Origin of the sequence: Sphingomonas endophytica, from assembly GCF_014199415.1 — a bacterium.
Lineage (GTDB): Bacteria > Pseudomonadota > Alphaproteobacteria > Sphingomonadales > Sphingomonadaceae > Sphingomonas > Sphingomonas endophytica.
In genome coordinates, this window is record NZ_JACIJN010000010.1 from 1 (window position 1) to 55638 (window position 55638).

Annotated in this window: 56 protein-coding genes and 1 other RNA gene (1 of these 57 only partly in view); 38 read left to right on the forward strand and 19 right to left on the reverse strand. The window is 69.0% G+C overall.

The window, feature by feature from the left end:
- On the forward strand, positions 1-498 hold a 498-nt coding region (locus tag FHS97_RS14065; RefSeq protein ID WP_184039190.1), incomplete at its 5' end, for a glycoside hydrolase domain-containing protein.
- Positions 499-581: 83 nt separating this feature from the next.
- Here the strand turns inward: FHS97_RS14065 and FHS97_RS14070 are convergent.
- Genes FHS97_RS14070 through FHS97_RS14090 form a run of 5 tightly spaced genes read right to left on the reverse strand, consistent with a single transcriptional unit; the run spans position 582 to position 4249 of the window.
- Positions 582-1154, reverse strand: a complete 573-nt coding sequence (locus FHS97_RS14070; RefSeq protein WP_184039193.1) for a class I SAM-dependent methyltransferase — start codon at positions 1152-1154, stop codon at positions 582-584.
- On the reverse strand, positions 1151-1804 hold the full coding sequence (locus tag FHS97_RS14075; RefSeq protein ID WP_184039196.1) for a PIG-L family deacetylase: 654 nt from the start codon (positions 1802-1804) through the stop codon (positions 1151-1153). Before FHS97_RS14075 ends, FHS97_RS14070 begins: the two co-directional genes overlap by 4 nt.
- On the reverse strand, positions 1801-2775 hold the full coding sequence (locus tag FHS97_RS14080; RefSeq protein WP_184039199.1) for an acyl-CoA dehydrogenase family protein: 975 nt from the start codon (positions 2773-2775) through the stop codon (positions 1801-1803). Before FHS97_RS14080 ends, FHS97_RS14075 begins: the two co-directional genes overlap by 4 nt.
- Positions 2772-3818 (reverse strand): glycosyltransferase family 2 protein, encoded by a 1047-nt coding sequence (locus tag FHS97_RS14085; RefSeq protein WP_221233324.1) that lies wholly within the window; start codon positions 3816-3818, stop codon positions 2772-2774. Before FHS97_RS14085 ends, FHS97_RS14080 begins: the two co-directional genes overlap by 4 nt.
- The gene (locus FHS97_RS14090; protein WP_184039201.1) at positions 3815-4249 is read right to left on the reverse strand and encodes a pyridoxamine 5'-phosphate oxidase family protein; all 435 of its coding nucleotides are present in this window, start codon (positions 4247-4249) and stop codon (positions 3815-3817) included. Before FHS97_RS14090 ends, FHS97_RS14085 begins: the two co-directional genes overlap by 4 nt.
- A 323-nt stretch (positions 4250-4572) precedes the next feature.
- On the opposite strand from FHS97_RS14090, the gene FHS97_RS14095 reads away from it, so the two are divergent.
- The 9 genes from FHS97_RS14095 to FHS97_RS14135 all read left to right on the forward strand — a co-directional run bounded on the left by FHS97_RS14095 (position 4573) and on the right by FHS97_RS14135 (position 15074).
- A complete protein-coding gene (locus FHS97_RS14095) occupies positions 4573-5625 on the forward strand; it encodes a glycosyl hydrolase (protein ID WP_184039203.1) in 1053 nt (350 codons plus the stop codon).
- Positions 5626-5877: 252 nt separating this feature from the next.
- Positions 5878-6738, forward strand: coding sequence for a TorF family putative porin (locus FHS97_RS14100; RefSeq protein WP_184039205.1), 861 nt, complete (start codon positions 5878-5880; stop codon positions 6736-6738).
- 111 nt (positions 6739-6849) lie between these two features.
- Positions 6850-6939 (forward strand): K(+)-transporting ATPase subunit F, encoded by a 90-nt coding sequence (gene kdpF / locus FHS97_RS14105; protein ID WP_037488267.1) that lies wholly within the window; start codon positions 6850-6852, stop codon positions 6937-6939.
- Positions 6940-6953: 14 nt separating this feature from the next.
- Positions 6954-8657, forward strand: a complete 1704-nt coding sequence (kdpA, locus tag FHS97_RS14110; protein WP_184039207.1) for a potassium-transporting ATPase subunit KdpA — start codon at positions 6954-6956, stop codon at positions 8655-8657.
- An 11-nt stretch (positions 8658-8668) separates the two neighbouring features.
- On the forward strand, positions 8669-10702 hold the full coding sequence (gene kdpB / locus FHS97_RS14115; RefSeq protein WP_184039209.1) for a potassium-transporting ATPase subunit KdpB: 2034 nt from the start codon (positions 8669-8671) through the stop codon (positions 10700-10702).
- A gap of 127 nt (positions 10703-10829) precedes the next feature.
- On the forward strand, positions 10830-11402 hold the full coding sequence (kdpC, locus tag FHS97_RS14120; protein ID WP_184039211.1) for a potassium-transporting ATPase subunit KdpC: 573 nt from the start codon (positions 10830-10832) through the stop codon (positions 11400-11402).
- Positions 11402-14071 (forward strand): sensor histidine kinase, encoded by a 2670-nt coding sequence (locus FHS97_RS14125; RefSeq protein ID WP_184039213.1) that lies wholly within the window; start codon positions 11402-11404, stop codon positions 14069-14071. Before kdpC ends, FHS97_RS14125 begins: the two co-directional genes overlap by 1 nt.
- Positions 14071-14757 (forward strand): response regulator transcription factor, encoded by a 687-nt coding sequence (locus FHS97_RS14130; protein ID WP_184039216.1) that lies wholly within the window; start codon positions 14071-14073, stop codon positions 14755-14757. Before FHS97_RS14125 ends, FHS97_RS14130 begins: the two co-directional genes overlap by 1 nt.
- 38 nt (positions 14758-14795) lie before the next feature.
- Entirely contained in the window at positions 14796-15074 is a 279-nt protein-coding gene (locus tag FHS97_RS14135) for a UvrB/UvrC motif-containing protein (protein ID WP_246346689.1), read from the forward strand.
- 55 nt (positions 15075-15129) lie between these two features.
- Here FHS97_RS14135 and FHS97_RS14140 read toward each other — a convergent pair whose 3' ends face one another.
- On the reverse strand, positions 15130-15993 hold the full coding sequence (locus tag FHS97_RS14140) for a LysR family transcriptional regulator (protein WP_184039219.1): 864 nt from the start codon (positions 15991-15993) through the stop codon (positions 15130-15132).
- Positions 15994-16085: 92 nt separating this feature from the next.
- Here FHS97_RS14140 and FHS97_RS14145 point away from each other — a divergent pair, with 92 nt between their 5' ends.
- The 7 genes from FHS97_RS14145 (at position 16086) to FHS97_RS14175 (ending at position 23948) form a co-directional block, all read left to right on the forward strand.
- Positions 16086-17252, forward strand: a complete 1167-nt coding sequence (locus FHS97_RS14145) for an isovaleryl-CoA dehydrogenase (RefSeq protein WP_184039222.1) — start codon at positions 16086-16088, stop codon at positions 17250-17252.
- A complete protein-coding gene (locus FHS97_RS14150; RefSeq protein ID WP_184039224.1) occupies positions 17249-18844 on the forward strand; it encodes a carboxyl transferase domain-containing protein in 1596 nt (531 codons plus the stop codon). Before FHS97_RS14145 ends, FHS97_RS14150 begins: the two co-directional genes overlap by 4 nt.
- A gap of 13 nt (positions 18845-18857) precedes the next feature.
- Complete coding sequence (locus tag FHS97_RS14155; protein WP_184039227.1) at positions 18858-19331, forward strand: hypothetical protein; 474 nt, start codon at positions 18858-18860, stop codon at positions 19329-19331.
- Positions 19328-21181 carry an acetyl/propionyl/methylcrotonyl-CoA carboxylase subunit alpha gene (locus FHS97_RS14160; protein WP_184039230.1) on the forward strand — a complete coding sequence of 618 codons (1854 nt, stop codon included), beginning with the start codon at positions 19328-19330 and terminating at the stop codon, positions 21179-21181. Before FHS97_RS14155 ends, FHS97_RS14160 begins: the two co-directional genes overlap by 4 nt.
- Positions 21181-21633 (forward strand): MaoC family dehydratase, encoded by a 453-nt coding sequence (locus tag FHS97_RS14165; RefSeq protein ID WP_184039233.1) that lies wholly within the window; start codon positions 21181-21183, stop codon positions 21631-21633. The genes FHS97_RS14160 and FHS97_RS14165 overlap by 1 nt, the downstream gene beginning before the upstream one ends.
- Positions 21630-22469: an HpcH/HpaI aldolase/citrate lyase family protein gene (locus FHS97_RS14170; RefSeq protein ID WP_184039236.1), complete on the forward strand. Its 840-nt coding sequence runs from the start codon at positions 21630-21632 to the stop codon at positions 22467-22469. Before FHS97_RS14165 ends, FHS97_RS14170 begins: the two co-directional genes overlap by 4 nt.
- Before the next feature lie 126 nt (positions 22470-22595).
- Complete coding sequence (locus FHS97_RS14175; protein WP_184039239.1) at positions 22596-23948, forward strand: ABC1 kinase family protein; 1353 nt, start codon at positions 22596-22598, stop codon at positions 23946-23948.
- A 140-nt stretch (positions 23949-24088) separates the two neighbouring features.
- Here FHS97_RS14175 and rnhA read toward each other — a convergent pair whose 3' ends face one another.
- The 3 genes from rnhA to ispH are packed head-to-tail and all read right to left on the reverse strand — an operon-like array spanning position 24089 to position 26488.
- Entirely contained in the window at positions 24089-24550 is a 462-nt protein-coding gene (rnhA, locus tag FHS97_RS14180) for a ribonuclease HI (protein WP_184039242.1), read from the reverse strand.
- Positions 24547-25500 (reverse strand): homoserine kinase, encoded by a 954-nt coding sequence (gene thrB / locus FHS97_RS14185; RefSeq protein WP_184039245.1) that lies wholly within the window; start codon positions 25498-25500, stop codon positions 24547-24549. Before thrB ends, rnhA begins: the two co-directional genes overlap by 4 nt.
- Positions 25501-25510: 10 nt before the next feature.
- Complete coding sequence (ispH, locus tag FHS97_RS14190; RefSeq protein WP_184039248.1) at positions 25511-26488, reverse strand: 4-hydroxy-3-methylbut-2-enyl diphosphate reductase; 978 nt, start codon at positions 26486-26488, stop codon at positions 25511-25513.
- Positions 26489-26630: 142 nt separating this feature from the next.
- Between ispH and FHS97_RS14195 the strand changes: the two genes are divergently transcribed.
- From FHS97_RS14195 to ftsH, 9 genes are all read left to right on the forward strand, one after another.
- The gene (locus tag FHS97_RS14195; protein ID WP_184039684.1) at positions 26631-27251 is read left to right on the forward strand and encodes a hypothetical protein; all 621 of its coding nucleotides are present in this window, start codon (positions 26631-26633) and stop codon (positions 27249-27251) included.
- 173 nt (positions 27252-27424) lie between these two features.
- Entirely contained in the window at positions 27425-27664 is a 240-nt protein-coding gene (locus FHS97_RS14200) for a hypothetical protein (protein WP_184039251.1), read from the forward strand.
- A gap of 49 nt (positions 27665-27713) precedes the next feature.
- Positions 27714-28736, forward strand: a complete 1023-nt coding sequence (gene ruvB / locus FHS97_RS14205; RefSeq protein WP_184039253.1) for a Holliday junction branch migration DNA helicase RuvB — start codon at positions 27714-27716, stop codon at positions 28734-28736.
- A 109-nt stretch (positions 28737-28845) separates the two neighbouring features.
- The gene (locus FHS97_RS14210; protein ID WP_246346690.1) at positions 28846-29421 is read left to right on the forward strand and encodes a PEPxxWA-CTERM sorting domain-containing protein; all 576 of its coding nucleotides are present in this window, start codon (positions 28846-28848) and stop codon (positions 29419-29421) included.
- 132 nt (positions 29422-29553) lie between these two features.
- A complete protein-coding gene (gene ptsP / locus FHS97_RS14215; protein WP_184039259.1) occupies positions 29554-31821 on the forward strand; it encodes a phosphoenolpyruvate--protein phosphotransferase in 2268 nt (755 codons plus the stop codon).
- A 110-nt stretch (positions 31822-31931) separates the two neighbouring features.
- On the forward strand, positions 31932-32825 hold the full coding sequence (locus tag FHS97_RS14220) for a helix-turn-helix domain-containing protein (protein WP_184039262.1): 894 nt from the start codon (positions 31932-31934) through the stop codon (positions 32823-32825).
- A gap of 85 nt (positions 32826-32910) precedes the next feature.
- Positions 32911-33789 (forward strand): tetratricopeptide repeat protein, encoded by an 879-nt coding sequence (locus FHS97_RS14225; protein WP_184039265.1) that lies wholly within the window; start codon positions 32911-32913, stop codon positions 33787-33789.
- Between the two features lies 1 nt (position 33790).
- Entirely contained in the window at positions 33791-34798 is a 1008-nt protein-coding gene (gene tilS / locus FHS97_RS14230; protein ID WP_343053462.1) for a tRNA lysidine(34) synthetase TilS, read from the forward strand.
- 64 nt (positions 34799-34862) lie between these two features.
- Complete coding sequence (gene ftsH, locus FHS97_RS14235) at positions 34863-36845, forward strand: ATP-dependent zinc metalloprotease FtsH (protein WP_184039278.1); 1983 nt, start codon at positions 34863-34865, stop codon at positions 36843-36845.
- 237 nt (positions 36846-37082) lie between these two features.
- Here the strand turns inward: ftsH and ligA are convergent, their stop codons facing one another.
- Both ligA and FHS97_RS14245 read right to left on the reverse strand, forming a co-directional pair.
- Positions 37083-39224 (reverse strand): NAD-dependent DNA ligase LigA, encoded by a 2142-nt coding sequence (gene ligA / locus FHS97_RS14240; protein ID WP_184039281.1) that lies wholly within the window; start codon positions 39222-39224, stop codon positions 37083-37085.
- Between the two features lie 40 nt (positions 39225-39264).
- A complete protein-coding gene (locus tag FHS97_RS14245) occupies positions 39265-39702 on the reverse strand; it encodes an RrF2 family transcriptional regulator (RefSeq protein WP_184039284.1) in 438 nt (145 codons plus the stop codon).
- A gap of 45 nt (positions 39703-39747) precedes the next feature.
- Here FHS97_RS14245 and ssrA point away from each other — a divergent pair.
- Positions 39748-40095, forward strand: a transfer-messenger RNA (tmRNA) gene (gene ssrA / locus FHS97_RS14250).
- 52 nt (positions 40096-40147) lie between these two features.
- On the opposite strand, the gene FHS97_RS14255 is transcribed toward ssrA, so the two are convergent.
- The 3 genes from FHS97_RS14255 to FHS97_RS14265 form a co-directional block, all read right to left on the reverse strand.
- Positions 40148-40312, reverse strand: a complete 165-nt coding sequence (locus FHS97_RS14255; protein ID WP_184039287.1) for a hypothetical protein — start codon at positions 40310-40312, stop codon at positions 40148-40150.
- A gap of 251 nt (positions 40313-40563) precedes the next feature.
- Positions 40564-41352 carry an SDR family oxidoreductase gene (locus tag FHS97_RS14260; RefSeq protein WP_184039290.1) on the reverse strand — a complete coding sequence of 263 codons (789 nt, stop codon included), beginning with the start codon at positions 41350-41352 and terminating at the stop codon, positions 40564-40566.
- Positions 41353-41366: 14 nt separating this feature from the next.
- Entirely contained in the window at positions 41367-42512 is a 1146-nt protein-coding gene (locus tag FHS97_RS14265; RefSeq protein WP_184039292.1) for an acyl-CoA dehydrogenase family protein, read from the reverse strand.
- A 412-nt stretch (positions 42513-42924) separates the two neighbouring features.
- On the opposite strand from FHS97_RS14265, the gene FHS97_RS14270 reads away from it, so the two are divergent.
- A complete protein-coding gene (locus FHS97_RS14270; protein WP_184039295.1) occupies positions 42925-43422 on the forward strand; it encodes a CHAP domain-containing protein in 498 nt (165 codons plus the stop codon).
- Positions 43423-43429: 7 nt separating this feature from the next.
- Here FHS97_RS14270 and msrB read toward each other — a convergent pair whose 3' ends face one another.
- Positions 43430-43927 (reverse strand): peptide-methionine (R)-S-oxide reductase MsrB, encoded by a 498-nt coding sequence (gene msrB / locus FHS97_RS14275; protein ID WP_184039298.1) that lies wholly within the window; start codon positions 43925-43927, stop codon positions 43430-43432.
- Between the two features lie 145 nt (positions 43928-44072).
- On the opposite strand from msrB, the gene FHS97_RS14280 reads away from it, so the two are divergent.
- From FHS97_RS14280 to FHS97_RS14320, 9 genes are all read left to right on the forward strand, one after another.
- The gene (locus tag FHS97_RS14280) at positions 44073-45329 is read left to right on the forward strand and encodes a glutamate-5-semialdehyde dehydrogenase (protein WP_184039301.1); all 1257 of its coding nucleotides are present in this window, start codon (positions 44073-44075) and stop codon (positions 45327-45329) included.
- Between the two features lie 2 nt (positions 45330-45331).
- Complete coding sequence (locus tag FHS97_RS14285) at positions 45332-45973, forward strand: nicotinate-nucleotide adenylyltransferase (protein ID WP_184039687.1); 642 nt, start codon at positions 45332-45334, stop codon at positions 45971-45973.
- Positions 45974-45975: 2 nt separating this feature from the next.
- Positions 45976-46368, forward strand: coding sequence for a ribosome silencing factor (rsfS, locus tag FHS97_RS14290; RefSeq protein WP_221233326.1), 393 nt, complete (start codon positions 45976-45978; stop codon positions 46366-46368).
- A gap of 181 nt (positions 46369-46549) precedes the next feature.
- Complete coding sequence (locus tag FHS97_RS14295; protein ID WP_184039305.1) at positions 46550-46972, forward strand: 23S rRNA (pseudouridine(1915)-N(3))-methyltransferase RlmH; 423 nt, start codon at positions 46550-46552, stop codon at positions 46970-46972.
- A complete protein-coding gene (locus FHS97_RS14300; protein WP_184039309.1) occupies positions 46972-48042 on the forward strand; it encodes a murein hydrolase activator EnvC family protein in 1071 nt (356 codons plus the stop codon). The genes FHS97_RS14295 and FHS97_RS14300 overlap by 1 nt, the downstream gene beginning before the upstream one ends.
- A gap of 105 nt (positions 48043-48147) precedes the next feature.
- Positions 48148-49524 carry a S41 family peptidase gene (locus tag FHS97_RS14305; protein ID WP_184039312.1) on the forward strand — a complete coding sequence of 459 codons (1377 nt, stop codon included), beginning with the start codon at positions 48148-48150 and terminating at the stop codon, positions 49522-49524.
- Positions 49521-50006 carry a disulfide bond formation protein B gene (locus FHS97_RS14310; RefSeq protein WP_184039315.1) on the forward strand — a complete coding sequence of 162 codons (486 nt, stop codon included), beginning with the start codon at positions 49521-49523 and terminating at the stop codon, positions 50004-50006. The genes FHS97_RS14305 and FHS97_RS14310 overlap by 4 nt, the downstream gene beginning before the upstream one ends.
- Positions 50003-50536: a demethoxyubiquinone hydroxylase family protein gene (locus tag FHS97_RS14315; protein WP_184039318.1), complete on the forward strand. Its 534-nt coding sequence runs from the start codon at positions 50003-50005 to the stop codon at positions 50534-50536. Before FHS97_RS14310 ends, FHS97_RS14315 begins: the two co-directional genes overlap by 4 nt.
- Positions 50537-50548: 12 nt before the next feature.
- Entirely contained in the window at positions 50549-50992 is a 444-nt protein-coding gene (locus FHS97_RS14320) for a hypothetical protein (RefSeq protein WP_184039321.1), read from the forward strand.
- A 101-nt stretch (positions 50993-51093) separates the two neighbouring features.
- Here the strand turns inward: FHS97_RS14320 and FHS97_RS14325 are convergent, their stop codons facing one another.
- On the reverse strand, positions 51094-51726 hold the full coding sequence (locus FHS97_RS14325; RefSeq protein WP_184039324.1) for a DedA family protein: 633 nt from the start codon (positions 51724-51726) through the stop codon (positions 51094-51096).
- 80 nt (positions 51727-51806) lie between these two features.
- On the opposite strand from FHS97_RS14325, the gene FHS97_RS14330 reads away from it, so the two are divergent.
- Positions 51807-52601, forward strand: coding sequence for an aldo/keto reductase (locus tag FHS97_RS14330; protein WP_184039327.1), 795 nt, complete (start codon positions 51807-51809; stop codon positions 52599-52601).
- 106 nt (positions 52602-52707) lie between these two features.
- On the opposite strand, the gene FHS97_RS14335 is transcribed toward FHS97_RS14330, so the two are convergent.
- The 3 genes from FHS97_RS14335 to FHS97_RS14345 form a co-directional block, all read right to left on the reverse strand.
- Complete coding sequence (locus FHS97_RS14335) at positions 52708-54105, reverse strand: UdgX family uracil-DNA binding protein (RefSeq protein WP_184039330.1); 1398 nt, start codon at positions 54103-54105, stop codon at positions 52708-52710.
- 9 nt (positions 54106-54114) lie between these two features.
- The gene (locus tag FHS97_RS14340; RefSeq protein ID WP_184039337.1) at positions 54115-54600 is read right to left on the reverse strand and encodes a hemerythrin domain-containing protein; all 486 of its coding nucleotides are present in this window, start codon (positions 54598-54600) and stop codon (positions 54115-54117) included.
- 61 nt (positions 54601-54661) lie between these two features.
- Positions 54662-55638, reverse strand: the 3' portion of a protein-coding gene (locus tag FHS97_RS14345; protein ID WP_184039340.1) for a putative DNA modification/repair radical SAM protein. It continues 277 nt past the right edge of the window; 977 of the gene's 1254 nt are visible here — the last part of the coding sequence; its start codon lies off the right edge, out of view; its stop codon occupies positions 54662-54664.

Genomic DNA, 55638 nt, shown 5'->3' on the forward strand with positions numbered 1-55638 from the left:
GTCGACATGGGCCAATATGCGCACGGCAACCAGCCGATCCAGCACATGATCTATCTGTACGACTGGGCCGGCGCGCCGTGGAAGGCGCAATTCCACGCGCGCGAGGTGATGCGGAAGCTCTACTCGTCGGCGCCCGACGGCTATCCGGGCGACGAGGACAATGGCCAGACCTCGGCGTGGTACGTCTTCTCGGCGCTGGGCTTCTATCCGGTCACCCCGACGGTCGGGCAATATGCGATCGGCAGCCCGCTGTTCCGCCGCACCAGCGTCACCATGCCCGGCGGCAAGGTGCTGACGATCGAGGCCGAGAACAACAGCCGCGACAATGTCTACATCCAGTCGGCGACGCTCAACGGCACGGCGTACGACCGGCCATGGCTGTCGCGCGAGGCGCTGCAGGCCGGCGGCACGCTGCGCTTCGTGATGGGCCCCACTCCCAACAAGCAATGGGGCACCGCCACGGCGGACCGGCCCTTCTCGATGAGCAAGGCGCGTTGAGCAGAGCCGGAATAAGCTGACAAATCGACTTCGTCACCGGCCGCCGATGTTCGTTGAAGCAAGCCGTCGCCTGCGCGATCGGATCAGCGGCACGCGAGCACCACCCAGCGGCCGGTGCGGCGCGCGACCCTGACCCGCCAGACGCGTCCCGTACCGGCGAGAAAGGCGCGCTGGAGGTCTGCGGCATGTTGAGCGAAGTCGTGAAAATCGATCCGGTGATGCGCCAGCACCAGCGTCCCGCCGGGGCGCAGAATGCGCGCCACGTCGCGAGCGGTGCGCTCCATCGCTGGCGGCGAAAGGTAATAAAGCAGCTCGGCGATCACGATCGTGTCGTAACGCACACGCGGGAAGCGCGCCGGTACCGCCAAACGGATCGCGCGGGCGCGCGGGGTGCGCGCCTGAACGGCCTTCGCGACCAGCCGGGTTCCGGATGCGGTCGCCTCGGTCGCATCCAGTCGCAGCGCCCGTGCGGCAAGCGCGCGGCTGTTCGAGCCGTTGCCCGCGGCCAGTTCGAGGACGCGGCCGTGCGGGCCGGGACCGAGCGCGTGCAAAATCGCCTCGCGCTTGATCGCCTCGTCATGGTCGGAGAAGGTGCGCCATGGATCGGGGTCGTCGGCGAAGGTGCGCTCGAATCCGCCGAGCGTGATCGGTTTCATCGCCCGGCCGCCGGTGCGAAGACTTCCTGCGGGCGGCTGAACGCGGCGATCTGCTGTGCGGTCATCGCGAAGCCGGTCGGGTCGTCGGTGATCCGGCCGGCCTGCGTGCGATAGCTGCGGATCGCATGGCGCTTGGCGAGCCGTTCCTGCGCGGTCAGCGCCAGCGCGCGCGCGCCACGCAGCCGCTGACCCGCCGGCCATACCGGATAGCGCCACCATCTCACCCCCGGCAGATGCCGCGCCGCCGCGGCGACGATGCGGTGGTCGGGATGCGCATCGGCAGGCGAGGGCGTGAGCGCGAGCAACGGCTTCGGCAAGGCGCGCGCCGCGCGGACGGTGTGACGACGCACGTCGGCGGCGTGCTCTGCGAGCCGTCCGTCGGGAAGGCGGAGGAACGTGACCGCTGCCGCGGTCACCCCCAGTCGCCGCAGCACCTGCCTCGTCTCGCGCCGGCGTTCGCGAATGAGACGCGGAGCCGGCCACGCGGCGCTGCCGGGATGCGACGCCGCGCCGTCGCTGACCACGAGAATGGCGACGCGCACGCCGCGCCGTGCCAGCCGCGCGATCAGACCGTGCGCGGCGATCGTTTCGTCATCGGGATGCGGCGCGACCACCAGCACCGCGCGCGGGCGACCGGGCGCGAACCTCACAGCATCGGCCGCAGCAAGCCCGCCGCGACCGCCGCGCCGACCTGCATCCGCTGCGCGTCGGGGCCGGGCTGGCGGAGATACATCGACAGGTCGGTCATCGTCGTGGCGAGCGGATGATCGAGGAACAGCGAGGAGACGCCCACCGCCTCCTGCGCGAGCACCAGCGCCTCGCCACCGGCGGCATAGACCGCGGCGCGCGCGGCGGCGACGCGTGCAAGCCGCGCCCGCTCATCCTCGAACCAGCGCTCGGCAGCGCGGCGCACCGCCGCGGCTGCTGCCTCCGCCAGCGCGAACAGGTGCGCGAGACGCCCCGCCTGGTGTGGGTCCGCTGCCCGGTCCGCCGCCACCAGATGGTCGCGCACCGCATCGACCAGCCGCGCGATCCCGCCGGCCTGCACCGCCGCGAAGCGCAGCGCGCCGCCGCTGAACCATGGCTCGCGCACGTAGTCGCCGGGCGCGCCGATCACGGCGTCGGCCCCGATTGCCGCGTCGTGCCAGCGCACGACATGCGTCTCCGACCGCTGCATCCCGACCACGCGCCAGACGCTGCGGTCGATCGCCGGCGCCGCGCTCGCGAGATCGAGCAGCACCAATTGTCGTCCGCCGGCCCGGTCGACGGTGACCAGCGCGTGCGACAGAAGGCCGGCGCCCGAAGCGAAGCTCTTGCCGCCGTTCAGTCGATCGCCGTCGAGGCGCAGCGGCTCTCCCGGCAGATCGGCGTTCCAGACGCCGAGGGTCGCGCCGTTCGGGATTGCCGTTGCCAGCGCATGCTGCTGCGCGGCATTGCCGTAGCGGGTGACGATCTGCACCGCGTCGACATGACCCTCGAACAGCCGGCCGAGCGGCAGGTCCTCGCGGCCGACATCGTACAGCAACCGCAACAGCGTCAGCAGCGACGCGGCATCGCCCGGATCGCCCGCCGCTGCCTGTTCCTTCGCGAGCGCCACGAAGCGGGAGTGGAGATCGGTCATGCCGCCCGCGCCGGTGTCGTGTCGGCGGCGAGCGCCGCGAGTGCGGACTCCGCCACCGTGAGCGGGACCTGCCGCATCCCGCCCGGTGCCTCGGGAACGACGCGCATCGCGAACGCCTCGGCGTTGGGACAGTCGCGCGCCACCCCGCGCAGATGATCCACGCCCAGCCCCACCGTGGCGGCCAACCCGGTAAGATCGCCGGTCGTGAAGACGCGTCGCGCAAGCGCCTGATGGCGATATTGCCAGAGCTGATCGACCGGGTGGGTGACCCGCACGCCTGCGAGCCCGGTACGGTCGAGCGCGTGGAGCGCCGCCGCCAGCCCGCCAATTGCGCGTCCTTGCCGCCGTGCCGAGGTGTGGACGACGCTGGCGGCATCGCGGCGGACGCGAAACCCGGCACGCGCGGCATCGTCGAGCAAGCGCGCATCCTCGCCATTGGGCAGCGGCGCGAAGCCGCCCATTGCGCTGTAGGTCGCGACGCGCATCGCCATATTCGCGCCGCTGGCGTGATGATGCGTCGCGGACGCCTCCCAGGCGACGGGATCGACGCGACGACGCAGCGCGTGGAGACCGGCGTAGTAAACTTCGATGCGATCCTGCGCGTGATCGCGCTGCGCGCCGCCGCGGCGCACGTCGCCGGCGACGAGATCGGCTGCACCGAGCGCGGTCATGGTGGCGTCCAGCCAGTCGACGCGCGGCCAGCTGTCGGCATCGGTGCTGAGCAGAATGCCGTTCGGATCCCCCAACGCCGCGATACCGAGCATCATGGCGGCATGACGCGCGATCCCCGCGTTGGCGACCGCGCCGCTGCGGGCGGCGACATGGATCGGGAAACGAGCGCGTGCGGCGAAGGTCGCGGCGATCGCGGCACTGTCGTCCGTACAGCTATCGAGCAGCACGCAAATCGTCACTGCCGCGCGCGATGGGAGCGCGAGCCGCTCCAGCGCGTCGAACAGCCGTGGAAGCCGCGTCGCCTCGTTACGCGCCGGGACACAGATTGCGAAGGCGGGTGCGGCGTCGGCCGATACCCCCGGGTTGCTCAAGCGCGCAGCTCACCTTCGTCGCCGCCGTCCCAGTAGCGAATGAGATCGGCACGAACCTTGATCATCACGACTCCCGGCGTGTCGATGCCTTCGGGGAAATAGCGGTCGAGGTCCTTGGTCCAGTGCGCCTCGAATTGCGCCTTGTCGTCAATCAGTTCGGCGTGCCCTTCGACCGCCACGAACAGCGGCGGACTGCCCAGCATCCCCGCCGCGCCGGTGTAGCCCAGGCACACCTGCGGCCCGGCGTGAATGTCGGCGACCTTGCGGGAATCGCCATAGGCGAAGAAATAGCTGTCACCGGAATATTCGACGTCGCCATTGTTGCTCATCGGCCGCGCGGTGAGCACGCCGTCAGCGGAGCGCGTGGTCAGCATCGCAAAGTCGAGCTTGGCCATTTTCTTCGACAAATCATGCATCGTCAGCTCGGCCATACGGCAATCCTCTGTCCTGAAGGGCGCACGCCGGTAGGTCGGCGCTTGATTTCGTGTCCGTGGCGTAACGAGCGCGGCGCTATGTTGTTCACCGCGATGTTGTTGATCCCGATCAGCATTTAGCCAACGGCGGGGAGGCAGGACCTGTTCTTTCTCAAGCGCCGATCCGGACGCGAGGAAAGGCAGCGCAGGTTGTCGCGCGGTTCAGCCTGATATAGCGGCATATTATCGCAGAAAAGGCGAAGTGATAACCTCGGCCGATTGCGGACCTTCATGAATATGGCAGGTACGATCCTGCAAGTGGGTCGGGTGGGATAACAGAAATGAAAATATGGGTTGGCGCGGCGGCAATGCTTGCCGTCGCAGGGATGGCGGCTGCCAGCAACCTGGCGGCTGACGAACATGGTTCTGGTGACGAACGCGTCGTGGTTGTTGCCGCTCCCGAGGCTCTCAACCTTTCACCGCAAGTGTTATCGTCCGGTTCATCTACGGTTCAGGGCGCTGTTGCGGCGGCCACCGTCGCGCCCGCCGGCCGCGCGGCATCGAGTTATCAGCGATCGGTCTATGTCGGGAACAATCCGCTCGACTATACCGCCTATGAACTTTGGACGGGCCGACGCGGGGATGGGGTGCAATTGCACAGCGGTCGTGCCAATTGGATGGACTGGACATCGTCGCTGCAGTGGCTGATCGGTCTGTGGTCGGGCGTCGATCGTACGATCTTCTGGACGGTTCCGCTGATTCCGTATGGCAGCTCGCTGGAAGCGGCGAGCCGCGGCGACTATGATCGCTATTACGTACAGGCCGCGCGCAGTCTGGCGGCGGGTTTTCCAAACGCGCAGAAGATCTACGTCCGCACCGGATGGGAGTTCAATGGCGACTGGCAACCATGGGCAGCACGCGGCAAGGAAGCCGCGTATCGCGGTGCCTATCGACAGTTCGTCAAGAGCTTTCGTTCGGTGTCGGGGCGGTTCGTGTTCGAATGGACGCCCAATATCGGCGATCTCGGCATGAATCCGGAGCTTGCCTATCCCGGCGACGATGTCGTCAATATTATTGGGATGGACTTCTACTACAATCACCAATGGGACAATGTCGATGGTGCCAAGGCATTCGCCTGGAAGCGGGACGAGCGCTATGGCCTGGCGTGGCATCAGGCTTTTGCGAAGCGGCACAACAAACCAACGGCTTATGCCGAATGGGGCGTGAGCAGGAACAGCGATGCGGCCTATGTCCAGTTGGTGGCACAATGGTTCAAGGACCATAACATCGTTTACGCCTCTTACTGGAACTCGAACGCGGCGTACCGCGGCAAGCTGAGCGACAACCAATATCCTTTGGTTGGCGACGCTTATCGTCGGCACGTGCTCAAGTAGCGCGGCGGGAACGGGCGCCGCGACCGTCGGTCCGGGCAGCGGTGCCGACACGTCGGTCTTTGCGCGGGTTTACCGGGCCAGAAGCATGCCAACGCCCTGAGCGCGCCTGCCATCTGACTGAAAAGGCGGGAAGTATACGCGCACTATACGCCTTTTCCGGGAATCGATCTCGAATTGCTACGCGCCATGCGCCTAATCGCGCTTCCCTGAAGGGGCCGCCGTGGGGCGGTCACCACTGCCCGGGGGGCGTGAATGAGAAGCTATCTTGCTGTGGTCGCTGCGGTTTCGGCGCTGGTGCCGGCCGCGGCGCAGGCGCAGGCGGCGGCGGATGACCGCACCGCACCGCCGGCCGCCGTGTCGGTCAGCGGTGCGGCGACGGTTGCGTCGGATTACCGGTTCCGGGGCGTTTCGCAGACCGATCGGAACATGGCGGTGCAGGGCGGGATCACGATCGCGCACCAAAGCGGCGTCTATGTGGGCACCTGGGCGTCGAACCTGGCCGGCTGGGGCACGTTCGGCGGCGCGAATATGGAGCTCGATCTGATCGCGGGGTACAAAGCGAAGCTCTCCGACACTGGAACGGTCGACGTCGGTCTCACCTGGTACATGTATCCGGGCGGGGCGGCGAAGACCGACTTTGCCGAGCCCTATGTCAAGCTGAGCGGGACGACCGGCCCGGCGACGCTGACCGCCGGCGCGGCCTATGCGCCCAGACAGCAGGCGATCGGCAAATGGTATGCGACCGGGGCGGACGCCGCGGCGGCGACCTACACCGGTCCGGGCGCGAATGACGACAACCTCTATCTGTGGGGTGACGGCGCGGTCGCGGTCGCGGGGACGCCCGTCACGGCCAAGGCGCATGTCGGACATAGCTGGGGACAGGACGGGCTGGGGCCGAACGCCACCGCCGTCGCGCCGACCGGCGCCTATTGGGACTGGTCGCTGGGCGCCGACGTCACCTTCGACAAGCTGACCCTTAACGTCAGCTATGTCGACACCGACATCACGCGTCGCGCGTCGCGCTACCTCCAGCCGAGCTTCAGCAAAGGACAGGACGGGACCGGATCGATCGCCGGGGGCACCGTCGTCGCCTCGCTGACCGCCGCCTTCTGAAACGGGAGCCGACACCATGCAGGATTTGCTGTGGATCGCGATCATGATCGGGCTGGTGGCGGCGACGCTCGCCTTCGTCCGGCTGTGCGACAACGCCTGAGGAACCACGCGATGACCCTCGACCTCTGGCTCGCCGCGCTGACCGCGGCCGGGCTGCTCATCTATCTGGTGGCGGTGCTGATCCGCCCCGAACGCTTCTAGAAGGAGGCGATCCCATGACCTTTCAGGGCTGGTTCCTGATCCTCGCCTTCATCGGCATCCTGCTGGCGCTCGCCAAGCCGGTCGGCCTGTGGCTGTTCGCGCTGTACGAAGGGCGGCGCACGCCGCTCCACCGCGTGCTCGGCCCGGTCGAGCGCGGCTTCTACAGACTGTCGGGCATCGACCCCGCCGAAGAGCAGGGCTGGCGGCGCTATGCGGTGCACATGCTGCTATTCAACGCGGCGCTGATGCTGTTCACCTATGCGGTGCTGCGATTGCAGGCGGTGCTGCCGGGCAATCCGCAGGCGCTGGCCGCACCCAGCGAGCATCTGTCGTTCAACACCGCGATCAGCTTCACCGCCAACACCAATTGGCAGAGCTATGGCGGCGAGAGCACGATGTCGAACCTCAGCCAGATGCTGGGGCTGACGATCCACAATTTCCTGTCGGCGGCGACCGGGATCGCGCTGGCGTTCGCGCTGTTCCGCGGTTTCGCGCGGCGCGAGGCCAAAGCGGTCGGCAATTTCTGGGCGGACGTGACGCGGATCACGCTCTACCTGCTGCTGCCGCTCTGCGTCGCGTTGACGGTCCTCTATATCGCGAGCGGCGTGCCGCAGGCGCTGGCGGGCGTCGTCGACGTGCAGACGCTGGAGGGTGCGCGCCAGTCGATCCTGCTCGGCCCGGTCGCGAGCCAGGAAGCGATCAAGATGCTCGGCACCAATGGTGGCGGGTTCTTCAACGCCAATTCGGCGCACCCGTTCGAGAACCCGACCGCGCTGACCAACCTCGTCCAGATGCTGTCGATCTTCGTGATCGGCGTCGGGCTGACGTGGACGTTCGGCAAGGCGGTCGGCAACACGCGGCAGGGCTGGGCGATCCTCGCGGCGATGATGATCCTGTTCCTCGCCGGCACCACGGTCACCTATTGGGCGGAAGCGGCGGGCAATCCGGTGCTGCATCAGCTCGGCGTCGCGGGCGGCAACATGGAGGGCAAGGAGGTGCGGTTCGGCATCGCCGCCTCCGCGTTGTTCTCGGTCGTCACCACCGCCGCGTCGTGCGGGGCGGTCAATGCGATGCACGACAGCTTCACCGCGCTGGGCGGGATGATCCCGCTGTTCAACATGCAATTGGGCGAAGTGGTGATCGGCGGGGTCGGCGCGGGCATCTACGGCTTCCTGCTGTTCGCAATCCTCGCGGTGTTCGTCGCCGGGCTGATGGTCGGGCGGACGCCCGAATATGTCGGCAAGAAGATCGAGGCGCGCGAGGTGAAGCTGGCGGTGCTGGCGATCGCGGTGCTGCCATTGATGATCCTCGGCCTGACCGCCTTGTCGTCGGTGCTGGAACAGGGGCTGGCCGGGCCGCTCAACAAGGGGCCGCACGGGTTCAGCGAGATCCTGTACGCCTTCACCAGCGCGGTCGCGAACAACGGCTCCGCCTTTGCCGGGCTGACCGCCAATACGCCTTATTACGACGCGCTGCTGGGCGTCGCGATGTGGGTCGGGCGATTCTTCATCATCGTGCCGATGCTGGCGATCGCGGGCAGCCTTGCCGCCAAGAAATACACGCCGGAAAGCGCGGGGTCGTTCCCGACCACCGGCGGGCTGTGGGTGGGGCTGCTGGTCGGCATCATCCTGATCCTCGGCGGTCTCACCTTCCTGCCGAGCCTCGCGCTCGGTCCCATCGCCGATCATCTCGCGATGATCCGCGGCCAGCTCTTCTGATCGGGCGCATCATGGCCAAGCAGACCAAAAGCCTTTTCACCGCCGACCTCGTCCTGCCGGCGATCTCGGCCTCGTTCCTCAAACTCAACCCCGCGCAATTGGTGCGCAATCCGGTGATGTTCGTCACCGCCGCGGTCGCGGCGCTGATGACATTGCTGCTGGTGATCGGCCACGACGGGCTCGGCACCGGGTTCAAGGTGCAGCTCGTCATCTGGCTGTGGCTGACGGTGCTGTTCGGCACCTTCGCCGAGGCGCTGGCCGAAGGGCGCGGCAAGGCGCAGGCGGCGTCGTTGCGCGCCGCCAAGGCCGAGCTGACCGCCAAGCGGCTGAAGCGCGACGGGCGCGAATATGACGAAATGGCCGCGAGCCAGTTGAAGATCGGCGACGTGGTGCTGGTCGAAACGAACGACCTGATCCCGTCCGATGGCGAGGTGATTGCAGGCGTCGCCTCGGTCAACGAGGCCGCGATCACCGGCGAGAGCGCGCCGGTGATCCGCGAGGCGGGCGGCGACCGCTCGGCGGTGACCGCCGGGACACGCGTCATTTCCGACGAGATCCGCGTCAAGGTGACCGTCGAGCCGGGCAAGGGCTTCCTCGACCGGATGATCGCCTTGGTCGAGGGCGCCGAGCGACAGAAGACGCCGAACGAGATCGCGCTGACATTGCTGCTGGTCGGGCTGACGATCATCTTCCTGATCGCGGTGGCGACGATCCCGGGCTTTGCGCGCTATGCCGGGGGCAGCATCCCGGTGGCGATCCTCGCCGCGCTGCTCATCACCTTGATCCCGACGACGATCGCGGCGCTGCTGTCGGCGATCGGGATTGCGGGGATGGACCGGCTGGTGCGGTTCAACGTGCTCGCCAAGTCGGGGCGCGCGGTCGAGGCGGCGGGGGACATCGACGTGCTGCTGCTCGACAAGACGGGCACGATCACGATCGGCGACCGGCAGGCGTCGGAGTTCCGCGCGGTCGGCGGCGCGAGCACGGCCGAGCTGGCCGAGGCGGCGTTGCTCGCCAGCCTTGCCGACGAGACACCCGAGGGACGCTCGATCGTGGTGCTGGCGCGCGAGGCGTTTCATGTCACGACTGCGCAATTGCCCGACGATGCCGAGGTGATCCCGTTCACCGCGCAGACGCGCATCTCGGGCGTGAAGACCGGCGGCGCGCTGATCCAGAAGGGCGCGGTCGATTCGATCCTGCGCGCCAGCGACGGTAGCGGCGCAACCGCGGCGGCGACCGAGCTGCGCCGGATCACCGACGAGATCGCGCGCGCGGGCGGTACGCCGCTGGCGGTGGCGCGCGACGGGCGGTTGCTGGGCGCGATCTTCCTGAAGGACGTGGTGAAGGCCGGTATCCGCGAACGCTTCGGCGAGCTGCGCACGATGGGGATCCGCACGGTGATGATCACCGGCGACAATCCGCTGACCGCCGCGGCGATCGCCGCCGAGGCCGGGGTTGACGACTTCCTCGCGCAGGCGACGCCCGAGGACAAATTGGCGCTGATCCGCAAGGAGCAACAGGGCGGCAAGCTGGTCGCGATGTGCGGCGACGGCACCAACGACGCGCCCGCGCTGGCGCAGGCCGATGTCGGCGTGGCGATGAACACCGGCACGCAGGCGGCGCGCGAGGCGGGCAATATGGTCGACCTCGACAGCGATCCGACGAAGCTGATCGAGGTGGTCGGGCTCGGCAAGCAACTGCTGATGACGCGCGGGGCGCTGACGACCTTTTCGGTCGCCAACGACGTCGCGAAATATTTCGCGATCATCCCGGCGATGTTCGTCGCGCTGTATCCGGGGCTCGGGGTGCTGAACGTGATGGGGCTGGCGTCGCCGCAATCGGCGATCCTGAGCGCGATCATCTTCAACGCGATCATCATCCCGTTGCTGGTGCCGCTGGCGCTCAAGGGCGTGGCGTACCGGCCGATGGCGGCCGGGCCGCTGCTGGCGCGCAACCTCGCGGTCTATGGTCTGGGCGGGCTGCTCGCGCCGTTCGTAGGGATCAAGATCATCGATGTGGTCGTCGGCGGGCTCGGGCTGGCGTGATTGTGCAAGCCCCTCCCCCTTGGGGGAGGGGTTGGGGGTGGGGGATGTCTCACAGAGATTGGCGCCTGTGACTCCCCCACCCCAACCCCTCCCCTGAAGGGAAGGGGCTTTAGGTAAGGAGCCTTCAATGAACACCGACATCAAAACTGCCGTGCGGCCGGCGATCGTCATGACGATCCTGTTCGCGATCCTGCTCGGTCTGGTCTATCCTGTTGCGATGACGGGCATTGGCCAGATGATCTTCCCCGCGCAGGCGAATGGCAGCCTCGTCCGCGATGCGTCGGGGCGCGTGATCGGCTCGACCGTCGTCGGGCAGGCGTTCGTCGCCGGGCGCTATTTCCAGACGCGGCCCTCGGCGGCGGGCAAGGGCTATGACGGGCTGGCCTCGTCGGGGTCGAACCTCGGGCCGACCAGCAAGGCGCTGGCCGAGCGCGTGACGCAGGACGTCGCGACGCGGCGTGGCGAGGGGGTAACGGGTGACCTGCCCGCCGATCTCGTGACCGCGAGCGGGTCGGGGCTCGATCCCGATCTGTCGCCCGCCGCCGCGCTGGCGCAGGCGCCGCGGGTCGCGCGGGTGCGCGGATTGCCGGTCGCGCGGGTCCGCGCACTTGTCGCGGCGCAGACCGAGACGTCGTTGCTAGGCGACGCGCACGTCAACGTGCTGGCGCTCAACCGCGCGCTGGACGCCGCCGCGCGCTGATGCCGCCGAACGGCGACGCCCGGCCCGATCCCGACGCCCTGCTGCGCGCCGCCGCGCAGGAGGGCCGCGGGCGGCTGAAGATCTTCCTCGGCGCGGCGCCGGGCGTCGGCAAGACCTATGAGATGCTGTCCGAGGGCAAGGCGCGGCGGCGCGACGGGGTCGATGTGGTGGTCGGCGTCGTCGAGACGCACGGCCGCGCCGAGACCGAGGCGCTGACGCGCGGGCAGGAGATCGTCGCGCGGCGCGCGGTCAACCACGACGGGCATGTGCTGCACGAGATGGATCTCGACGCGGTGCTGGCGCGCGCGCCGCGGCTGGTGCTGGTCGACGAGCTGGCGCACACCAATGCGCCGGGCAGCCGGCATCCGAAACGCTATCAGGATGTCGAGGAACTGCTCGCCGCCGGGATCGACGTGTACTCGACGATCAACATCCAGCATGTCGAGAGCCTCAACGACGTCGTCGCCAGCTTCACGCGGGTGCGGGTGCGCGAGACGGTGCCGGACAGCATCCTTGAGGCGGCCGAGATCGAGGTCGTCGACATCCCGCCCGACGAGCTGATCGAGCGGCTGAAGGCGGGCAAGGTCTATCTGCCGGCGGAAGCGACGCGCGCGCTGGGGCATTTCTTCTCGCGCTCGAACCTGTCGGCGCTGCGCGAGCTGGCGCTGCGGCGCGCGGCGCAGGCGGTCGATGCGCGGATGCTCGACGACGTGCGCGCGCTCGGGCTCGGCGGGACATGGGCGGGGAGCGAGCGGATCGTGGTCGCGATCAGCGAGCTGCCGGGCAGCGACGTGCTGGTGCGCGCGGGCAAGCGGATCGCCGACGGGTTGCGGGGGCCGTGGACCGCCTTGTTCGTCGAGACGCCGCGCGCCGCGCACTTCACCGACGCGCAGCACGCGCGGGTCGCGGCGGCGATGACGCTGGCCACGCAGCTCGGCGCGGCGGTCGCGACCGTGCCCGCGACCAATGTGGTGGAGGGGATACAGGGGTTCCTCGCCGACGCGCGCGCGACGCAATTGGTGCTCGGCAAGTCGCCGCGCTCGCGGTGGTTCGAGCTGCGGCACGGATCGGTGGTCGACCGACTGGTGCGCGACACGCCCGATGTGACCGTGCACGTCCTGCCGGTGGCGGCGGGGCGGAGCGAGCGTGGCACGCGGCGGCCGGCGCCATGGGGCGCGCCGTCGGGCTATGCGGTGACGGGGGCGATGGTCGCGGGGGTGACGGGGGCGGGGAGCGCGCTGGTCCATGTCATCGATCTCGGCAACGTCGCCTTGCTCTATCTGCTGCCGGTGATGGCGGCGGCGAGCCTCTATGGACTGCGGACCGGGCTGTTCGCGGGGCTCGCCTCGACGCTGGCCTATAATTTCTTCTTTCTGCCGCCGGTGGGGACGCTGAGCATCAACAATCCCGAGAATGTCATCTCGGTGGTGGTGCTGCTCGGGATCGCGTTCGCGACCAGCCAGTTGACCGCGCGGGTGCGGGCGCAGGCCGATCTCGCCGCCGCCAGCGCGCGCACCAACGCGACGCTCGCCGGGTTCCTGCGGCAGATCGCGGCGGTCAACGACACCGATCAGGCGGCGCGGATGATCTGCGACGACGTGCGGCGGCTGCTCGACGTGCAGGTCGTGCTGCTCGGCGCGGCGGCCGGCGGTGCGCTGGAGGTGCTGGCGGCAAGCGATCCCGGCTACCGGCTCGACGCGATGGACCATGCCGCCGTGCATTGGGCGTTCGATACCGGCAGCGCGGCCGGCAAGGGATCGGGGACGCTCGCCGCCTCCGAATGGCTGTTCCAGCCACTGAAGGCGGGCGCGCGGACGCTGGGGGTGCTGGGAGTGGCGAACGAGGCGGGCACCAATCCGGTGCGCGCCGACCAGCTTCCGCTGCTCAGCAGCCTGCTCGACCAGTCGGCGCTGGTGCTGGAGCGGCTGCGTCTCCAGGCGGAGATGCGCGACCTGGAAATGGTGCGGACGCGCGACCGGTTGCGCGCGGCGCTGCTGTCGTCGGTCAGCCACGACCTGCGCACACCGCTGACCGCGGTGATCGCCGCCGCCGACCAGCTCGACCATGGCGCGACCCCGGAACTGATCGGCACGATCAAGGGCGAGTCGGCGCGGCTCAACCGCTTCGTCGCCAACCTGCTCGACATGGCGCGGGTCGAGGCGGGCGCGATCCGGCTCAACGTCGAGGCGATCGACCTGAGCGACGCGGTGACCGGCGCGGCGCATGATGCGCGGCGCGCGCTGGAAGGGCATCAGGTGCGGCTCGACGTGCCGCCCGACCTGCCGCTGGTGCGCGCCGACCCGCAATTGCTCCACCATTGCCTGCTCAACCTGCTCGACAATGCCGGGCGCTATGGCGATCCGGGCAGCGAGATCGTGATCGAGGGGCGGCACCGGTTCGGCGAGCTGCGGCTGGCGGTGCTCGATCACGGCCCGGGCCTGCCGCCGGGGCGCGAGGCGGAGGTATTCGAGACGTTCACGCGGCTGGAAGGATCGGACCGCGCAATCGGCGGGACCGGGCTGGGGCTGGCGATCGTCAAGGCGTTCGCGGAGGCGATGGGGATGATGGTCGAGGCGCGTAACCGGAGCGACGCCGGCGGCGCCGCGTTCGCGCTGGTCTTTCCCGCCGCGTCGATCGTGCGCGATGCCGAGATGGAGGGTCGGTCCTGATGCCCGCGAAGATCCTTGTCGTCGATGACGAACCCGCGATCCGGCGGCTGCTGCGCAACACGCTGACGCGCGCCGGTTACGAGGTGGTCGAGGCGGGGAACGCCAAAGACGCGTTGCAGCAGGCGGCGGCGGAGCATCCGGCGGCGATCCTGCTCGACCTCGGCCTGCCCGATCGTGACGGGCTGGGCCTGATTCCGCTGCTCCATGCCGGCGCGGAGGTGGTGATCCTCGTCGTCTCGGCGCGCGACGCGGTCGACGAGAAGGTCGCCGCGCTGGACCTCGGCGCGGACGATTTCGTCGGCAAGCCGTTCGACACGGAGGAATTGCTTGCGCGGCTGCGCGTGGCGTTGCGGCATCGCGGGCCGCCCGCCGAGGCGCAGAAAGTGGTGACGCGCGGCGATCTCGACATCGATCTCGACCGCAGGATCGTGCGGCGCGGCGGTGAGGAGGTGCATCTGACGCGCAAGGAGCATGACGTGCTGGCGATGCTGGTCCGGCAGGTCGGGCGGATCGTCACACACGACCGGCTGCTCGATGCCTGCTGGGGCGGCGGCGAGGATGCGCGGATCGAATATCTGCGGATCGTGATCCGCAACCTGCGCCAGAAGCTGGAGGCGCCCGCGCCGGTCGGCAGCGTGATCGCCAACGAACTTGGGGTCGGCTATCGGTTGCGTGGCGACGGGTGACATGTGGAACGAGCGGGCGGTCGCCCGGTTGTGCAGGGATGGCGCGGGACGAACCACCAGCGGCGACGATCCAGGCGTTGGGCGAGCAGATGGCCGCAGCGGCCGCGGCGCTCGACTTCGAGGAGGCGCGCCGGCTGCGCGACGTGATCGCTTTGTTGCGCAACGGCGCGTCGGTGGAGGAGGCGGCGGCGGCAGACGGCTTCAAACGCCAGCAGCCGGGCGCGATGGGGCTGGGGACCAGTCGCCAGCAGGTCGTGCCGCCCGAGGGGTGGACGAAACCGCGCAAGCCGGACCTGATGACGCGGGGCAAGCGCTAGCCTGACCGTCGCCGCGGAGGCTCGCTTCAAGGAAAAGCCGGAATGGGATCCCGGATCAGGTCCGGGATGACCGGGAATAGGTCAGCGCTTCCCGGAGGCCGGTAACGAGCGCGGCATCGGGTGGCGCGTGGGCGGCGAAGACCAGCCCGACGTCGCGGCTCGGATCGAAATCCGCCAGCGGCACGCGTGCGACTCCGTCGGCGTGGAAGCTCTCCGGCATCACCGTGATCCCCAGCCGCGCGCGGACGTGCGACAGCGCGCGGTCGTCGCTGGTGGTACGCGCCGGGAAGAACGGCCGGACGCCGCGCGCGGTGAAGAAGCGGCTGGTCTCCGACAGCATCTCGCAATGGCGACGGACGATCATCGGTTCGTGCGCGATCTCCTCGGCGCTGAGGGAAGCGCGTCCGGCGAGCGGATGCGTCGAACCGATCGCCAGCGCATAGCCCTCGGTGAGCAGATGCTGGCCCGCGCCGCGATCGTCGCCGTCGCGCAGGATCGTCAGCGCGGCGTCGATCCGCCCGCGCGCGAGCCGTGCGCGCAGGTCGCGCTCGTTGCCTTCGACCAGTTCGACGCGGTCGCCGCTGCGTGCCGCCAGCCAGCGCTCGATCGCGTGGCGCGGGATCGTGGTGAGGACACCGAGCCGCAGCAGCGGCGCGGCGGCGGCGCCGGTCACCGCGCGCTCGGCGGCGGCGAAGCCGCTCTCGATCGCGCGGGCGTGGGCGAGCAGCCCGGCGCCGGCTTCGGTGAGCGCGACGCGGCGGTTGGTGCGGTTGAAGAGCGTGCGGCCGAGCGATGCCTCCAGCCGGGCGATGCCGACCGACAGCGTGGGCTGCGCGACGTTGCACGCGGCGGCGGCGCGCGAGAAATTGCCGGTATCGACCACGGCGAGGAAATAGCGCAGGTGATAGCGGTCGATCATAGACGATATCTATACCCAGCTTCGGTGCGTTTCAATTTTGCCGGGGTGCCGCGACGCTCTAGGATGGCGGCAACGACGCATAGGAGAGAGCGATGGACCTCGATTTCGGTCTGGGCGAGATGGCGGACACGATCCGCGACACGGTGCGACGCTTCGCGGCCGACCGGATCGCGCCAATCGCGGCCGAGGTCGATGCCGAGGATCGCTTCGCGCGCGAGCTGTGGCCCGAGATGGGCGCGCTCGGGCTGCACGGGATCACCGTCGAGGAGGCCGATGGCGGGCTGGGGCTCGGTTATCTGGAACATGTGATCGCGTGCGAGGAGGTCAGCCGCGCCTCGGCGGCGATCGGGCTCAGCTATGGCGCGCATTCCAATCTGTGCGTCAACCAGATCCGGCGCTGGGGCTCGGCCGAGCAGAAGGCGAAATATCTGCCGAAGCTGATTTCGGGCGAGCATGTCGGCAGCCTCGCGATGTCGGAGGCGGGCGCGGGGTCGGACGTCGTCTCGATGAAGCTGCGCGCGACCAGGGTCGACGGCGGGTGGCAGCTGAACGGCACCAAGTTCTGGATCACCAACGCGGCCTATGCCGATACGTTGGTCGTCTATGCCAAGACCGATGCCGAGGCGGGGTCGAAGGGGATTACCGCTTTCCTGATCGAGAAGGGCTTTGAGGGTTTTTCGATCGGGCAGAAGGTCGACAAGCTCGGGATGCGCGGCTCGCCGACCGCCGAACTGGTGTTCGACGATTGCTTCGTCGCCGACGAACAGGTGATGGGGCCGCTGAACGCCGGGGTGAAGGTGCTGATGTCGGGGCTCGATTACGAGCGCGTCGTGCTGTCGGGCATCCAGCTCGGGATCATGCAGGCGTGTATCGATACGGTGCTGCCCTATGTCCGCGAGCGCAAGCAGTTCGGGCGCGCGATCGGTGAGTTCCAGCTTATGCAGGCGAAGGTCGCCGACATGTATGTCGCGCTCAATTCGGCGCGCGCCTATGTCTATGCGGTGGCGAAGGCGTGCGACGCGGGGCGGACGACGCGCTTCGATGCGGCGGGGTGTATCCTGCTCGCCTCGGAGAGCGCGGTGAAGGTCGCGGGCGAGGCGATTCAGGCGCTGGGCGGCGCGGGCTATACGAAGGACTGGCCGGTCGAGCGTTACTGGCGCGACGCCAAGCTGCTCGACATCGGCGCGGGGACCAACGAGGTGCGGCGGATGCTGATCGGGCGCGAGCTGATCGGGCATGACGCGCCGAGGGCGCAATGACCGCGATCCGCTCGCTGGTCGACGCGGGGTCGGAGGCGTTCGCGGCCAATGACGCGCACAATCGCGCGCTGGCGGCGGCGTTGCGCGAAAAGGCGGCGGCGAGCGCGCTGGGCGGGTCCGAGCAGCATCGCGCGCGGCATGTCGCACGCGGCAAGCTGCTGCCGCGCGAGCGGGTCGACCGGCTGCTCGACGCGGCCGCGCCGTTTCTGGAGATCGGCGCATTGGCGGCGAACGGCATGTACGACGATGCCGCGCCGGGCGCGGGGATGATCGCGGGCGTCGGGCGGGTGTCGGGGCGCGAGTGCATGATCGTCGCCAACGACCCGACCGTGAAGGGCGGCGCGTACTTCCCGATGACGGTGAAGAAGCATCTGCGCGCGCAGGAGATCGCGCGCGAGAACCGCCTGCCGTGCGTGTATCTGGTCGACAGCGGCGGCGCGAATCTGCCGCATCAGGCCGAGGTGTTCCCCGATCGTGAGCATTTCGGACGGATCTTCTTCAATCAGGCGCAGATGTCGGCGGAGGGGATCGCGCAGATCGCGTGCGTGATGGGGAGCTGCACCGCGGGTGGCGCCTATGTGCCGGCGATGTCCGACGAGAGCGTGATCGTGCGTAATCAGGGGACGATCTTCCTCGCCGGGCCGCCGCTGGTGAAGGCGGCGACGGGCGAGGTGATCTCCGCCGAGGAGCTGGGCGGGGCGGAGACGCACGGGCGGCGCTCGGGCGTGGTCGATCATGTCGCGGAGAATGACGAACATGCGCTGCTGATCGTGCGCGACATCGTCGCGACATTGGGCAATTCGCGCACGCCTGACGTGGCGCTTGCAGAGCCGCGCGCGCCATTGCTCGACGCGGCGGAATTGTACGGGATCGTGCCGCAGGACGTGCGCGCGCCCTATGACGTGCGCGAGGTGATCGGGCGGATCGTCGATGGCTCGGCGTTTCATGAGTTCAAGGCGTTGTATGGCACGACGTTGGTGTGCGGCTTTGCGCATATCTGGGGGATGCCGGTCGCGATCCTCGCCAATAACGGCGTGCTGTTCAGCGAGTCGGCGCTCAAGGGCGCGCATTTCATCGAGCTGGCGTGCCAGCGGCGCATTCCGTTGCTGTTCCTCCAGAACATTTCCGGCTTCATGGTCGGCGGGAAGTATGAGGCGGAGGGGATCGCCAAGAACGGCGCGAAGCTGGTGACGGCGGTCGCGACTGCATCGGTGCCGAAGATCACCGTGTTGATCGGCGGCAGCTTCGGGGCGGGCAATTACGGGATGTGCGGGCGCGCTTACTCGCCGCGCTTTCTGTTCAGCTGGCCGAACGCGCGGATCTCGGTGATGGGCGGCGAGCAGGCAGCGAGCGTGCTGGCGACCGTCCACCGCGATGCCGAAACGTGGACGCCCGAGGAAGCGGAGCGCTTCAAGGCGCCGATCCGCCAGAAATATGAAGATGAGGGCAATCCCTATTACGCGACCGCGCGGCTGTGGGACGACGGGATCATCGATCCGGTGCAGACCCGCGACGTGCTGGGGCTGGCCTTTGCCGCAACGCTGAACGCGCCGGTGCCCGAGCGCGCGCAGTTCGGCGTGTTCCGGATGTGATCTGGGAGAGACGATGATGATCCTGCTGATGCTGCTCCTGCAGACCACGCCCGTCGCCCCGATCGTCAAGGGCACTGCCTTGCCGCCGCCGGGCAGCGAAGAGGCGCAGGTGATGGCGCCGGTCGCGGCGTTGCTGCGCGCGATCGAGACGAGCGACCGCGCCGCCGCGCTTGCCGCGACGCTGCCCGAGGGGACGATCACCGCGACGCGCACCGGGCCGGACGGCGCGCCGCAGCGGCGGACGCTGCGCTGGGCCGACTGGGCGGCGCAGCTCACCCCGGAGCAGGGGCCGGTCGCGGAGAAGCAGGGCACGCCGGCGATCGAGATCGACGACCATGCCGCGATGGTATGGGCGCCCTATACCGTCACGGTGGCGGGCAAGCCGGTGCAATGCGGCTATAACCTGTTCGACGTGGTGCGCGGGGCGGCGGGGTGGAAGATCCTCAACGTCACCTATTCCGCACGCACCGAGGGCTGCACGTCATGATCGCCTCGCTGCTGATCGCCAATCGTGGTGAGATCGCGCGGCGGATCATCCGCACCGCGCGGACGCTCGGCATCCGCACGATCGCGGTCCACTCGGATGTCGATGCCGAGATGCCGTTCGTGCGCGAGGCCGACGAAGCGGTCTGTATCGGGCCGGCGGCGGCGGCCGACAGCTATCTGCGGCAGGACCGTCTGCTCGATGCGGCGCGCGCTACGGGCGCGGAGGCGATCCATCCGGGCTACGGCTTCCTGTCCGAAAACGCCGAGTTCGCCGAGGCGGTGGTCGCCGCCGGGCTGGTGTGGGTCGGCGCGCCGCCCGCGGCGATCCGCGCGATGGGGCTGAAGGACGCCGCCAAGGCGCGGATGATCGCGGCGGGGGTGCCGGTGACGCCGGGCTATCTGGGCGAGGACCAGTCGCCCGATAGGTTGCAGGCCGAGGCGGACGGGATCGGCTATCCTGTGCTCATCAAGGCGGTCGCGGGCGGCGGCGGCAAGGGGATGCGGCAGGTCGACGCTCCGGGCGACTTCGCCGAGGCGCTGGCGAGCTGTCAGCGCGAGGCGGCGGCGTCGTTCGGCGACGATCGCGTGCTGATCGAGAAATACATCCTGTCGCCGCGCCATATCGAGGTGCAGGTGTTCGGCGACACGCACGGGCAGGTGGTGCATCTGTTCGAGCGCGATTGCTCGCTCCAGCGGCGGCACCAGAAGGTGATCGAGGAAGCGCCCGCGCCGGGGATGGACCCGGCGACGCGCGCTGCGGTGTGCGAGGCGGCGGTACGTGCTGCGAAGGCAGTCGATTATGTCGGCGCGGGGACGATCGAGTTCATCGCCGACGCCTCCGACGGGCTGCGCGCCGATCGCATCTGGTTCATGGAAATGAACACGCGGCTGCAGGTCGAGCATCCGGTGACCGAGGCGATTACCGGTCAGGATCTGGTCGAATGGCAGTTGCGCGTCGCGAGCGGCGAGCCGGTGCCCAAGGCGCAGGACGAACTCGCGATCAGCGGCTGGGCGATGGAAGCGCGGCTCTATGCCGAGAACCCGTCGACCGGCTTCCTGCCGTCGACCGGGCCGCTGGAGCGGCTGCGCTTTCCCGATGGCGTGCGCGTCGACAGCGGGGTCGAGGAGGGTGGGGCGGTGACGCCCTTCTATGACCCGATGATTGCCAAGCTGATCGTCCATGGCGCAACGCGCGCGCAGGCGGCGCAGCGGCTCGCGGCGGCGGCAGCGGGGACGCAGGTGTGGCCGGTGCGCACCAACGCCGCCTTTCTGGCGCGCGCGGCGGCGCATCCCCACTTCGTGGCGGGGCGCGTCGATACCGGGTTCATCGCGCGCCATGCCGACACGCTGATCCCGGTGGCCGAGCCTTCGGCGGCGGTGGTTGCGGCAGCGGCAGCGGCGTTGCTGCCGGCGGCGGACGATACGCCGTGGACCGCCTTGCGCGGGTTCCGCGCCAATGCCGCGCCGGTGATGCAGGTCGCGGTGGAAGTGGCGGGGCAGCCGTATGTCGCGGAGCCTGCGCCGTTGCCGGGTGCCGAGATCGCCAATGGCGTGCTGTTCGCGGGCGGCGAGGCGTGGCCGTTCGGGGCGCGACGCGCGGATCATCTCGGCGGGGCGAGCGAGGGCGACGGCGCGCTGCTCGCGCCGATGCCGGGGCGCGTGATCGCGGTGCCGGTCGCGCAGGGGCAGCGCGTCGCGCGCGGCGAGCGGTTGCTGGTGCTGGAGGCGATGAAGATGGAGCAGGCGTTGCTCGCGCCGTTCGACGGGGTGGTCGCCGAGCTGAAGGTCGTCGAGGGTGCGCAGGTGACCGAGGGCATGTTGCTGGCGCGGATCAGCGCGGGAGACGAATGATGGCCGGGCGGCATTATGACGAATGGCAGGTCGGCGACCGGATCGTTCACGACATCCGCCGTACCGTGACCGAGGCCGACAATCTGCTGTTCACGACGATGACGCACAATCCGCAGCCGCTCCACCTCGATGCCGAGGCGGCGAAGGCGAGCGAGTTCGGTCAGATTCTCGTCAACGGGACCTTCACTTTCGCGCTGATGGTCGGGCTGTCGGTCGGGGACACGACACTCGGGACGCTGGTCGCCAACCTCGGCTACGACAAATTGGTGATGCCGAAGCCGGTGTTCATCGGCGACACGCTGCGGGCCGAGACCGAGGTGCAGGAGCTGAAGGACAGCCGCTCGCGGCCGGAGGCGGGGATCGTCACCTTTACGCATCGGCTGCTCAACCAGCGTGACGAGCTGGTCTGCCAGTGCCTGCGCACCGCGTTGCTCAAGCGGCGCGCGGCATGAGGCTGCGCTCGCTGCTGTTCGTGCCGGGCGACCGGCCCGAGCGGTTCGACAAGGCTGCGGCGAGCGGGGCGGATGCGCTGATCCTCGATCTGGAGGATGCGGTCGCACCGGCGGCCAAGGCGTCGGCGCGCGCGGCGGTGGCAGCGCAGTTGCGGGCCGATCGCGGCGTTGTGGCGGTGTTCGTGCGGGTCAATCCGCTCGGGACGGCGTTGCTCGACGAGGATCTCGCGGCGCTCGGCGGGTTGTCGCCGGATGCGATCGTGTTGCCGAAAGCGGAGGGGGCGGCGAGCGTCCACGATCTCGCGGCGCGGCTGGCGGCGGTGGGGATCACCGCGCCGATCCTGCCGATCGCGACTGAGACGCCGGCGGCGATCTTCCAGCTCGGCAGCTATGCGGGGTGCGGGGTACCGCTCGCGGGGTTGACGTGGGGGGCGGAGGATTTGCCCGCCGCGATCGGAGCGGCGACCAGTCGGGAGGAGGACGGACGGTTCACCGCGCCTTACGAGATGACGCGCTCGCTGGCGTTGTTCGCGGCGCATGCGGCAGGGTTGGCGGCGATCGAGACGGTCTATCCGGCGTTTCGCGATGACGCGGGGCTTGCCTCCTATGCAGCGCGGGCGGCACGCGATGGCTTCACGGGGATGATGGCGATCCACCCGGCGCAGGTCGCGACGATCAACTCCGCTTTCACCCCGACCGCCGCGCAGGTTGCGCACGCGCTGGCGGTGGTCGCGGCATTCGAGGCGGCGCCGGGGGCCGGGGTGTTGCAGCTCGACGGCAGGATGATCGACGCGCCGCATCTGGTGCAGGCGCGGCGGTTGCTGGCGCGGGTGTGACCCTTCCGTCATCGCGAGCGTGGCGAAGCAATCCAGAGCCGGACCAAGCCGCCATGGATTGCTTCGTTACGCTCGCAATGACGGTGTTGCGCGGAACCGGGCGCCATTCTCCCGCGCTCTGCCGGGATGCAGGATGATGATCTTTCCAAGGCCCGCCACCGCGCGGTGCCGAGCGGGCGGCTGGCGCGGCTCGGCGGGTTCGGGCGGCTGGCGGGTGGCGTCGCGGGCGGGATGCTGGCCGAGGGCGCGCGGCGGCTCGCGGCGGGCGAGCGCCCGAAGGTCGGCGACCTGATCCTCACGCCCGGCAATGCCGCGCGCGTTGCCGATCGGCTTTCGCATCTGCGCGGCGCGGCGATGAAGCTGGGGCAGATGATCTCGATGGACGCGGGCGACGTGCTCCCGCCCGAGTTGCAGACGATCCTCGCGCAGCTCCGCAATCAGGCGTACCGGATGCCGCCGCAACAGCTCGACCGCGTGCTGCGCGAGGAATGGGGCGCGGACTGGCGGCGGCGGTTCCGGCATTTCGAGGCGTCGCCGGTCGCCGCCGCATCGATCGGGCAGGTGCATCGCGCGACGCTGCCTGACGGGCGGGTGCTGGCGATCAAGGTGCAATATCCGGGCGTCGCCGACAGTATCGGGGCCGATGTCGACAATGTCGCGACGTTGCTGCGCGTCTCCGGGTTGCTGCCGGCGACGCTCGATCTCAAGCCGTTGCTCGCGGAAGCCAAGCGGCAACTCGCCGAGGAAGCCGATTACGTCCGCGAAGGCGCGGAACTGCGTGCTTATCGCGAGCGGCTGGCGGGCGACGCGCGCTATGTCGTACCCGCGCTGGAGGAGGCGCTGACGACGAAGCGCGTGTTGGTGATGGAGTTCGTTGCCGGACGGCCGATCGAGGCGCTCGCCGAAGCGTCGCAGGCGGAGCGCGATGCGGCGATGACGTCGCTCATCTCACTGGTGCTGTGCGAACTGTTCGCATTCGGCGTGATGCAGACCGATCCGAATTTCGCCAATTACCGGTGGCAACCGGATACCGGCGCGCTGGTGTTGCTCGATTTCGGCGCGGCACGGCGGGTGCCTGCGGAAACCGCGGCGGGGTATCGGCGGCTGATCGAGGCGGGGCTGGCGCGCGATCGTGACGCGATCCGCGAAACCGCGGTCGCGGTCGGGTTTCTGGGCGAAGCGGCGGCGGCGGCGCATCGCCCGGCGATCGACCGGATCATCGCGGCGATCGACGCGGCGCTCAACCGGCCGGGCGCGTTCGACTTCGGCGACCGCGCGTTCGTGCCGGTGGTGCGCGAGGAGGCGAAGGCGATGATCGCGGACCGCGCGACGTGGCACGTCCCGCATGTCGAGACGCTGTTCGTCCAGCGCAAGGTGAGCGGGACGGCGCTGCTCGCGGCGCGGTTGAAGGCGCGGGTTGATGTGCGCGGGCTGGCGGCGGCGGCGGTGGTGGGCGAGGACCTGTCGGCGCGGGGTTGAGCGGGGTTTTTGCGTGCGGGTATACCCTCGATAAACGTCTCCCCGGACTTGATCCGGGGTTCCGCTTCTTCTTGACGGCAGCGGTAGAAGCGGGGCCCCGGATCAAGTCCGGGGAGACGGTGGGGCTTTGGTCTACGGGATCAGACCATCGCTTTCGTCCGCCCCGCCTCGATGGCAGCGTCGCTCGCCAGCCGATCGGCGCGTTCGTTCTCGGGGTGGCCGGCATGGCCCTTCACCCATTTCCACTCGACCCGGTGCGGCCGCGCCGCCTCGAGCAGCGCCTGCCACAGATCGGCGTTCTTGACCGGCTTCTTGTCGGCGGTCTTCCAGCCGTTCTTCTGCCAGCCGTGGATCCACTTGGTCAGCCCGTCCATGACGTAGCGGCTGTCGGTCGACAGCGTCACGCGGCACGGGCGGGTCAGCGCGTTGAGCCCCTCGATCGCGGCGGTCAGCTCCATGCGGTTGTTGGTGGTCAGCGGCTCGCCGCCGGCCAGCTCTTTCTCGTGCTTGCCGGCGCGGATCACCGCGCCCCAGCCGCCGGGGCCGGGATTGCCCTTGCACGCGCCGTCGGTGAACAGCTCGACCTGTGTCAGCTCGGTCATGCGAACGCCTCCGGATGCGCTTCGTACCAGTCGAGCCGACGGAGATAGGCGAGCGGGTCCTTCCGCATCACCAGCGCGTCGGCTGGGGTGTGGAGCCAGTCCCATGCGCGACTGAGCAGGAAGCGGATGCATGCGCCGCGTGCGAGCAGCGGCAGCGCGGCGCGCTCGGCATCGCTGAGCCCGAACGCGGCGGTGTAGCCGGCCAGCAGCGCCGCACCGACCGCCGCATCGGGGTTCTCGCCGCGCGCGTCGAACGTCCATGCCGAATGCATCACCGCGACGTCATAGGCGCGGACGTCGGTGCAGGCGAAGTAGAAGTCGATCAGCCCGGTGACGCTGTCGCCGTGCATCAGGACATTGTCGGGGAACAGGTCGGCATGGATCGCGCTGACCGGCAGCCCGAGCGGCCACGCCTGCTCGACCGTCGCCAGCGCGGTGTCGATCCGGTCGAACAGTCCGGGCCGGATCGTGTCGAGGTCGCGCCCGCATTTATCGAGCAGCGGCCGCCATGTCGCGATGCCCATCGAGTTGACGCGCGTGCGGCGGAAGTCGGCGAGCGCGGCGTGCATGTCGCCCATCGCCGCCGCCGCCGCCTGCGCCTGCGCCGGCGTCGGGTGCGACACCGAGACGCCGGGGAGAAAGCGGATCAGGCAGGCCGGCCGCCCTTCCAGCGTCTGGATCACCGCGCCGTCGCGATCGGAGATCGCCGGCGGCACGGCCAGGCCGCGCGCGGCGAGATGGTCGAGCAGCGCCATGAAGAACGGCAGATCGTCGGCCGCGACGCGCTTCTCGTACAGCGTCAGGATGAAGCGCGCCGCATCGGTATCGACGAGGTAGTTGGAATTCTCCACCCCCTCGGCGATCCCCTTAACGGAGACCAGTGCGCCGACATCGTAGCGGTGGAGAAAGGCGGCGAGCGCCTCGGCGGAGACGTGCGTGTAGACGGCCATCGTGCGTGCGTCAGGCGGCGGCGTCGAGCCCGCGCGGGAGCTTGAACGCGATCGTCTCGCGCGTCGTCTCCTCCTCGCGCTCGGTCACGTCGAAGCGCGTCGCCAGCCGGTCGACCAGCTCGCGGACCAGCAATTCGGGCGCGGAGGCGCCCGCGGTGATCCCCAGCGTGCCGACGCCGTCGAGGAATGCCCAGTCGAGATCGGCGGCGCGCTGGATCAGCGCGGCGCGGATGCCCTGCCGCTCGGCAACCTCGACCAGCCGGACTGAATTCGACGAATTGGGCGCGCCGATCACCAGCACCGCATCGCACGCGTCGGCGATCGCCTTGACCGCGGCCTGCCGGTTCGACGTGGCATAGCAGATGTCCTCGCCGCGCGGTGCCTGGACGGCGGGGAAGCGGCGGTGGATCGCGGCGACGATCGCGGCGGTGTCGTCGACCGACAAGGTCGTCTGTGTCAGGAACGACAGGTTCTGCGGATCGGGGACGACCAGCGCGTCGACGTCCTCGACCGTCTCGACCAGCGACATCGCGCCCGCGGGCACCTGTCCGAACGTGCCGATCACCTCCGGGTGGCCGGCGTGGCCGATGAACAGGATGTGGCGGCCGGATTCGACCAGCCGCTCGGCCTGGCGATGGACCTTGGAGACGAGCGGGCAGGTCGCGTCGAGATAGTCGAGGCCGCGGTATTGCGCCTCGGCGGGGACCGACTTGGGGACGCCGTGCGCGGAGAAGACCACCGGCGCGCCATCGGGCACCTCGGTCAGTTCCTCGACGAACACCGCGCCCTTCGCCTTGAGCGAATCGACGACGAACTTGTTGTGGACGATCTCGTGCCGGACATAGACGGGCGCGCCGTGCTTCTCGATCGCCAGCTCGACGATGCGGATCGCGCGGTCCACCCCGGCGCAGAAGCCGCGCGGCGCGGCGATCAGCAATTCCAGCGGGCGGCGGGGCGTGGCGGCGGGGTCGGTAACGGGATCGGCCATGGCGGTGGCTCTACGCGAATGCTTGCTCCGGCGATAGACGGTTCCTATGCTGGCGACGACCCGGGGCCGTTTTGCGGCGCCGTATCATTTGTGCCCATTGCCCGGGATTGTGTTTGTGAACGCTCGCCAAATCGCCGCTCCGCTGATCCTCCTGCTCGTGGGCGGATGCGCGAAGAGCGGGGAGATCGATGTCTCCGGCGGCGGCGCCGGCATCACCGCGGTGCGCAGCGCCTGCCCGACGGTCGGCGTGCCCGCGGGGACGGGCGACGTGACGCTGTTCGATCCGTCGAACAGCCGCGCCGCCAGCGCCATCGACGTGGTCGCGACGATCAGCAACGTCCGCTCGACCTGCGACGACCAGGGCGCGGACGTAACGACGCGCGTCACCTTCGACGTGCGCGCGCGGCGTACCCGCACCGACGGCGCGCGCGACGTGACGCTGCCGTATTTCATCGTCGTCACGCGCGGCGGCAGCCAGGTGGTCGCCAAGCGCATCTCGCAGGTCGGGCTGCACTTCGATGCCGGGCAGGGGCTTGCCACCACCAGCGCCGAGGCGAGCAGCGCGGTGGCGCGCAGCGCCGCGACGCTGCCGCAGGAAGTGCGCGAGCGGCTGACGCGCCGCCGCAAGGCCGGCGACGAGGATGCGGCGGTCGATCCGCTCGCCGATCCGAAGGTGCGCTCGGCCGTCGCCGCGGCGTCGTTCGAGGCGCTGGTCGGCTTTCAGCTCACGCAGGATCAGCTCCGCTACAATGCGACGCGGTGACCCGTAATGGTGAAGGCGACGGGAACCTTTGCCGATTGCTTCGAATGCGCAACCTTTAGGCAAGATTCGGCGACGTAAGAGCGAGCGGCCGGGAGCGTGGCGCGCCGGTCGGAGGAATTGCGGACGTGACCAGCGTGTCTCCCATTGCCGGGACTTCGTCGATCTTGCGGTCGATGCAAGCCGCGCGTGCGGCCGCAGCGGCTGAACCGTCGCCGCCAACGGCGACCGTCGCGGTCAGGCGCGAGGAACCGGTCGCCTCGACCGGCAGCCTGATCCGTACCGCCGGCGAGCAGCTCGATCAGTTCGATCGCGTCATGGAGAAGCTGCGCGCCAATATGGCGCCGGGCGCGGTCACTTATGGCCGGACCGGATCGCTTGCCCCCAGCGGGCAGATCGTCGACCGACTCGGCTGACGCTGCGCCGGGACTTGCTCCCGCCGCGCGCTTCGCTACGGAACGAAGCGTGACCGAGGACGATCGCCTGATCTCGCCCGCGCGCCGTGTCGAGGATGTCGACGCCGCGCTGCGCCCCAAGACGCTCGACGATTTCGTCGGGCAGAAGGCCGCACGCGAGAATCTGCGCGTGTTCATCGAAGCGGCGAAGGGGCGCGGCGACGCGCTCGACCATGTGCTGTTCTTCGGCCCGCCGGGGCTCGGCAAGACGACGCTGGCGCAGATCGTCGCGCGCGAAATGGGGGTCGGCTTTCGCGCCACCTCGGGTCCGGTGATCGCCAAGTCGGGGGATCTCGCCGCGTTGCTGACCAATCTCGAGGATGGCGACGTGCTGTTCATCGACGAAATCCACCGGCTGCAGCCTGCGGTGGAGGAGGTGCTCTATCCGGCGATGGAGGATCGCGCGCTCGACCTGATGATCGGCGAGGGGCCGTCGGCGCGCAGCGTGCGGATCGACCTGCCGCGCTTTACTTTGGTCGGCGCGACGACGCGGCAAGGCTTGCTGACCACGCCGCTACGCGATCGCTTCGGGATTCCGGTGCGGCTGCAATTCTATACGGTCGAGGAGCTGGAGCGGGTGGTGTCGCGCGCGGCGCAGTTGCTCGACCTCGGCATCGCGCGCGACGGGGCGATGGAGATCGCGCGCCGCGCGCGGGGCACGCCGCGGATCGCCGGACGGTTGCTGCGGCGGGTGCGCGACTTCGCCAATGTCGCGGGGTCGGCAGTGGTCGACGCGATGGTGGCGGATCGCGCGCTCAACCGGCTGGAGGTCGACTCGCTGGGGCTCGATGCGATGGACCGCCGCTATCTGATGATGATCGCCGATATCTATCGCGGCGGCCCCGTCGGAGTAGAGACGCTCGCCGCCGGGCTCAGCGAGCCGCGCGACACGATCGAGGAAGTGATCGAACCCTATCTGATCCAGCTCGGGCTCGTGGCGCGCACCGCCCGCGGCCGGGTGCTCAATGCGGGCGGGTGGAAGCATCTCGGCCTCAACCCGCCGGCGGGATCGCAGGACGGCTTGTTCGACTGAGCCTGCCTAAACGTAAGAAATAACGTCCTGATCTAGATTTACCACTTCGTAACTTTTTGTTAACCTTCTCCCCGCTGACGCAATGACGCGTCGTTTTCTGGGGGGCAGAATGAACATCAAGGCATATGCAGTGGCGGCGATCGCGTCGATGACGCTGGGCGTGCTTCCGGCGTCGGCGGCGACGATCGTATCGACGCTGGCGAGCTATAACGGTCCGGAGGCGAGCAGCGGCTTTCCGATCGATCGTGGGATTATCGGCACCTTCAATTACGCCATCGCGCCGGGATCGTCGATCACCTCGGCGTTCCTCGAAGGCACCTATGGGACCTCGACGGTCTCGTCGAGCACGGCGTCGTTCAATGCCTCGGTCGATGGCAATACCGCCTTCACCGTATGCGGCCTGAATGCCATGAATTGCTATTTCAGCGGGCAGGCGTATCGTTCGTTCAGCATCGCGCTGTCGAGCGCGACCTTCGCCTCGCTGCTGGACGGCAGCGCATCGTTGCGGCTGATCCAGACCTCGAACGTCAACATCCGCTACGGCACGCCGACGCTGCGGATCGTGACCGCGGCAGTGCCCGAGCCGTCGACTTGGGCGATGATGCTGATCGGCTTCGGCGGTGCGGGCGCGATGCTGCGTCGCAGCAAGCGTAAAACCGCGACGAAGGTGCCGTTCGTGCTCTGATCGCGACGAATATTCCCGACTTGACGGCCGGCGATCCTTCGATCGCCGGCCGTTTTGCGTCACCGTGCGGCGGCGCTGCGAAAATAAATTGCTGCGTGGCACCCAAGCCACAGGTCTGATAGCCACAGGCTCATGCCCGTGTCCGCCGCCCGCTCCGCCCGCGAAATCCTCGTCAATCTGCACGACGTGATGGCGGCGCGCTCGAACGCGCAGGCCAAGCTGAACTCGGTGGTCGAGATCATCGGTGAGGCGCTGGATAGCGAGGTGTGCTCGATCTATCTGCTGCGCGAGGGCGTGCTGGAACTGTTCGCGACGCGCGGGCTCGATCCCGCCGCAGTGCACGTCACGAAGCTGGCGATGGGCGAGGGGCTGGTCGGGACGATCGCGCAGCACAATGAGGTGCTCAACCTCGACGAGGCCGCCAGCCATCCCGACTTCGCGTACAAGCCCGAGACCGGCGAGGATCGCTATCACAGTTTTGCGGGCGTGCCGATCATCCGGCGCGAGCGTGCGGTGGGGGTGCTGGCGGTGCAGCACGCCGACCCGCGCCGCTACGAGGATGTCGAGATCGAGGCATTGCAGACCGTGGCAATGGTGCTGAGCGAGCTGATCGCCAATGCCGGGCTGATCGATCAGGCGAGCCCGCGCGACCGGCCGCAGAGCACCGCGTCGACGCGGATCCCGGGGCAGAAGCTGGTCGACGGCATGGCGGCGGGCTGCGCGGTCTTCCACCAGCCGCGCATCCATATCGAACATACCGTCGCCGAGGATACCGAGGCCGAGCGCCACCGCGTCTATGCCGCGTTCGACAAGATGCGCGAGCAGATCGACCGGATCGCGCGCGAGGCGGAGTTCGGCGTCGGCGACGAGCATCAGGAGGTGATCGCCACCTACAAGATGTTCGCCTATGACGAGGGCTGGGCACGACGCATCAACGAGGCGATCGACAGCGGGCTGACCGCCGAGGCGGCGATCGAGCGCGTCCAGCAACGCACCCGCCAGCGGATGCGCGAGATCGACGATCCGCTGCTCGCCGACCGGATGCACGATCTGGAGGATCTGTCGAACCGCTTGCTGCGGATCGTCTCCGGGCAGATGGGGACCGCGGCGCAGATGGGGCTGCGGCAGGACACGATCCTGATCGCGCGCAACCTCGGCCCCGCCGAACTGCTCGAATATGATCGTCGCCGGCTGAAGGGCGTGGTGCTGGAAGAGGGATCGCTGACCGCGCACGTCACGATCGTCGCGCGCGCGATGGGCGTGCCGGTGCTGGGGCGCGTCCGCGACGTGCGGCGGCTGATCGCCGAGGGCGACCTGCTGTTGCTCGACGTCACCGAGGGCACGCTGACGGTCCGTCCGACCAGCGGGATGGAGGAAGCGTTCGAGGCCAAGTTGGCGGCACGGCAGAAGCGCAAGGCCGCCTATGCCGCGCTGCGCGACGTCGCGCCGGAGACCAAGGACGGGCACCGCCTGACGGTGATGGTCAATGCCGGGCTGCGCGACGATGTCGCGGCGCTCGACGTGACCGGCGCGGACGGGATCGGGCTGTTCCGCACCGAATTCCAGTTCCTCGTGTCCGCGACGCTTCCGCAGCGCGAGCGCCAGCAGCGGCTGTATCGCGAGGTGCTGGATGCGGCGGGCGCGCGCCCCGTGATCTTCCGCACCGTCGATATCGGCGGCGACAAGGCCTTACCGTATCTGATCCACGCCGAGGACGAGGAAAATCCGGCGATGGGCTGGCGCGCGCTGCGGCTGGCGCTGGAACGCGACGGGCTGATGAAGGCGCAGGCGCGCGCGCTGCTGGAGGCCGCGGCGGGGCGGACGCTCAACGTGATGTTCCCGATGGTGTCGGAGGCCTGGGAGTTCGACGAGGCGCGCGCATTGTTCGAGAAGCAGCGCGATTTCCTCGCCTCGCGCAACAAGCGGCTGCCGCTGGAGGTGAATTACGGCGCGATGCTGGAGGTGCCGGCGCTCGCCTATCAGCTCGACCTGCTGCTGCCGTCGGTCGATTTCCTGTCGATCGGCACCAACGACCTGACGCAATTCCTGTTCGCCGCCGATCGCGCCAATCCCAAGCTCGCCGAGCGCTACGACTGGCTGTCGACCTCGATCCTGCGCTTCCTGCGCCGCGTCGCGGTGCCGGCGGCGCAGGCCGGGGTGCCAGTCGGGGTGTGCGGCGAGATGGGCGGGCGGCCGCTGGAGGCGATGGCGCTGATCGGGATCGGGATCGACCGGCTGTCGATCACCCCGGCGGCGGTCGGGCCGGTCAAGGCGATGATCCGCTCGCTCGATCGCGGCGCGCTGACCGCGTTCATGGACGAGTTGCTGGCGCGACCACCGCGCGATCTGCGCGGTGCGCTGGCGCGCTGGGCGGCCGAGCAGGGCGTCGAACTGGCATAGTCTTACGACGGAGTGAGCCAGCGTCTTGCGGCGCGGTGTGTTGACACACCCGTGACGCTTTGAAAGACGATGGGCACGCATCGCGGTTAATGCAGGGGTCGGAGACAGGAATGAGCGAAAGCGAGCATCCGGCGCAGGCGACGCCGCCCAGCGGCGCTCCGCAGCCCGGGACGGTCGGGGCCCGTTTGCGTGCCGCTCGCGAGGCGCAGGGCCTGTCGGTGGCCGAGGTGGCGGCGCGGACCCGCGTGACGCAGCGCTTCCTCGAGGCGCTGGAGGACGACCGGCTCGATCTGCTGCCCTCGCCGACTTATGCCTCGGGGTTCGCGCGTGCCTATGCGCGGGCGGTGGGGCTCGACCAGGCCGAGATCGGGCGCGGGATCCGCGGCGAACTGGCGCGCGGCGCGATGCCGATGCGCCAGCATCATATCGAGGAGATCGCCGACCCGTCGCGCGGGCCGTCGCGCGCGACCGTGATCGTCGCGGCGGGGGTCGCGCTGGCGGTGCTGATCCTCGGCGTGCTGTGGCTGTCGACCGGCATGTTCCGCGGCACCGCGGAAGCGCCCGAAACCGCGGCCAGCCCGACGACGGTGGCGCGCAGCGCGCCGGTGCCGCCGCCCAGCCCGACCGCGGCCCCGGCGGGCAAGGTGGTGTTGACCGCCAAGAGCGAAGTATGGATGCGGGTCTATGACGGCGCGAAAAAGACGCTGTTCACCGGTACCTTGCAGCCCGGCCAGACCTTTGAGGTGCCGGCCGGGGTCGACCAGCCGATGCTCAACATCGGGCGGCCCGATCAGGTCGAGGTGACGGTCGATGGCCGCGTGCTCCCGCCGCTCGGCGACGGCAAGCGCGCGATGAAGGACGTCGGCGTCAGCGCCGAGGCGCTGGCGGCGCGGTTCGCGGGCGTCGCTGCGCCTGCGGCGACGCCAGGCGCCGCCACGAGTGCCGCACCCGCCGCGGGCAACACGGCGGTGCCGTCGGCCTTTCAGGCGACCAGCGGACGGTGACATGGGGCGGTCGCCTGCTTCAGGCTGGCGACAGCTGTAATATTCCAGAACATTATCCGGTGCCGATCCACCGGGGGACAAGCGAATGACCAGATATCTAGCGGGCGCTGCGATCGCCCTGACCCTCGCCAGCCCCGCGCTCGCGCAGCGCGACGCGCCCGTGACGGCGCGCGTCGACAAGCTGGAGAGCGAAATGCGCGCGGTGCAGCGCAAGGTGTTCCCGGGCGGCGCGGGGATGATGGTCGAGCCGCAGATCGCGCCGAGCGCACCGACGCCGGTCGAGGCGGCGGGCGTGCCCGCCTCGGGCGCGATCACCGACCTCACTGCGCGCGTCACCTCGCTGGAGCAGCAACTGGCGTCGATGACCGGGCAGATCGAGCAGAACGAATATCGCCTGCGCCAGCTCGAAGGCCAATTCGCCGATTACCGCAAGGCGACCGACGCGAAGCTCGCCGCGCCGCCGGCAGCGAGCCCGGCCGCGCCGGTGGGTGGCCCCGACGTCACCGTTCCCGAAGCGCCCGAGCCGGCCGGCACGCCGGCCAGCGGCGCGGCAGTGGCCAAGCCGAGCAGCGGCGACGCGGCCGAGGACGGCTATGTCTACGGCTTCCGGCTGTGGGAAGCGAAGCGTTACGGCGAGGCGGTGACCGCGCTCAAGAAGGTGGTCGCCGACTTCCCCAAGCATCGTCGCGCCAGTTATGCGCAGAATCTGATCGGGCGCGCTTATCTCGACGACGGCAAGCCGAGCCTCGCCTCCATCGCCTTCTACGACAATTACAAGAAGTTCCCGGATGGCGAGCGCGCGCCGGACAGCCTTTACTATCTCGGCAGCGCGCTGGTGAAGCTCGACAAGGCGGCCGACGCCTGCAAGGTCTATGGCGAGCTGACCGATGTCTATGGCGCGACGATCTCCGCCAAGATGAAGGCCGATGTCGCCAGGGCGCGTATCGCCGCCAAGTGCAAGTGAGGTGACGCTGCGTCCGCTGCCCGGGGCGGCGGTCGCGCGATTCCGTGGCGATGTCGAACGGCTGGTCGCGCGGGCTTGCGACGGAATGACCTCGGCGGACGGGGCGCGGCTGGCGCTGGCGGTGTCGGGCGGGGCGGACAGCATGGCGATGCTGCGGCTGGCGGTCGCGGCCTTTCCGGAGCGGATCACCGTCGCGACCTTCGACCATCGGCTGCGTGCCGACTCGGGCGCGGAAGCCGCGATGGTGGCCGGCGTCTGCGCGACGCTCGACGTGCCGCACCACATATTGACGCCCGCCGCGCCGATCGCCGGCAACAGCGTGCAGATGCGCGCGCGGACCGCACGATACGTTGCGCTCGGCGATTGGGCGCGGGGCGAGGACGTGAACTTCCTGCTGACCGGGCATCATGCCGACGACCAGGCCGAGACGTTGCTGATGCGGCTGCAACGCGCGTCCGGTCTGTCCGGGCTGGCGGCGATCCGCGCGGTGCGGTTCGATGCGTTCGGGGCGGTGTTGCGGCCGTTGCTGGCGTGGCGGCGCTCGGAACTGCGCGCGCTCGTCGAGGACAGCGCGACGCCGTTCGTCGACGATCCGTCGAACCAAGATCCCCGTCACGACCGGACGAAGATCCGGGCGCTGCTCGCGGCGACGCCGGCGCTCGATCCCGCCGCGCTGGCGGCGTCGGCGGGCTATCTGGCCGAAGCGGAAGAGGTGCTCGCGCGGCACGCCGAACTGCGATGGAGCGAGGGGTGGCGCGGACCTGATCGCGGACTGGCGATCGCTGGCGAACCGCGCGATCTGCGTCGCCGACTCGTGCGTCGCGCGCTGGCCGAAACGCGCGCGCGACTCGGCGTGCTGCACCCGCCGTTCGACCCCGATTCGGCCAATGTCGAGCCGCTGCTCGACGCGCTGGCGGCCGGGCGGACCGCGACGCAGGCCGGGATCATGGTGCGACCCGGCTCTGCTGGCTGGATCTTTTGCGCGGCACCGCCGCGTCGATCACTCTAACCGACGTTGTTCCATTGCCATTAACCCGTCCGAGCCTACATTGTCGGCGACGGAAAGGTAGCCGATGAACGAGAACGACAGGCAGCCCGGAAACGGCGGCAACGACAATAATGGTTCGGGCGGTCCGAACCCGTGGATGAAGAGCCTGCTGATCTGGGTCGGCGTGCTGCTCTCGCTCGCGGTGGTGGTGACGCTGTTCGACGGCCGGTCGAGCACCGCGCAGGGCAATACGATCGCTTACTCCACCTTCCTCGACAAGGTCGACGAAGGGACGGTGAAGAGCGTCAACGTCAGCCGCGACATGATCTCGGGCAGTTTCTCGAGCGGCGACAAGTTCCGCACCTATCCGGTGCAGGACTCGGGGCTGATGGACCGGCTGCGCAAGTCGGGGGTCGAGGTCGCGGGCAAGCCCGAGGAAGGGCCGTCGATCTGGATGGTGCTGCTGTACCAGTCGCTGCCGTTCCTGCTGTTCCTCGGCATCGCCTTCTTCGTGCTGCGCCAGATGCAGAAGGGCGGCGGCGCGGGCGGTGCGATGGGCTTCGGCAAGAGCCGCGCCAAGGTGCTGACCCAGAAGGAAGGCAAGGTCACCTTCAACGACGTCGCCGGCATCGACGAGGCGCGCGAGGAACTGGTCGAGATCGTCGACTTCCTCAAGGACCCGACCAAGTTCGCGCGGCTCGGCGGCAAGATCCCGAAGGGCGCGCTGCTGGTCGGTTCGCCGGGCACCGGCAAGACGCTGCTGGCGCGCGCGATCGCGGGCGAGGCGGGCGTGCCGTTCTTCACCATTTCGGGTTCGGACTTCGTCGAGATGTTCGTCGGCGTCGGCGCGAGCCGCGTCCGCGACATGTTCGAACAGGCCAAGAAGAGCGCGCCGTGCATCGTCTTCATCGACGAGATCGACGCGGTCGGGCGTCATCGCGGCGCCGGGCTCGGCAACGGCAATGACGAGCGCGAACAGACGCTCAACCAGCTGCTGGTCGAGATGGACGGCTTCGAGGCCAATGAGGGTATCATCATCGTCGCGGCGACCAACCGCCCCGACGTGCTCGACCCGGCGCTGCTGCGTCCGGGCCGCTTCGACCGGCAGGTGGTAGTGCCACGGCCTGACATCGACGGCCGCGTCAAGATCCTCGAAGTGCACATGAAGAAGGTGCCGCTGGCGCCGGACGTCGATGCGCGGACGATCGCGCGCGGCACGCCGGGCTTCTCGGGCGCCGATCTCGCCAATCTCGTCAACGAGGCCGCGCTGATGGCGGCGCGCAAGGGCAAGCGGCTGGTCGCGAACGCCGAGTTCGAGGAGGCTAAGGACAAGGTCATGATGGGCGCCGAGCGTCGTTCCATGGTGATGACCGAAGACGAGAAGCGGATGACCGCCTATCACGAGGCGGGCCACGCGATCGTCGCGCTCCACGAGCCGGCGTCGGACCCGATCCACAAGGCGACGATCATCCCGCGCGGCCGCGCATTGGGCATGGTCATGCGGCTGCCGGAGCGTGACAGCTACAGCTATCACCGCGACAAGATGTACGCGAACCTTGCGGTGGCGATGGGCGGGCGGATCGCCGAGGAAGTGATCTTCGGCTACGACAAGGTGTCGAGCGGCGCGAGCGGCGATATCCAGTACGCCACCGGTCTGGCACGCGACATGGTCACCAAATGGGGCATGTCGGACAAGGTCGGCCCGGTCGAATATGCGCAACCCGAAGGCGAGAGCTTCCTCGGTTATTCGTCGAGCCAGCCGGTGCGGATGTCGAACGCAACCGCGCAGCTGATCGACGACGAGATCAAGGCGATCGTCGAGGGCGGGCTGCACCGCGCCAAGCAGGTGCTGACCGACCATCTCGACCAGCTCCACACGCTGGCCGGGGCGCTGCTCGAATATGAGACGCTGAGCGGCGACGAGATCAAGCGGCTGATCGCGGGCGAGGAACTCGACCGGCGCGATCAGGGGCCGAAGACGCCGTCGGTGCCGGCGGTCGGCACCTCGGTGCCGAAGACCAAGCGTCCGTCGGGGCCGTTCGGGAATCCGTCGCCTGCCGGGGCGTGATGTTCCGGTAGCGATGTGGGTGATGAGGGAGGCGGCCTGCGGGTCGCCTCTTTTTTAGTGCGCGTCACTGCGAGCGTGGCGGAGCAATCCAGCGCCGTATTAGACGCTCCGGATTGTTTCGCTACGCTCGCAATGACGACGGCTTTGCCGTGGGCCTTTGTGGCGGTCGGTTATGATGCGATAAGATCAAACCATCGGTCGCCCCGGACCTGAGCCGGGATGACGGTTCGCCAAGCGCTATTCTCCCGCGCCGGCGACGATCGCGTTCCACGCGGCTTCGTCGATCACCGTGATCCCCAGCTCGGCCGCCTTGGTCGCCTTGGATCCCGCGCCGGGACCGGCGACGAGCAGGTCGGTCTTCTTCGACACCGACCCCGCGACATGCGCGCCGAGCCGTTCGGCCTGCGCCTTCGCCTCGTCGCGACTGAGCGTTTCGAGTTTGCCGGTGAAGACCACGGTCTTGCCGGTCACCTCCGACCCGCGCGTCTCGACCACGAACGGCGGCGGGGACACTTGCGCGAGCAGATCGTCCCATACCGCCTGATTGTGCGGTTCGTGGAAGAAGTCGGCGAGCGCATGCCCCACCGCCGCCCCGACATTCTCGACCCCGATCAGTTCGGCGATCGCCTTGTCGAGCCGGGTGCGATGGCGCTCGGGGGTTTCGCCGATTACCGCCGGCAGCGCCTCGCGCAGCGCGATCACCTCGTGCGCCTTGTCGGCGAGCGCGGGGAGGGTGACGTAGCGTTTGAGCAGGTCGCGCGCGGTAACGATCCCGACGTGGCGAATGCCGAGCCCGAACAGCAGCCGCGCCGCATCGGGTGCGCGGCGCGCCTCGATCGCGTCGAGCAGCGCGTCGACCGAGCGAGCCTGCCACCCCTCGCGCCCGACCAGTTCGTCGCGATGCGTGGCGAGGTGGAAGATGTCGGCGGGCTCCGTGATCCAGCCGAGGTCGATCAGTTCGACCAGCGTCTTCTCGCCGAGCCCGTCGATGTCGAGCGCGCCGCGGCTGACGAAATGCTTGAGCCGTTCGAGCCGCTGCGCCGGGCAGACCAGCCCGCCGGTGCAGCGCACGTCGACCTCGCCTTCCTCGGCCACCGCCTCGCTGCGGCAGATCGGGCAGTGATCGGGGAAGGCGAACGGCGGCAGCTCGGTGTCGCGCGGCAGCACCGCGACGATCTGCGGGATCACGTCGCCGGCGCGTTGCAGGATCACGCGGTCGCCTTCGCGCGCGTCGAGCCGCGCGATCTCGTCGCGATTGTGGAGCGTGGCGTTGGTGACGACGACGCCGCCGACCGTCACCGGGGTGAGGCGTGCGACCGGGGTGAGCTTGCCGGTGCGGCCGACCTGAATGTCGATCCGCTCCAGCGTGGTCTGCGCCTGTTCGGCCGGAAACTTGTGCGCGATCGCCCAGCGCGGCGCACGGCCGACGCTGCCCAGCCGCTCCTGCCAGTCGAGCCGGTCGAGCTTGTAGACGACGCCGTCGATGTCGAACGCCAGATCGGCACGCTGCGCCTCGATCGCACGATAAACCGCCAGCGCGCCCGCGGCATCGTCGCAGCGGGCGAAGGCGGCGGCGACCGGGAAGCGCCAGTCGCGCAGCGCCGCGACGACCGCGGCCTGCGTGTCGCCGGGGATCGCGCTCGCCTCGCCCCAGCCGTGCGCGAGGAAGCGCAAAGGCCGCGCGCGCGTGACCTCCGGGTCCTTCTGACGCAGCGAGCCGGCCGCGGCGTTGCGCGGGTTGGCAAACTGGCGCGGCTCCTTGCCCGCGGCCGCTGCCTCTTCGGCGAGCCGGCGGTTGAGCGCCGCAAACGCCGCTTTCTCCATATAGACCTCGCCGCGCACCTCGAAGACGTCGGGCGCAGCAGCGGGAAGCGTCGCGGGGATGTCGGCGATCGTGCGAACGTTGGCGGTCACGTCCTCGCCCACCGCGCCGTCGCCGCGGGTCAGCGCCTGCACCAGCCGACGGTCTTCATAGCGCAGCGAGCAGGACAGGCCGTCGATCTTGGGCTCGGCGGTGAGCGCGACCGGCTCCTCGGCACCGAGCCGCAGGAAGCGGCGGACGCGCGCGACGAATTCCAGCACGTCCTCGTCGGAGAAGGCGTTGTCGAGGCTCATCATCGCGCGGGCATGCGCGACCTTGGCGAGATGCGCGGCGGGGGCGGCGCCGACCTGCCGACTAGGCGAATCATCGCGGATCAGCGCCGGGAACGCCTCTTCGATCAGGCGGTTACGGCGGACCAGCGCGTCATAGGCGGCGTCGCTGATCTCGGGCGCGTCCTCGGTGTGGTAGCGCCGGTTGTGGTAGGCGATCTCGGTGGCGAGCCGCGCCAGCTCGGCAGCGGCGGCGGTGTCGTTGGCGGGCAGCGGCGCGTCGGTCATCGCACCGGGTTAGAAAACCCGCGCCGCAGCGTCCATCACTTCACGCCGCGGCGGCTGCCACTTTCTCGGCCGTCGCGTCGGCCAGGCTGGTGCCGTCGAGGATCCGCGCGGTTTCGTCGCGCACGCGCATCATCGCCAGCCGGATCGCACATTCCGCCTCGCTCTTGCAGTCCTTGCACGGGCGGTAGGCGGTGCGGCTGACGCAGGGGACGAGCGCTAGCGGTCCCTCGATCACGCGGATCACCTCGCCCAGCGAGATCAGCTGCGCAGGGCGCGACAGGACATAGCCGCCCATCTTGCCGCGATAGCTGTGCAACAGCCCGGCGTCGCGCAGGTCGGCGAGGATCAACTCGAGGAATTTGCGCGGGACATTCGCCTCCGCCGCGATGCGCGTCATCGGCGTCGGCGGCGCGCCGGCCGGCGCGGTCGCCAGAAACAGCATCGATCGCAGGGCGTAACGAGAGCGCTGAGTAAGCATAGCCCACTATATACAGGGATATTGTGGCGGGCAAATGGCCGCTTGGCCCTTTTCCAAACGCTTCGGATGGCCTATATCCCCGATCGTCGGGTTCTACCCGGCTATGGCGATAAACTGCGGCGTAAAATAGACGCAGCGGACCCGGGGGCAGTACCCGGCGGCTCCACCATAAGTGGTGGTGTATCTGGACACCGTTTCTGACGGGGCCGAACCAGGATCGACGTGTGTTGAAAGGCGCTGTTTTCGCTCGGAATGGGACCACCGCAACGGCCCATTACACAAGTGCCAACGATAACGAAGCACTCGCGATTGCGGCGTAACTGATGGCCTAACGGCCTGACGTTACACCAAAATAGCGCGGTTGGACCCCACCGGGCAACAGAAGGGGATTCCAGCGGTACGGGGAGCACCGGGCAACAGAAGCTCCCCACTCACCATCACAACGTCAGTCGTTGCCGAGCAGCGACGATTTGCGCGGGATCGTCTCTTCGCTGGGCTGACCCTTGTCGAGCTGGTCGGAAGGGCGGCGCGCATCGCCGTCCTGCTGATGCTCGGTCGAGAGGTTGGGGCGCTTGGTCTCGGTGGTCGGGCGGATCGCGTCGCCGGTCATCGCATCGTCTCCTCTACGCCGACCAACGGACCGGATCGTGCGGCCGTTCCCGCGATCCGTGAGGGATCGGTAAGGTTGGATGACGGCAACTTGCTTCGCGACGCGCGTAATGACGGATGGGAGCTGACGACGGTTTTCCTTCATCGTCCGACATTGATCCGAGGCCGCGCCTTTTGCGACGGAAGCAAGAAGCGGGATGCCGGATCAAGTCCGGGACGACGAAAAGAAAGCTGATGGGGGCGGGCCGCCGCCTAGCCGTCGATGCTGCCGCCCAGCGCGGCGTGGACGAGGCCGCCGTCGACCGCGATCGTCTCGCCGACGACATAATCCCCCGCACGGCTGGCGAGATAGATGGCGGTGCCGGCCATGTCCTCGTCGGTGCCGATGCGCCGCGCCGGGATCGCCTTCGCCACCGCCTCGCCATGGTCGCGCGCGGCGCGGTTCATTTCGCTGGCGAACGCGCCGGGAGCGATCGAGGTGACGTTGATGCCGTCACGGATCAGCCGCGCGGCCAGTCGCTTGGTCAGATAGATCAGCGCCGATTTCGAGGCGTGATAGCTGTACGTCTCCCACGGGTTGAGCCGCAGACCGTCGACCGAAGTAATGTTGATGACCTTGGCGGGACGGTGCGCGCTTGCGCCGGCCTTGAGCAGCGGGTGGAGCGCCTGCGTCAGGAAGAACGGCGATTTGACGTTGAGATCCATCACCTTGTCCCAGCCCGCTTCCGGAAAGTCCTCGAAGGCAACACCCCAGGCCGCGCCGGCATTGTTGACGAGGATGTCGAGCCGTTCCTCGCGCTCCGCCAGCGCGGCCGCGAGCGCGCGACAGCCATCGACGGTCGAGACGTCCTGCGGGAGCGCGATGCAATTCTCGCCGAGTTCGGTGGCGGTCTCGGCGCATGCATCGGCCTTGCGGCTGGAGACGTAGACGCGCGCGCCCTGCGCGACGAAGCCGGCGGCGATCATCCTGCCGATCCCGCGGCTGCCGCCGGTGACCAGCGCGACGCGGCCGTCGAGCCGGAACAGCTTGCCGATGTCCATGTGCATCCTCTCCCTTATCCGCCGCGCTTCAGCGTCTCGCGTGCGATGATCAATTGCTGGATCTGGCTGGTGCCTTCGTAGATGCGGAACAGCCGCACGTCGCGGTACAGCCGCTCGACCCCGTAATCGGCGATATAGCCCGCCCCGCCGAGGATCTGCACCGCGCGGTCGGCGACGCGGCCGACCATCTCGCTGGCATAGTATTTGGCAGCGGCGCTCTCGAGGATCACGTCGTCGCCGGCGTCCTTCTTCGCGGCGGTGTCGAGCACCAGCGCGCGCGCGGCGAGCGCCTCGGTCTTCGAATCGGCGATCATCGCCTGGACGAGCTGATGCTCGGCGATCGGCTTGCCGAACTGGCGGCGGCCGGCGGCATAGCCGACCGCGTCGGCGATCAGCCGCTCGGCGACCCCGACGCACACCGCGGCGATGTGCAACCGCCCGCGATCGAGCACCTGCATCGCGATGCGGAAACCGTCGCCCTCCGCGCCCAGCCGGTTGGCGACCGGAACGGGCACGTCGTCGAACATGACGTCGGCGACCCTGGCGCCCTTCTGCCCCATCTTCTTCTCGGGCGCGCCGACCGTCACGCCGGGCAGGTCGCGCGGTACGAGGAACGCCGAGACGCCGCGCCCGCCTTTTTCCTCGCCGGTCCGCGCCATGACCGTGAACAGGTCGGCGCGGTCGGCATTGGTGATATAGCGCTTGGTGCCGCTGAGCCGATAGACGTCGCCGTCGCGCACCGCGCGGGTCGCGACGCTGCCTGAATCGCTTCCGACATCGGGTTCGGTGAGCGCGAAGCTGGTGATGATCGCGCCGCTGGCGATAAGCGGCAGCCACGCGGCTTTCTGTTCGGGGCTTCCGGCGATCACCAGCCCCTGGCTGCCGATCCCGACGTTGGTGCCGAACGCGGAACGGAACGCCGGGGTGGTGCGCCCGAGTTCGATCGCGACCCGCGCCTCTTCGCCCATCGTCAGGCCGAGGCCGCCGTATTCGGGACCGATCGACAGGCCGAACAGCCCGAGGTCGCGCATCTCGGCGATCAGCGCATCGGGGACCGCGTCATCGGCCTCGACCTGCGCCTCCAGCGGGCGAAGCCGCTCGGCGACGAAGCGGCGCACCGTGCCGATCAGCGCATCGAAGGTCTCGGTATCAAGCGCCATGGTGACAGCCTCATCCTCTCCGCCGGCCGGCCTCGGCTTAGGTGCCGAACCGCGCGCCGGCAAGCGACAACAGTACCTGTCGTTCGAAAGGTACGGCAACGCCTTGAAAGCGCCGCCCATACTGCAAGACCGAAAAGCCGGTGGCAGCGCGAATCGAATCGCTGGAGGGGCTGCCGCAAGGTCGATTTTAACGCGCCGGTAACACTCAAGGTCAGCATCGTTGACGTGGTTCGAGCGGCCCGGCTCGGTTCGTCGCCAGTCATATACGGTTCATCCGAAAAGGTTCCCGCGGCGTTTGGCGATCCGGATTTTACTGGTTAGCCGACCTTCATCAGTCCTGTTGACCGGGGGGTCGCCCGTGAACGTCAAGGTATGGACAGCGCGTTGTGCGCTGGTGGTTTCGTGCGTCCTGATGACGACTGCGCCGGCGCAGGCGCGTTATCTGCAATGCGTGCCCTTCGCGCGTGAGGTGTCGGGGATCGACATCCATGGCAATGCCAACACCTGGTGGGGCCAGGCCGAGGGTCGCTACGACCGCGGCACCGCGCCGCAGATCGGTGCGGTGATGGCGTTCAAGTCGACCCGCGCGATGCCGATCGGGCATGTGGCGATGGTCAGCAAGATCGTCAGCGACCGCGAGGTGCTGCTGACCCACGCCAATTGGTCGCGTCGCGGCGGCATCGAGCGCGACGTGCGCGCAGTCGACGTGTCGGCAGCGGGTGACTGGAGCGAAGTGCGGGTCTGGTTCGCCGGGGCGGGCGATCTCGGCACCAGCACTTATCCGCTGGCCGGGTTCATCTATGCCGACAAGGCGCCGGCGACGGTCGAGAGTGACGCGGCGCTGCCGCCGCTGACGATCGCGACCTCGGCGGTGGCGCCGGTGGGTGGTGCGCTCCCCGCCGAACGCTGAGCTCGCGTCAGGCGGGGCGGAAGAGCATCGCCACGCCGTTCATGCAATAACGCTTGCCGGTCGGTCGCGGCCCGTCGTCGAAGACATGGCCGAGATGCCCGCCGCAGCGGCTGCAATGTACCTCGGTGCGCACCATGCCCAGCGTGGAATCTTGATGATAGCCGACGGCGCGCGGCAGCGGCGCGTAGAAGCTCGGCCAGCCAGTGCCGCTCTCGAACTTGGTTTTCGACGAGAACAGCGGCTGGGTGCAGCCCTTGCAAGCGAAGGTGCCGCCGCGGTGCTCGCCATTGAGCGGGCTGCTGTACGGGCGTTCGGTCCCCTCGCGGCGCAGCACGTCGAACGCGGCGGGGCCGAGCTGCGACCGCCATTGCGCGTCGGTGCGCGTTACCGGGAAGCGTTCCGCCGCCTCCGCGGTCCGCGATCCGCAGGCGAGCAACGTGGTGGCGAGTACGCTGCCGCCGGCAACGGCGAGAAAGCGGCGACGGTCGAAAGCTGCATCGGTCATGCGCGGAATATGGTGACGATCGCGCGCTCCGCCAGCGTGCGACCGTGTGCCGTGGCAGCTTTGTCGTCGTGAGCTAACAGGAACTTTCGGCCGCCCGGCCGGGCGATGGTTGGCCGCATCGTCGCGTGCGTGCTACGGCGCACGGATGTCAGACGATCCCACGACCCTGATTGCGACGCTCGCCCGGCGCGCGCGCGACGCCGCCCGGCAGCTCGCCGGCATGAGCGACGCGCAAAAGGCCGGCGCGCTGAGATCGGTGGCGGCGGCGCTGCGGCACTCCGGCCCGGCGATCCTCGCCGCCAACGCGCTCGACGTGGCGCGCGGGAAGGATAACGGGCTGTCGGAGGCGCTGCTCGACCGGCTGCGGCTCGACGACGCGCGGCTCGAGGGCATTGCCGCGGCGGTGGCGACCGTCGCCGACCTCGACGATCCGGTCGGGCAGGTGATCGACGCGCGCGAGCGCCCTAACGGGCTGGCGCTCAGCCGCGTGCGGGTGCCGATCGGCGTGATCGGGATCATCTACGAGAGCCGCCCCAACGTCACCGCCGACGCCGCGGCGCTGTGCGTGCGCTCCGGCAACGCGGTGATCCTGCGCGGCGGCTCGGAGGCGGTGGAGAGCAATCGCGCGCTCCATGCTGCCTTTGCTTACGGCCTGGCCGAGGCGGGGGCGCCGGTCGCGGCGGTGCAGCTCGTTCCGACGATCGATCGGACGGCGGTCGGCGCGATGCTGGCCGCTGCCGGAGCGATCGACCTCATCATCCCGCGCGGCGGGCGCAGTCTGGTCGAGCGGGTGCAGAACGAGGCGCGCGTGCCGGTGCTCGCGCATCTCGACGGGATCAACCACGTCTTCGTCCACCGCTCCGCCGACGCCGCGATGGCGACGCGGATCGTGCTCGACGCCAAGCTGCGCCGCACCGGGATTTGCGGGGCGATGGAGACGTTGCTGATCGATCGCGACTGGCCGCACGCCGCCGCGCTCATCGCCGCGCTCGCCGACCGCGGCTGTGCGGTGCGCGGCGACGATGCGGCGTGCGCGCTGGTCCCGTCGATCGCGGCCGCCGCCCCGGACGATTGGGATACCGAATATCTCGATGCGATCGCGTCGGTCGCGATCGTCGATGGGCTCGACGGGGCGCTGGCGCATATCGCGGCGCACGGCTCGCACCACACCGATGCGATCGTCGCCGCGGACGAAGCGGTCGCCGAGCGGTTCCTGCGCGAGGTCGATTCGGCGATCGTGCTGTGGAACGCCTCGACGCAATTCGCCGACGGCGGCGAGTTCGGGCTGGGAGCCGAGATCGGGATCGCGACCGGGCGGCTCCACGCGCGCGGGCCGGTCGCGCTCGAAGGGCTGACCACCTATAAGTGGCTGGGGCGCGGCAGCGGGCAGATCCGCGGTTGACGATCCGCCGCATCGGGCTTCTGGGCGGGTCGTTCAATCCCGCGCATCGCGGCCATCGCCATGTCACGCTGGAGGCGATCCGGCTGCTCGGGCTCGACGAGGCATGGTGGCTGGTGTCGCCGGGCAATCCGCTCAAGCCGCGCGCCGGGATGGCACCGCTCGCCGCGCGGCTCGCCGCGGCGCGTGCGATGGCGCGGCGCGCACCGATCCGCGCGACCGATCTGGAGGCGCGGCTGCGGACGCGCTACACCGTCGACACGCTGCGGCGGATCGTGCGCCGCTATCCGCGCCATCGCTTCATCTGGATCATGGGCGCGGACAATCTTGCGCAATTTCATCAATGGCGACAGTGGCGGACGATCGCACGCACGATGCCGATTGCGGTCCTGACGCGTCCGGGCTATGATGACGATGCTCTCGCGGCTCCCGCGATGGGCTGGCTGCGGCGCTATCGGCGGCCCGCGCGCCAGGCGACGAACTGGGCCGAGTGGAGTGTGCCAGCCCTGGTGCTGCTGCGGTTCCGCCCCGACCGGACATCCGCGACGCAATTGCGCGCCGTCGATCCGGACTGGCATGTTCGCTTCGCCGATCCGATATCTGTGACCACGACCCCCGCCGCGTCGACGCGGCAACCCCAGGAGTAACCTTGCCCGCCATCGAACCCGCCCGCCGCTCGCCCGATTCTACGGATGTCGAGGCGCTGCATCGTCTGGTCCTGCAATCGCTGGACGACGATCAGGCGGTGGACACGATCTCGATCCCGCTCGCGGGCAAGTCGTCGATCGCCGATTACATGGTCATCGCCAGCGGGCGATCGACCCGGCAGGTCGCGTCGATGGCGCAGAAGCTGTCGGAGCGGATCAAGGGCGAAACCGGCCGCCCGGCGCGGATCGAGGGGCTGCCCAATGCCGATTGGGTGCTGATCGACGGGGGCGACGTGATCGTCCACCTGTTCCGTCCCGAGGTGCGCAGCTTCTACAATCTCGAGCGGATGTGGTCGTTCGGCGACGCGCCTGCGCCGGTCGTCGCGCCGAACTGAGGCGTGATCCGCGTTCGGCAAGATTTCGCGGGCTTGCTTTGTCGTCGTCCCGGACTTGATCCGGATCCCGCTTCCAACCCTCATCACCAGGAAGCAGCGGGGCCCCGGATGAAGTCCGGGGCGACGTTGGTATGAGGGCTGGGGCGGTGCTCGGTTCGGCCCACTCCCATAGCGAGCGCCTATGCTGCTGCACATCGTCGCGCGGGGCCGGATCGGGCGGTCGCCCGAGGCCGAGCTGGTCGATCGCTATCTCAAGCGGATCGTGTGGCCGACGCGGATCAGCGAGCTGCCCGATCGTGGCGGGCGCGAGCCTGACCGCCCCACGCAGGGCCGCCGCATCCTGCTCGACGAGAAGGGCGAGGTGCTCGGCTCGACCGCCTTTGCCGAGCGGATCGGGCGGTGGCGCGACGATGGCGTGCGCGAGGCGCGCTTTCTGATCGGGGCGGCGGACGGCTTCTCCGACGCCGAGCGCGGCGAGGCCGATATGCTGCTGTCATTCGGCCGTGCGACCTGGCCGCATCTGCTCGCGCGCGCGATGCTCGCCGAGCAATTGTTCCGCGCGACCAGCATCCTGGCGAATCACCCTTATCATCGCGAAGGATGATGCGACGACGCTGGACATGGGCGGCGGCCGCGGCGCTCGCGACGGTCGGCGGCGCGGCACTGGCGGTGGCGCAGCCCGGCGCGGACGCGAAACGCCGCGCGCAACGGCTGGAGGAACGTGCCGATACGATCGCCGACCCGGCCCGCCGTGCGCCATTGCGCGAGGCAGCGGTCGCGGCGCGGGTGACGGCGGCCGAGGCCGATCTCGCCGCGCTGCAGGCGCAGGCGGCGGTCATCGAGCGGCGGCTGGCGACGCAACGCGCGCTGCTCGCCGCCCGCGAGGCGCCGGTCGCGCGATTGCTGGCGACGCTGACCGCGCTGGCGCGCCGCCCGGCGATCGTGACGCTCGCGCAACCCGGCAGCGTCGCCGACCTCGTCCATGCGCGCGCGATCTCGGCGGCGATCCTGCCGGTGCTGCGCGCGCGTTCGGAGGATCTGCGCCGCGCGGTCGCGCATGGCCGGGTGATGCAGGCGAGTGCGGCGGCGGCGCAGCGACGGCTGCGTGCCGCGCGTGCCCGGCTGGTCGAGGCGCGCGAGCAGCTCGCGGCGGTGACCGGCGGCGACGACGAACGCGCGCTGGCAATGGAGGAGGCGGTGCGCGACACCGCCGAGCGGCTGACGACACTGGGCAGCGAGCAGGCGGTGCTCGCGGATCTGATGGCGCTGCCCTTGCCGACGGTGCCGCGCGGGCGCGCGGCGGCGCCGACCCGGGCCTATCGGCTGCCGGTCGAGGGGCGGCTGGTGACGGGATTGGGCGAGATGTCGGGCAATGGCGTCCGCGCGCGCGGGCTGACGCTGGCGGTGCCCGCCGCGGCGGCGATCGTCGCGCCGGCCGGCGGACGCGTGCGCTTTGCCGGGCCGTTCCGCAGTTTCGGGCGGATCGTGATCGTCGATCATGGCGCGGGCTGGACGTCGTTGATCGCCGGGCTCGGCACCGTAGCGGTCGAGAGCGGGGCGAGCATCGCGGCGGGCGCGCCGCTCGGCACCGCCCCGCGGGTCGACGGCGCGCGCGTCACGGTCGAATTGCGGCGGCAGGGGCGTCCGGTCGACATCGCGCAGCTCGTCGGGTGAGCGCCGCGTCGCTCAGCCGCCATTCAGCCGCGCAGGCGCTTTGATCGTCCCGGCAATTCCGCTACACCACGGGATCGTCCATCCGCAGGAACAGTTTCGCCCGTCATGAAGTCAAAACTGCTCCCGGCCGTCGCGCTGGTCACCGCCATCGCCACCGTGCCGGTCGCCACCGGGGCGATGGCCGCGTCGGACACCGCCACCTATCGCCAGCTCGACAAGTTTCTCGACGTCTACAATCGCGTGAAGGCCGATTACGTCGACAAGGTCACCGACGATCAGCTGATGAAGGGCGCGATCGACGGGATGCTCGCGGCGCTCGACCCGCACAGCAGCTATGTCGACGCCTCCGACTTCGACAATCTGCGCATCCAGACCGAGGGCAATTACGGCGGGCTGGGCCTGACCGTCTCGATGGAGGACGGCGCGGTCAAGGTGATCGCGCCGCAGGAGGATACGCCGGCCGGACGCGCCGGGATCAAGTCCGGCGACTTCATCACCCATATCGACGGCAAGCTGATCTACGGCGGCACGCTCGACGAGGCGACCGCGCAGATGCGCGGCAAGCCGGGCACGAAGGTGACGCTGACGCTGATCCGCTCCGGTCGCGACAAGCCGATCGTGGTGACTCTGGTGCGTGAGGTGATCGTGCAGCGCCCGGTCAAATGGGAGGTGAAGGGCGATGTCGGCTATATCAACATCAATACCTTCTCCGAACAGACCGGCGCCGACACGCGCGCCGCGATCATGGCGATCGACAAGTCGCTGGGGCATCGTCCGCTCGGTTATGTCGTCGACCTGCGCGAGAATGGCGGCGGGCTGCTGACTCAGGCGATCGAAGTGTCGGACGCCTTCCTCGACCGCGGCGAGATCGTCAGCCAGCGCGGGCGCGAGAAGGACGATATCGAGCGGTATTTCGCCCGGCCGGGTGACGATGCGCACGGGCTGCCGATCATCGTGCTGACCGATTCGGGCACTGCCTCGGCCAGCGAGATCGTCGCCGGCGCGTTGCAGGACCACCACCGCGCGCTGGTGATGGGCGAGCGGACGTTCGGCAAGGGCTCGGTGCAGACCTTGCTCCAGCTCGGGCCGCGCACCGCGCTGCGGCTGACGACCGCGCGTTACTTCACCCCGTCGGGGCGCAGCGTACAGGAGGGCGGGATCGAGCCCGACATCCGCGTGCCGCAAATCTCGGACCCCGATTACAAGTCGCGCCCCGTCTTCCGCGAGGCCGATCTGCGCCGGCACCTGATCAACGAGATCAAGTCGCCCGACAATGCGGTGCTCGAGGAGGACGTGAAGGACGATCCGCGCTTCGCGACCTCGCCGGACGCGCTCAAGAAGCAGGGGATCGAGGATTTCCAGCTCTGGTATGCGCTCAAGACGATCGCGCGGCTGGGTGGCGCGACGCAGGTCGCGGCGGTGACGCAGGCGATGACGGTCAAGCCAAGCGCCAGCGCGACGCCGGCGCCGGTGAAAAAATGATCGCGACCGGCCTGCGCAATGCGCGCCTCCTCGCGCTGCTGATCCCGGCGGCATTGCTCGGCGGGGCCTGGGCGTTCCAGCTGATCGGCGGACTGTATCCGTGCGAGATGTGCCATTGGCAGCGCTGGCCGCATTACGGCGCGCTGGCGATGGCGGTGCTGGCGTTCGTGACCGGGGGGCCAAGGGTCAAGGCGACGCTGGTTGCGGGTGCAGCGGCGTTGATCGCGGTGTCGGGGTTGATCGGCGTCTTCCATGCCGGGGTCGAATATCATTGGTGGCAGGGGATCACCGCCTGTACGCAGACCACCAACCTGTCCGGCCTGTCGACCGATCAGGCCTTGAAGGACCTGCTCGCCGCCCCCATCGTCCGGTGTGACGCACCGCAATGGTCGCTGCTCGGCGTGTCGCTGGCGGGGTGGAATGCGGTGATCTCGCTGGTCGGCGCGGGGCTGATCGCGGCGCAATTGAGGAGGCGTGGATGACCTGGAAGCCCGGTGACCGGCCGCATCCGTCCGCGGCGATGATCCGCGTCGATCAGGCCGGCGAGTTCGGTGCGATCCGCATCTACGCCGGGCAACTCGCGATCATGGGGCAGCGTTCGCCGATGGCGCGCAAGATCTCGGCAATGGCGTTGCAGGAGGAGAAGCACCGCGCCTTCTTCGACCGGATGATCGTCGAACGCGGCGTGCGGCCGACCTTGTTCCAGCCGTTCTGGGACGTCGCCGGTTTCGCGCTCGGCGCGGTGACCGCGGCGATCGGGCCGGAGGCGGCGATGGCGTGCACCGCCGCGGTCGAGACCGAGATCGACAAACATTACGAGGAGCAACTGGTCGCGCTGGGCGACAGCGATCCCGAGCTCTCCGACGCGATCCGCGAGTTTCAGGCCGAGGAGCTGGAGCATCGCGATACCGCGCTCGCCAACGGCGCCGAAAATGCGCCGGCCTATCCGTTGCTGTCGGCGGCGATCCGGCTTGGCTGCCGCGTCGCGATCGCCACCGCCAAACGTCTATAGAAGGTCCGTTCGATGCGTCGTCGCCTCTCGCCGATCCTGCTGACGCTTTGCGCCACGCCCGCCGTGGCGCAGGTTGGCCCGCCTGCCAGCACGGCCCGCGTGCCGAAGATCTCGGTGGCGGAGGGTGTGTCGCGCAGCGCGCCGGTGAACGGCGTGATCGTACTCTACGGCAACGAACGCTGCCCGACCGACAACGCCGGCAACGAAGTGGTGGTCTGCACCCGCCGTCCGGCCGAGGAGCAGTTCCGAATCCCCAAGGAGTTGCGCACCTTCGAGGTGACGCCCGAGAATGAGAATTGGGCGGCGCGCGAGCAGGCCAATCGTGATGTCGGAACGGTCGGCGTCGGTAGCTGCTCGACGGTCGGCGCGGCGAGCGCGACCGGCTGCATCACCCAGAATGCGACGCGCTGGAAGAAGGAGCGCCGCGCCGCTGCGAAGGAAACGCCGGAGCTGTAGAAGTCACCCTCATCCCGGACGTGACCCGGGGTACCGCTTCTTCCTACTGCAATCCTCTGGAAGAGGCGGTACCCCGGATCAGGTCCGGGGCACGGGCGGGATCAGCCCTTTGCCTTCATGCCCTTGACGCGGTGCCAGACGTAGAAGGCGATCGCGGCGACCAGCACGACGCCGATCGCGGCGTCGGCGCGGTGGAAGAACGCCTTGAGCCGCGGATCGCTGTTCCACTTGTCGCCCAGCGTCATGCCGATCCACGCCAGCAACAGGCAGAACGGCCACGAGCCGATGAACGTATAGAGATGGAACGGGATCAGCTTCATCCGCGCCACCCCGGCGGGGAAGGCGATAAAGGTACGGATCACCGGCAGCATGCGCCCGATCAGGATCGCCCACGCGCCCCAGCGATTGAAGAAACGGTCGGCGAGATCGAGCTCGCCCGGCCCGAGCAGCACGTAGCGCCCGAACTTCTCCGCCATCGGCCGCCCGCCGCGCCGCCCGATCTCGTACGCGACGATCGAGCCGAGATTGCACCCGATCGCGCCCGCGGTCGCGGCGAGGAACAGGTTCAGCTCGCCGGTCGACACCAGATAGCCCGCGAACGGCATGATGATCTCGCTGGGCAGCGGGATGCACGCGCTCTCGATCGCCATCAACAGTGCGATACCCCAGTAACCGCCGGCAGAAATGACGGCGATGGCAAAGCCCGCAAGGGCGGCAAGGATCTTCTCGACCATCCCGCGCGCTTGCGGCACTGCGGCAAGAAAGGGAAGCCGAAATTCGGGAACCGCCTTGGGACAGCAATGGTTCGTCGCGGATGACAGACCTGACTCTCAACGACGGCCGCGGGATGCCGCAGCTCGGCCTTGGCACCTATCAGATCCCCGATGCGCAAGTTGCCGCGGTGGTGCGCGCCGGGCTCGATCTCGGCTTCCGGCTCGTCGACACCGCCGCACTCTACCATAATGAGCGCGGTGTGGGTGAAGGGCTCGGGAATGACGATGTCTGGGTGACCACCAAATTGTGGCACGACCAGCATGGCGATGCCGCCGCGGCGCTCGACGCCAGCCTGGCACTGCTCGGGCGCGAGCATGTCGATCTATATCTGATTCACTGGCCGCATCCCGCCGGCGGGCGATTCGTCGATGCGTGGAAGACGCTGATCGAACTGCGCGCGCGCGGGCTGGCGCAGTCGATCGGCGTGTCGAACTTCCTGCCCGAGCATCTCGACGCGATCATCGACGCGACCGGGGTGGTGCCGGCGGTCAACCAGATCGAATTGCACCCGACTTTCCAGCAGCGTGACGTGCAGGACGCCAATCGCGCGCACGGGATCGTCACGCAGAGCTGGAGCCCGCTGGGGCAGGGCGCGACGCTCAAGGACGAACGGATCGTGCGGATTGCCGGTGACGTGGGGGCGACGCCGGCGCAAGTGATCATCGCCTGGCATCTCGCCAAGGGCTTGTCGGTGATCCCCAAGGCGGGCGATCTGAACCATCTCGCCAGCAACTGGGGCGCGCAAGAGGTGCGGCTGTCCGACGAGCAGATCGCGGCGATCGATGCGATGGACGATCCGGACGGACGGATGGGGCCTGATCCGCGGGAGATGTGAGAAAAGGACGCAGGGGCTTGGTTCCGTCATTGCGAGCGTAGCGAAGCAATCCAGGGCGTCCTGGTCCGGCACCGGATTGCTTCGCTACGCTCGCAATGACGATCCCTCAGGACAGCGCCGCGTGCGCCAGCTTCAGATCCTCGACGAAGCGCGCGAATTCCGCGGTGCGCGCGGCTTCGTCGGGCAGGCGCAGCAGGTAGCTGGGATGCACCGTGATCCATGCCGCGCCGCCGTCCGGCAGTCGCTGCTCGCGGCCGCGCTCGCGCCCGATCGTCATCACCTTGCCGAACAGGCTGCGCGCCGCGGTCGCGCCGAGCGCTACCGTGACCTTGGGGCGCAAGAGCATTTGCTCCTGCTCGATCCACCAGCGGCACGCCTCGATCTCGCCCGCGTCGGGCTTGGCATGGATGCGGCGCTTGCCGCGCGGCTCGAACTTGAAGTGTTTGACCGCATTGGTGACATAGGTCTGCTCGCGGGTGATCCCGGCGGCGGCGAGCGCGCGGTTGAAGACCTGACCGGCGGGGCCGACGAACGGGTGACCGGCCAGATCCTCCTGATCGCCGGGCTGCTCGCCGACGAACATCATCGGCGCCGACACCGGCCCCTCGCCGAACACCGTCTGTGTGGCATGTTTGTGGAGGTGGCAGCGCGTGCAGGCGGCGGCTTCATCCCGCAGCGCTTCCCACGCGAGTTCGGCATTGCCACCGATTTCGGTGCGATCGCGCGCCCGTTCGATCATTCCGCTCTCCCGTGCCTGCGCGCTGGCCAGCAATTGCGGGACCAGCGCGGTTTCCGGCATGTTCTTCCAGTATTTGCGCGGCATCTCCTTGAGCATCGCGTTCACCTTGACGCGCGCCGGGTTGAAGATGCTGGCATAATAGGTCTTCCACACTTCCTCGACCGGATCGCCCTCCGGCGCGTCGCCGCGTATCGCCGGCGGCCCTTCGCTGAGCCGCGCGCCATCCCAGTGGATCGAGACCTCCGGCGTGAGGATCGACCAGCGCATCGACGCGAAGCGGTTGACGAAAAACGCGGCATTGGCGCGGACGATATGATGTTCGGGCTCGAACCACGCGACATAGCGATCACCGTCGTCGTCGGTGACGCTGCGGAAGCGGACGAAGGCGCGCATCTTGTGGATGTCGCGCCGCACCGCCTTCGCCAGCCCTTCGAGACGGCGGACGAGCGGGTCGGCGTGATCCTCGACCAGCCGCGGCATGTCGCGCAGCCGCCACAGCAAGGTGTAGAGCAGCGCAAACCGCTCCGGATCGTGGTGGAGGATCGCGTCGCCCGCCAGCGCGATGAACGCCCGCGACACGCGCAGCGGCGAGGCGGCGGCGAGCGGCGTTCCGGCCGGCGTCGCCGCGGTCGCGAACAGATCCTCGGCCGCCGCGCCGACCTGCCATACGACGCGGTCGGGCGGTACGTCGGCGGCGATCAGCGCGCGCGCCGCCTCGCGCCAGGCGTCCATGTCATCGGGCGCGGAAAGCGTGGCGACGCGCATCGGCGGCGACTATTCGCGCTCGTCGCCGCCGGGCGGGTTGTCGCGCGCCAGCTCCAGCTCGGCGGGCTTGCGCTCCTCATAGGTGTCGGCGAGCCGTTCCTCGGTCGCGTCGTCGAGCTTTTCCTCGGCGGCGGGGAACATCTCTTCCTCTTCCTCGTCGATGTGATGCTCGTAACGGTGGCGCATGTGCGCGAACTTCTGCTCCCACGCCTCCGAGCCGAACTCCATGTCGAGCAGTTCGCCGATCAGATCGTCGACTTCCTTATGTTCGGCCACCGAATGGCGCGCGTCGTCGCGCAGGTCGGGACGGCCGAGCATCGTGGCGTAGAGTGACTCTTCTTCTGCAGCGGCATGGCTCTGCACTTCCAGCCGAAACGCCTCGAACAGCTCGCGGCGCCCGGCGCTGTCGCCCTTCTCGTCGTCCAGCCGCTTGAGCATGTCGCGCTGCTTGTCGTGGTCGCGCTTGAGGTCCGCGTAGATGTCTGCCTGCGCCATATCGATCTCCTTCGAGGCCGTAGCGCATGAGGCAGCGCACCGTTTCACCCGCGATTCATTCTCACGCGCCGAACAATTCCAGTTGCTGGCGGGCGGGGCGCGGCGCGACGAGCGGCTTGAGTTCGGCGCGGTCGGTGAGCGTCACCGGTCGCCAGTCCTCGGCGACGATGAACGGTCGGATGCGCGCGATCGACACCGTCAGCCGCGCGACATCGTCGAGCCGCAGCCGCCGCCAGCGGCGCGCCGCGAGGATGCTCTTGACCGCCTTGGTGCCGAGGCCAGGCACGCGCCAGAGCAGTTCGCGCGGCGCGCGGTTGACGTCGACCGGAAATTGGTCGCGAAACTTGAGCGCCCAGGCGAGCTTCGGGTCGATATCGAGCGGCAACATGCCGGTCGCGTCGTCGGTTGCGGCGACCACCTCGCGCGGCTGGAAGCCGTAGAAGCGCATCAGCCAGTCGGACTGGTACAAACGATGCTCGCGCATCAGCGGCGGGCGCTGCAACGGGAGCACGCTCGACGCATCCGGGATCGGACTGAACGCCGAATAATAGACGCGCCGCAAGCCAAAGCGATCGTAGAGCGTCGATGCCTTGGTGACGATGTCGCCATCGGTCGCGGCATCGGCACCGACGATCATCTGCGTCGATTGACCGGCGGGGGCGAAGCGCGGCGCGGACCTGTATTTGGTCCGCGCCTCGGCGGTGTCGATGATCGCCGCCTTTATCTCGCCCATTGCGCCCTCGATGCGCGCATTGTCCTTTTCGGGAGCGAGTCGCTTCAAGCCGCCGACGGTCGGCAGCTCGACGTTGATCGAGACGCGGTCGGCGTAGAGCCCGGCCTGATGCACCAGCTCGGGATCGGCGTCGGGGATCGTCTTGAGGTGAATATAGCCGCGGAAATGATGATCCTCGCGCAGGCTGCGCGCAACCTCGACCAGTTGCTCCATCGTATAGTTCGAGGACTTGATGATCCCCGACGACAGGAACAACCCCTCGATATAGTTGCGGCGATAGAAGGACAGCGTGAGGTTGACGACCT

Coding starts and splice junctions, on each gene's coding strand:
- FHS97_RS14070 (WP_184039193.1), bottom strand. CDS start 1,154: ATGAAACCGATCACGCTCGGCGGATTCGAGCGCACCTTCGCCGACGAC.
- FHS97_RS14080 (WP_184039199.1), bottom strand. CDS start 2,775: ATGACCGATCTCCACTCCCGCTTCGTGGCGCTCGCGAAGGAACAGGCA.
- FHS97_RS14090 (WP_184039201.1), bottom strand. CDS start 4,249: ATGGCCGAGCTGACGATGCATGATTTGTCGAAGAAAATGGCCAAGCTC.
- FHS97_RS14095 (WP_184039203.1), top strand. CDS start 4,573: ATGAAAATATGGGTTGGCGCGGCGGCAATGCTTGCCGTCGCAGGGATG.
- FHS97_RS14100 (WP_184039205.1), top strand. CDS start 5,878: ATGAGAAGCTATCTTGCTGTGGTCGCTGCGGTTTCGGCGCTGGTGCCG.
- kdpF (WP_037488267.1), top strand. CDS start 6,850: ATGACCCTCGACCTCTGGCTCGCCGCGCTGACCGCGGCCGGGCTGCTC.
- kdpA (WP_184039207.1), top strand. CDS start 6,954: ATGACCTTTCAGGGCTGGTTCCTGATCCTCGCCTTCATCGGCATCCTG.
- kdpB (WP_184039209.1), top strand. CDS start 8,669: ATGGCCAAGCAGACCAAAAGCCTTTTCACCGCCGACCTCGTCCTGCCG.
- kdpC (WP_184039211.1), top strand. CDS start 10,830: ATGAACACCGACATCAAAACTGCCGTGCGGCCGGCGATCGTCATGACG.
- FHS97_RS14125 (WP_184039213.1), top strand. CDS start 11,402: ATGCCGCCGAACGGCGACGCCCGGCCCGATCCCGACGCCCTGCTGCGC.
- FHS97_RS14130 (WP_184039216.1), top strand. CDS start 14,071: ATGCCCGCGAAGATCCTTGTCGTCGATGACGAACCCGCGATCCGGCGG.
- FHS97_RS14135 (WP_246346689.1), top strand. CDS start 14,796: ATGGCGCGGGACGAACCACCAGCGGCGACGATCCAGGCGTTGGGCGAG.
- FHS97_RS14140 (WP_184039219.1), bottom strand. CDS start 15,993: ATGATCGACCGCTATCACCTGCGCTATTTCCTCGCCGTGGTCGATACC.
- FHS97_RS14145 (WP_184039222.1), top strand. CDS start 16,086: ATGGACCTCGATTTCGGTCTGGGCGAGATGGCGGACACGATCCGCGAC.
- FHS97_RS14150 (WP_184039224.1), top strand. CDS start 17,249: ATGACCGCGATCCGCTCGCTGGTCGACGCGGGGTCGGAGGCGTTCGCG.
- FHS97_RS14155 (WP_184039227.1), top strand. CDS start 18,858: ATGATGATCCTGCTGATGCTGCTCCTGCAGACCACGCCCGTCGCCCCG.
- FHS97_RS14160 (WP_184039230.1), top strand. CDS start 19,328: ATGATCGCCTCGCTGCTGATCGCCAATCGTGGTGAGATCGCGCGGCGG.
- FHS97_RS14165 (WP_184039233.1), top strand. CDS start 21,181: ATGGCCGGGCGGCATTATGACGAATGGCAGGTCGGCGACCGGATCGTT.
- FHS97_RS14170 (WP_184039236.1), top strand. CDS start 21,630: ATGAGGCTGCGCTCGCTGCTGTTCGTGCCGGGCGACCGGCCCGAGCGG.
- FHS97_RS14175 (WP_184039239.1), top strand. CDS start 22,596: ATGCAGGATGATGATCTTTCCAAGGCCCGCCACCGCGCGGTGCCGAGC.
- rnhA (WP_184039242.1), bottom strand. CDS start 24,550: ATGACCGAGCTGACACAGGTCGAGCTGTTCACCGACGGCGCGTGCAAG.
- thrB (WP_184039245.1), bottom strand. CDS start 25,500: ATGGCCGTCTACACGCACGTCTCCGCCGAGGCGCTCGCCGCCTTTCTC.
- ispH (WP_184039248.1), bottom strand. CDS start 26,488: ATGGCCGATCCCGTTACCGACCCCGCCGCCACGCCCCGCCGCCCGCTG.
- FHS97_RS14200 (WP_184039251.1), top strand. CDS start 27,425: ATGCAAGCCGCGCGTGCGGCCGCAGCGGCTGAACCGTCGCCGCCAACG.
- FHS97_RS14210 (WP_246346690.1), top strand. CDS start 28,846: ATGAACATCAAGGCATATGCAGTGGCGGCGATCGCGTCGATGACGCTG.
- ptsP (WP_184039259.1), top strand. CDS start 29,554: ATGCCCGTGTCCGCCGCCCGCTCCGCCCGCGAAATCCTCGTCAATCTG.
- FHS97_RS14220 (WP_184039262.1), top strand. CDS start 31,932: ATGAGCGAAAGCGAGCATCCGGCGCAGGCGACGCCGCCCAGCGGCGCT.
- FHS97_RS14225 (WP_184039265.1), top strand. CDS start 32,911: ATGACCAGATATCTAGCGGGCGCTGCGATCGCCCTGACCCTCGCCAGC.
- ftsH (WP_184039278.1), top strand. CDS start 34,863: ATGAACGAGAACGACAGGCAGCCCGGAAACGGCGGCAACGACAATAAT.
- ligA (WP_184039281.1), bottom strand. CDS start 39,224: ATGACCGACGCGCCGCTGCCCGCCAACGACACCGCCGCCGCTGCCGAG.
- FHS97_RS14245 (WP_184039284.1), bottom strand. CDS start 39,702: ATGCTTACTCAGCGCTCTCGTTACGCCCTGCGATCGATGCTGTTTCTG.
- FHS97_RS14255 (WP_184039287.1), bottom strand. CDS start 40,312: ATGACCGGCGACGCGATCCGCCCGACCACCGAGACCAAGCGCCCCAAC.
- FHS97_RS14260 (WP_184039290.1), bottom strand. CDS start 41,352: ATGGACATCGGCAAGCTGTTCCGGCTCGACGGCCGCGTCGCGCTGGTC.
- FHS97_RS14265 (WP_184039292.1), bottom strand. CDS start 42,512: ATGGCGCTTGATACCGAGACCTTCGATGCGCTGATCGGCACGGTGCGC.
- FHS97_RS14270 (WP_184039295.1), top strand. CDS start 42,925: ATGACGACTGCGCCGGCGCAGGCGCGTTATCTGCAATGCGTGCCCTTC.
- msrB (WP_184039298.1), bottom strand. CDS start 43,927: ATGACCGATGCAGCTTTCGACCGTCGCCGCTTTCTCGCCGTTGCCGGC.
- FHS97_RS14280 (WP_184039301.1), top strand. CDS start 44,073: ATGTCAGACGATCCCACGACCCTGATTGCGACGCTCGCCCGGCGCGCG.
- FHS97_RS14295 (WP_184039305.1), top strand. CDS start 46,550: ATGCTGCTGCACATCGTCGCGCGGGGCCGGATCGGGCGGTCGCCCGAG.
- FHS97_RS14300 (WP_184039309.1), top strand. CDS start 46,972: ATGCGACGACGCTGGACATGGGCGGCGGCCGCGGCGCTCGCGACGGTC.
- FHS97_RS14305 (WP_184039312.1), top strand. CDS start 48,148: ATGAAGTCAAAACTGCTCCCGGCCGTCGCGCTGGTCACCGCCATCGCC.
- FHS97_RS14310 (WP_184039315.1), top strand. CDS start 49,521: ATGATCGCGACCGGCCTGCGCAATGCGCGCCTCCTCGCGCTGCTGATC.
- FHS97_RS14315 (WP_184039318.1), top strand. CDS start 50,003: ATGACCTGGAAGCCCGGTGACCGGCCGCATCCGTCCGCGGCGATGATC.
- FHS97_RS14320 (WP_184039321.1), top strand. CDS start 50,549: ATGCGTCGTCGCCTCTCGCCGATCCTGCTGACGCTTTGCGCCACGCCC.
- FHS97_RS14325 (WP_184039324.1), bottom strand. CDS start 51,726: ATGGTCGAGAAGATCCTTGCCGCCCTTGCGGGCTTTGCCATCGCCGTC.
- FHS97_RS14330 (WP_184039327.1), top strand. CDS start 51,807: ATGACAGACCTGACTCTCAACGACGGCCGCGGGATGCCGCAGCTCGGC.
- FHS97_RS14335 (WP_184039330.1), bottom strand. CDS start 54,105: ATGCGCGTCGCCACGCTTTCCGCGCCCGATGACATGGACGCCTGGCGC.
- FHS97_RS14340 (WP_184039337.1), bottom strand. CDS start 54,600: ATGGCGCAGGCAGACATCTACGCGGACCTCAAGCGCGACCACGACAAG.